General features: G+C 63.7%; 43 protein-coding genes and 2 pseudogenes (1 of these 45 running past the window's edge). 19 read left to right on the top strand and 26 right to left on the bottom strand.

Translation table 11 applies throughout. The features are described from left to right. The 3 genes from ACGLHR_RS12760 to ACGLHR_RS12750 form a co-directional block, all read right to left on the bottom strand. Positions 1-465: the 5' portion of an SDR family oxidoreductase gene (locus tag ACGLHR_RS12760; RefSeq protein WP_400094207.1), read on the bottom strand. It extends 282 nt beyond the left edge of the window; 465 of the gene's 747 nt are visible here — the first part of the coding sequence; it begins with the start codon at positions 463-465; the stop codon falls past the left edge of the window. Between the two features lie 388 nt (positions 466-853). Then, a complete protein-coding gene (locus ACGLHR_RS12755; RefSeq protein WP_400094206.1) occupies positions 854-1,426 on the bottom strand; it encodes a DUF4337 domain-containing protein in 573 nt (190 codons plus the stop codon). 12 nt (positions 1,427-1,438) lie between these two features. Further along, positions 1,439-1,615 carry a hypothetical protein gene (locus tag ACGLHR_RS12750; RefSeq protein ID WP_400094205.1) on the bottom strand — a complete coding sequence of 59 codons (177 nt, stop codon included), beginning with the start codon at positions 1,613-1,615 and terminating at the stop codon, positions 1,439-1,441. 409 nt (positions 1,616-2,024) lie between these two features. On the opposite strand from ACGLHR_RS12750, the gene bcsB reads away from it, so the two are divergent. The 4 genes from bcsB to bcsE are packed head-to-tail and all read left to right on the top strand — an operon-like array spanning position 2,025 to position 11,068. Further along, positions 2,025-4,271 carry a cellulose biosynthesis cyclic di-GMP-binding regulatory protein BcsB gene (bcsB, locus tag ACGLHR_RS12745; protein WP_400094204.1) on the top strand — a complete coding sequence of 749 codons (2,247 nt, stop codon included), beginning with the start codon at positions 2,025-2,027 and terminating at the stop codon, positions 4,269-4,271. 1 nt (position 4,272) lies between these two features. Beyond that, a complete protein-coding gene (bcsZ, locus tag ACGLHR_RS12740) occupies positions 4,273-5,499 on the top strand; it encodes a cellulose synthase complex periplasmic endoglucanase BcsZ (RefSeq protein ID WP_400094202.1) in 1,227 nt (408 codons plus the stop codon). Then, the gene (locus tag ACGLHR_RS12735) at positions 5,478-9,308 is read left to right on the top strand and encodes a cellulose synthase subunit BcsC-related outer membrane protein (RefSeq protein ID WP_400094200.1); all 3,831 of its coding nucleotides are present in this window, start codon (positions 5,478-5,480) and stop codon (positions 9,306-9,308) included. Before bcsZ ends, ACGLHR_RS12735 begins: the two co-directional genes overlap by 22 nt. Positions 9,309-9,316: 8 nt before the next feature. Next, complete coding sequence (gene bcsE, locus ACGLHR_RS12730; RefSeq protein ID WP_400094198.1) at positions 9,317-11,068, top strand: cellulose biosynthesis protein BcsE; 1,752 nt, start codon at positions 9,317-9,319, stop codon at positions 11,066-11,068. A gap of 77 nt (positions 11,069-11,145) precedes the next feature. Here the strand turns inward: bcsE and ACGLHR_RS12725 are convergent, their stop codons facing one another. From ACGLHR_RS12725 to ACGLHR_RS12695, 7 genes are read right to left on the bottom strand one after another with little or no spacing between them, the layout of a single operon-like run. Then, positions 11,146-12,540, bottom strand: coding sequence for an HDOD domain-containing protein (locus ACGLHR_RS12725; protein ID WP_400094258.1), 1,395 nt, complete (start codon positions 12,538-12,540; stop codon positions 11,146-11,148). A gap of 47 nt (positions 12,541-12,587) precedes the next feature. Further along, positions 12,588-14,378 (bottom strand): putative bifunctional diguanylate cyclase/phosphodiesterase, encoded by a 1,791-nt coding sequence (locus tag ACGLHR_RS12720; protein ID WP_400094196.1) that lies wholly within the window; start codon positions 14,376-14,378, stop codon positions 12,588-12,590. A 30-nt stretch (positions 14,379-14,408) separates the two neighbouring features. Beyond that, positions 14,409-14,684, bottom strand: a complete 276-nt coding sequence (locus ACGLHR_RS12715) for a hypothetical protein (RefSeq protein WP_400094194.1) — start codon at positions 14,682-14,684, stop codon at positions 14,409-14,411. Continuing rightward, on the bottom strand, positions 14,681-16,258 hold the full coding sequence (gene bcsG / locus ACGLHR_RS12710; RefSeq protein WP_400094192.1) for a cellulose biosynthesis protein BcsG: 1,578 nt from the start codon (positions 16,256-16,258) through the stop codon (positions 14,681-14,683). The genes ACGLHR_RS12715 and bcsG overlap by 4 nt, the downstream gene beginning before the upstream one ends. 14 nt (positions 16,259-16,272) lie before the next feature. Further along, on the bottom strand, positions 16,273-18,837 hold the full coding sequence (gene bcsA, locus ACGLHR_RS12705) for a UDP-forming cellulose synthase catalytic subunit (protein ID WP_400094256.1): 2,565 nt from the start codon (positions 18,835-18,837) through the stop codon (positions 16,273-16,275). Between the two features lie 8 nt (positions 18,838-18,845). Continuing rightward, a complete protein-coding gene (gene bcsQ / locus ACGLHR_RS12700; protein ID WP_400094191.1) occupies positions 18,846-19,610 on the bottom strand; it encodes a cellulose biosynthesis protein BcsQ in 765 nt (254 codons plus the stop codon). Then, positions 19,607-19,795: a hypothetical protein gene (locus tag ACGLHR_RS12695; RefSeq protein ID WP_400094190.1), complete on the bottom strand. Its 189-nt coding sequence runs from the start codon at positions 19,793-19,795 to the stop codon at positions 19,607-19,609. Before ACGLHR_RS12695 ends, bcsQ begins: the two co-directional genes overlap by 4 nt. 702 nt (positions 19,796-20,497) lie before the next feature. Between ACGLHR_RS12695 and ACGLHR_RS12690 the strand changes: the two genes are divergently transcribed. The 8 genes and pseudogenes from ACGLHR_RS12690 (at position 20,498) to ACGLHR_RS12655 (ending at position 31,311) form a co-directional block, all read left to right on the top strand. Then, positions 20,498-20,788: a hypothetical protein gene (locus ACGLHR_RS12690; RefSeq protein WP_318232931.1), complete on the top strand. Its 291-nt coding sequence runs from the start codon at positions 20,498-20,500 to the stop codon at positions 20,786-20,788. Between the two features lie 588 nt (positions 20,789-21,376). Further along, positions 21,377-24,865: an SNF2-related protein gene (locus tag ACGLHR_RS12685; RefSeq protein ID WP_400094188.1), complete on the top strand. Its 3,489-nt coding sequence runs from the start codon at positions 21,377-21,379 to the stop codon at positions 24,863-24,865. 146 nt (positions 24,866-25,011) lie between these two features. Further along, entirely contained in the window at positions 25,012-25,857 is an 846-nt protein-coding gene (locus ACGLHR_RS12680; protein ID WP_400094186.1) for a class II glutamine amidotransferase, read from the top strand. Between the two features lie 72 nt (positions 25,858-25,929). Further along, positions 25,930-26,118, top strand: a pseudogene (locus ACGLHR_RS12675) (hypothetical protein); the annotation flags it as partial. Positions 26,119-26,709: 591 nt separating this feature from the next. After that, positions 26,710-28,113: a sensor histidine kinase gene (locus ACGLHR_RS12670; RefSeq protein WP_400094184.1), complete on the top strand. Its 1,404-nt coding sequence runs from the start codon at positions 26,710-26,712 to the stop codon at positions 28,111-28,113. Then, a complete protein-coding gene (locus ACGLHR_RS12665; RefSeq protein WP_400094182.1) occupies positions 28,106-28,735 on the top strand; it encodes a response regulator in 630 nt (209 codons plus the stop codon). Before ACGLHR_RS12670 ends, ACGLHR_RS12665 begins: the two co-directional genes overlap by 8 nt. Before the next feature lie 757 nt (positions 28,736-29,492). Next, entirely contained in the window at positions 29,493-30,689 is a 1,197-nt protein-coding gene (locus tag ACGLHR_RS12660) for a DUF5666 domain-containing protein (protein ID WP_400094180.1), read from the top strand. 268 nt (positions 30,690-30,957) lie between these two features. Further along, positions 30,958-31,311 carry a type II toxin-antitoxin system HicB family antitoxin gene (locus tag ACGLHR_RS12655; protein ID WP_400094179.1) on the top strand — a complete coding sequence of 118 codons (354 nt, stop codon included), beginning with the start codon at positions 30,958-30,960 and terminating at the stop codon, positions 31,309-31,311. 356 nt (positions 31,312-31,667) lie between these two features. Here ACGLHR_RS12655 and ACGLHR_RS12650 read toward each other — a convergent pair whose 3' ends face one another. The 13 genes from ACGLHR_RS12650 to ACGLHR_RS12590 form a co-directional block, all read right to left on the bottom strand. After that, positions 31,668-32,294: a type II secretion system protein gene (locus tag ACGLHR_RS12650; protein ID WP_400094177.1), complete on the bottom strand. Its 627-nt coding sequence runs from the start codon at positions 32,292-32,294 to the stop codon at positions 31,668-31,670. 3 nt (positions 32,295-32,297) lie between these two features. Next, positions 32,298-32,702 carry a type II secretion system protein gene (locus ACGLHR_RS12645; protein ID WP_400094175.1) on the bottom strand — a complete coding sequence of 135 codons (405 nt, stop codon included), beginning with the start codon at positions 32,700-32,702 and terminating at the stop codon, positions 32,298-32,300. A 5-nt stretch (positions 32,703-32,707) separates the two neighbouring features. After that, positions 32,708-33,226 (bottom strand): type II secretion system protein, encoded by a 519-nt coding sequence (locus ACGLHR_RS12640; protein ID WP_400094174.1) that lies wholly within the window; start codon positions 33,224-33,226, stop codon positions 32,708-32,710. Then, complete coding sequence (locus ACGLHR_RS12635; RefSeq protein ID WP_400094173.1) at positions 33,223-35,601, bottom strand: secretin N-terminal domain-containing protein; 2,379 nt, start codon at positions 35,599-35,601, stop codon at positions 33,223-33,225. Before ACGLHR_RS12635 ends, ACGLHR_RS12640 begins: the two co-directional genes overlap by 4 nt. Then, entirely contained in the window at positions 35,601-36,125 is a 525-nt protein-coding gene (locus tag ACGLHR_RS12630; RefSeq protein WP_400094171.1) for a hypothetical protein, read from the bottom strand. The genes ACGLHR_RS12635 and ACGLHR_RS12630 overlap by 1 nt, the downstream gene beginning before the upstream one ends. Further along, positions 36,122-36,739 carry a hypothetical protein gene (locus ACGLHR_RS12625; protein WP_400094170.1) on the bottom strand — a complete coding sequence of 206 codons (618 nt, stop codon included), beginning with the start codon at positions 36,737-36,739 and terminating at the stop codon, positions 36,122-36,124. Before ACGLHR_RS12625 ends, ACGLHR_RS12630 begins: the two co-directional genes overlap by 4 nt. After that, entirely contained in the window at positions 36,736-37,284 is a 549-nt protein-coding gene (locus ACGLHR_RS12620; protein WP_400094169.1) for a hypothetical protein, read from the bottom strand. The genes ACGLHR_RS12625 and ACGLHR_RS12620 overlap by 4 nt, the downstream gene beginning before the upstream one ends. Next, positions 37,281-38,087, bottom strand: a complete 807-nt coding sequence (locus tag ACGLHR_RS12615) for a hypothetical protein (RefSeq protein ID WP_400094168.1) — start codon at positions 38,085-38,087, stop codon at positions 37,281-37,283. Before ACGLHR_RS12615 ends, ACGLHR_RS12620 begins: the two co-directional genes overlap by 4 nt. Continuing rightward, on the bottom strand, positions 38,080-39,768 hold the full coding sequence (locus tag ACGLHR_RS12610; protein ID WP_400094167.1) for a GspE/PulE family protein: 1,689 nt from the start codon (positions 39,766-39,768) through the stop codon (positions 38,080-38,082). The genes ACGLHR_RS12615 and ACGLHR_RS12610 overlap by 8 nt, the downstream gene beginning before the upstream one ends. Next, on the bottom strand, positions 39,765-40,967 hold the full coding sequence (locus tag ACGLHR_RS12605) for a type II secretion system F family protein (protein WP_400094165.1): 1,203 nt from the start codon (positions 40,965-40,967) through the stop codon (positions 39,765-39,767). The genes ACGLHR_RS12610 and ACGLHR_RS12605 overlap by 4 nt, the downstream gene beginning before the upstream one ends. A 603-nt stretch (positions 40,968-41,570) precedes the next feature. Beyond that, positions 41,571-41,993: a type II secretion system major pseudopilin GspG gene (gene gspG / locus ACGLHR_RS12600; RefSeq protein ID WP_400094164.1), complete on the bottom strand. Its 423-nt coding sequence runs from the start codon at positions 41,991-41,993 to the stop codon at positions 41,571-41,573. Then, complete coding sequence (locus tag ACGLHR_RS12595) at positions 41,990-42,466, bottom strand: lytic transglycosylase domain-containing protein (protein WP_400094162.1); 477 nt, start codon at positions 42,464-42,466, stop codon at positions 41,990-41,992. The genes gspG and ACGLHR_RS12595 overlap by 4 nt, the downstream gene beginning before the upstream one ends. A gap of 759 nt (positions 42,467-43,225) precedes the next feature. Then, complete coding sequence (locus tag ACGLHR_RS12590) at positions 43,226-43,693, bottom strand: hypothetical protein (protein ID WP_400094161.1); 468 nt, start codon at positions 43,691-43,693, stop codon at positions 43,226-43,228. Here ACGLHR_RS12590 and ACGLHR_RS12585 point away from each other — a divergent pair. The 7 genes from ACGLHR_RS12585 to ACGLHR_RS12555 all read left to right on the top strand — a co-directional run bounded on the left by ACGLHR_RS12585 (position 43,692) and on the right by ACGLHR_RS12555 (position 55,366). Then, the gene (locus tag ACGLHR_RS12585; RefSeq protein ID WP_400094159.1) at positions 43,692-43,868 is read left to right on the top strand and encodes a hypothetical protein; all 177 of its coding nucleotides are present in this window, start codon (positions 43,692-43,694) and stop codon (positions 43,866-43,868) included. The genes ACGLHR_RS12590 and ACGLHR_RS12585 overlap by 2 nt on opposite strands. 356 nt (positions 43,869-44,224) lie before the next feature. After that, a complete protein-coding gene (locus tag ACGLHR_RS12580; protein WP_400094158.1) occupies positions 44,225-46,723 on the top strand; it encodes a PKD domain-containing protein in 2,499 nt (832 codons plus the stop codon). A gap of 125 nt (positions 46,724-46,848) precedes the next feature. Then, positions 46,849-48,963, top strand: a complete 2,115-nt coding sequence (locus ACGLHR_RS12575; protein ID WP_400094157.1) for a cytochrome-c peroxidase — start codon at positions 46,849-46,851, stop codon at positions 48,961-48,963. Between the two features lie 47 nt (positions 48,964-49,010). After that, positions 49,011-51,485, top strand: a complete 2,475-nt coding sequence (locus ACGLHR_RS12570; protein WP_400094155.1) for a PKD domain-containing protein — start codon at positions 49,011-49,013, stop codon at positions 51,483-51,485. A 170-nt stretch (positions 51,486-51,655) separates the two neighbouring features. After that, positions 51,656-53,878 carry a multicopper oxidase family protein gene (locus ACGLHR_RS12565; RefSeq protein WP_400094153.1) on the top strand — a complete coding sequence of 741 codons (2,223 nt, stop codon included), beginning with the start codon at positions 51,656-51,658 and terminating at the stop codon, positions 53,876-53,878. 50 nt (positions 53,879-53,928) lie between these two features. After that, complete coding sequence (locus tag ACGLHR_RS12560; RefSeq protein WP_400094152.1) at positions 53,929-54,420, top strand: hypothetical protein; 492 nt, start codon at positions 53,929-53,931, stop codon at positions 54,418-54,420. A gap of 13 nt (positions 54,421-54,433) precedes the next feature. Continuing rightward, the gene (locus tag ACGLHR_RS12555; RefSeq protein WP_400094150.1) at positions 54,434-55,366 is read left to right on the top strand and encodes an SCO family protein; all 933 of its coding nucleotides are present in this window, start codon (positions 54,434-54,436) and stop codon (positions 55,364-55,366) included. 256 nt (positions 55,367-55,622) lie between these two features. Here the strand turns inward: ACGLHR_RS12555 and ACGLHR_RS12550 are convergent, their stop codons facing one another. The 3 genes and pseudogenes from ACGLHR_RS12550 to ACGLHR_RS12540 all read right to left on the bottom strand — a co-directional run. Beyond that, a complete protein-coding gene (locus ACGLHR_RS12550; protein ID WP_400094149.1) occupies positions 55,623-56,009 on the bottom strand; it encodes a hypothetical protein in 387 nt (128 codons plus the stop codon). Positions 56,010-56,214: 205 nt separating this feature from the next. Continuing rightward, a complete protein-coding gene (locus tag ACGLHR_RS12545) occupies positions 56,215-56,427 on the bottom strand; it encodes a hypothetical protein (RefSeq protein WP_400094259.1) in 213 nt (70 codons plus the stop codon). 34 nt (positions 56,428-56,461) lie between these two features. Continuing rightward, positions 56,462-56,656, bottom strand: a pseudogene (locus tag ACGLHR_RS12540) (N-acetylmuramoyl-L-alanine amidase); the annotation flags it as partial. Between the last annotated feature and the right edge of the window lie 1,015 nt (positions 56,657-57,671).

Below are 57,671 nucleotides of genomic sequence, written 5' to 3'. Positions count from 1 at the left end.
CTTGGTCGACGAGTAAACCGCGGTGACGGCGAGCGGAACGAAGCCGAGGACCGACGACACGTTGATGATGGTCGCTTCGGGCTGCTTCTTCAGATGCTCGATGAGCGCCCCTGTGAGGCGGATGGGGCCGAGCAGGTTGGTCGCCACCGTCGACACGAGCAGTTCCTCGTCGACCGGGCCGCTCGCATCGTCGATCTGCATGATGCCCGCGTTGTTGATGAGGATGTTGAGTTTCGGGAAGTCGTTCGTCAGTTGTTTGGCGACCGCGGCAATATTGGCCGGATCAGTGACGTCGAGCTCGATCGACGCCATCCCGGGGTTCGCTCGGACTGTCGCCTCCAAGTGGCTCTTGCGCCGCCCGGAAATGATGACTTGATTGCCTTGCTTGTGAAGGGCTTCTGCCAGGCCGCGCCCGATTCCGGAACCGCCGCCCGTGATGAAGATGGTGTTGCCGCTAAGTTGCATGATGTGCTCCATGACACCGAAATTCGGTTTGGTGGAAGTAGTATATGACCGGTCATCTTAATTTGCAAAAAAAATTATGACGCGTTGGTGGTCTTTCGGATCTGCGTGACCGACCCTCCAATTCTCGACGGAGCTGGAGAGCAACCCGCGAGCAGGTCGCAGTGGCGCAGGAGCGGGCCAGCGCCACCGAGCGCCGCGCGCTGCGCGAGATCGACCAGGAGCACACGCTGCGCCAGAAGGGCGGACCTGCGCACCGAGCTGGCGGCCGTGCAGGCGAGGGCGCAAGACGCCGCTGCGGCCGGCGCCGAGGAACGGGCGCGGCTGCAGACGGAGCGCGACACGCTCAACCGGCCACTGGCAACTGGCTGATTGTCGTTTTCATCTTTTCCTAGATGTGGAGCATTGAAAGGACAGCCAGAACACCGCCAATCGCGCCTACCCCGTACGATGCCACCTGCAACCATCGGCGCCGCGTGAGCAGCGTGATTGCCGCCAAGGCGATAGAAACCTGAACAGCTACGACAGCTTGTGCCCAGCGGTGATGATGGTGGACGGCATTCTCACTGGCCTCGTCAGCGTCCCTGGCCGCCTGCTCTTGCGCCTCTGCCTTCTGCCGGATTTGCTCCTTCTCCGACCCGTAGCGCAGCGCTTCCCGTTTGGCGGCGGCTTGATCCACTCCGGGCAGCTGTGCCGTCAGTTCAGCAATCGCTTGCTTCTGTCCCTTCGCTTGGTAGTAGGCCCATTGGTTGGCTGCTTCGGTCTTGTGAATAGCGGCTTCATTCTTCAGAAGCAGCGCTTCGTTTTGGGTCGCCCCGCCCTGATATCCGAAAACCGCGCCAGCCGTCGACAAGATCGCTGTCATCACCGCAATGCGGCCCGAAAAGCTGTCGGCATGACCGATTTCCGCCGCGTGCTCAAGCGCGTGGTCGTGGGCACCGTGTACGTGAAATCCCTCTGACATTGCTACTCCGCTTCAAAAGAGCCGCTTGACGGCCCAAACGCCCAAGATGAGCACGATGGCGATGACAATGACGCCTATCAAACCGTGACGACGCATCAGAGCGCCGACCGTGTGGTTGGTCGCGCTGCGTACCACGGCGCCGGCTACCTGGTCCACGATAGACGTATGGCTATGCGCAAGAATTTTCATGCTCTTCCTACATGAGATCGATGTTCAGCTGGAATCCAATTTTTCCAACCTCAGGCCCAAATGCCGGCTTGGCATGCCTGTTGAGACTGGGAGCGAACATCACCCCATTCTCAGTACGCAGCGCTACCGCGCCGTGATCTTACGCGACCGCGCCGGTAACGTGACAGAGCCGGCTAAAGGAATGTTGCCATTCTGCCGATAGAGAGCCTGTCCTCCTGCCTAGCGCGAGAGCGACAACCCGACAATTTCGAGAATAGGAATAGGACGTCCTGATCGGCGATGCGCAAGCGTGAATATTCGCAAGAAGCGCGACGCGAAGCGCCGGAGTGGGGTCTTCGTCCAATATCGCCTACAAAACAACCAGCGTTCCGTCATGACTTTTCCATTGTCAGCCATTCGGCGCGCCTGCATGGCTGCGGCAGGGCTGCTATTTGCGTCGCCGCTCTCGCAGGCGGCGCCCAATGCGCACGACACGCTTCCACCTGTACCCGCAACGCAAAGCGTGGCGGCACCTGCGATGCCCCTCAAGGCGCAGACCCTGGCACTCCGCCAACTGGGCGAATACGGTCCGATCGCGCTTCGCGGCGTCAATGCCAGCCGGACGCTGAACGTCGGGGTACGCCTCGACGAGATTGTCACAGCGGCGAAGCTGACGTTGAACTTCACTTACTCACCCTCGCTGATCCATTCTCTTTCGCATATCAAGATCACATTGAACGACGAAGTGGTCGCCACACTGCCGCTGGACAAGGAGCACGCAGGGCAGCCGGTGACGCGGGAACTCGATCTCGACCCGCGCTTCTTCACCGATTTCAACCGCATTGGCGTCCAGCTCATTGCCCACTATACGGTGGATCAGTGTGAGGATCCCACCCATTCCAGCCTGTGGGCCGATATCAGTCCGACGACTACCCTGACGTTATCCAAGGCCAGCGTCAGTCTCCCGAATAGCCTTTCGCTGATACCCGCGCCGTTCTTCGATCGCCGCGACAACGGCCGCGTCACGCTGCCTTTTGTGCTACCGAATACCGCCAGCAGCAGTACGCTGCGCGCGGCAGGCGTGGTCGCTTCGTGGCTGGGGGCGCTCGCGAGCTACCGCGAGGCGCGCTTTCCAGTGACCGACACGCCGCCAGCGGACAGGCACGCCATTGTCTTCGCGACACCAGCGGAGATGCCCGCTGGCCTGGATATACCGGCGATCGGGGGCGCATCCATCAGCGTCATCGACAACCCCGCCACGCCTGGCCGCAAGCTGCTTCTGATTGCCGGGCGCAACGCGCAGGAACTGCAGACCGCCGCCAACGCGCTGGTGCTGGGCAAGGCGGCGATGGCCGGCGCAGCCACACTAGTGCAGTCGGTAGATCCGGGCCAGCCGCGCCAGCCGTACGATGCACCAAACTGGGCGCCGGTGGATCGCCCGGTGTGGTTCAAGGAACTTGTCAAGGAGCCGCAGCAACTGCAGGTGGCAGGCAATAGTCCGGAGCCGATTCGCATCAACCTGCGCGTGCCCGCCGATCTGTATGGCTGGAATCAACGCAGCGTCCCGCTCAATGTAAAGTACCGCTACACGGCGCCGTCCGCGTACAACGATTCGGTGCTGGGCGTGGACATCAACGATCAACTGGTCAAATCATACCGGCTAAAGCCGCTAAGCAGCCAGAGCGACGAGAGCGCCGTAAGCGTGCCACTGTTGTCGGGCAGCAATGCCATCGTGACCAACGAGATCCAGATTCCAGCCTTCCGCGTCGGCAGCAACAATCAGCTTCAGTTCCGCTTCCATATCGACTCGCAGAAGACCGGGCTTTGCGCGGCGACGGGGGGCGACGTGGCGCGTGCCGCCATTGACCCGGACTCGACCATCGACTTCAGCGGTTTCCATCACTACGCAGCCTTGCCCAATCTGGCATTCTTTGCCAATAGCGGCTATCCGTTCACACGACTTGCCGATCTTGCGGATACGGCGGTCGTGATTCCGGACGCGCCCACTGCCCGCGATAAGGAAACGCTTCTGACCCTGCTCGGCCACATGGGAAAATGGACCGGGTTGCCGGCACTGCGTGTGACAGTGACGCCCGTAAAGGCCATCGACACTGTCACAGACCGCAACCTGCTGGTCATTGGCACAGGCTCGGCCGCACAATGGCTCGCGCAATGGGGCAAGTCCCTGCCTTTGCTGATCGAGCGAGGCAGGACCGAGATAGCACTGCGTGACCAGCGCTCCAGCGCCTGGCCGGACTGGTGGAACGGCCTCGAAGGGGATGCTGTAGCGCCTGCCGGCAGGGCCATCCTGACTGCCGGCGGCCCCATCGTCGCGCTCATCGGCTTCGAGTCGCCCTACGCCAAGAGCAAGAGTGTGGTAGCGATTACCGCGGCCGATCCCGGCCGGGTCGGCGATGTGCTGGACGCTCTGGAGGACCCTGGCAAGGTAAGCCAGGTACGGGGCGACCTGACCATCATCCGCCAGCAAGAGATCGAATCTCTGCGAATCGGCGAGCGCTATTACGTTGGCGAATTCCCCTGGTATGCACGTATCTGGGTCAAGGTCTCCGCGTATCCGGCCTTGATGGCGGTCGCCGGGATCCTGGCCGGCCTGGTCTTCGCGCTCGCCGCCTTTCTGGCGCTGAGCCGCATCGCAGCCCGTCGTGCGGGAGGCTGACATGGCGCGGATGCGGGCTCGCCTTGCTCACTGGCTCCTGGCCGGCATGATGGCCACCGCCACCGCCACCGCCACCGCCACCGCCACCGCCACCGCCACCGCCACCGCCACCGCCACCGCCACCGTTGCCGGTGGCGCGGCGACCTGTCCCTGGCCGGATTGGGAAGACTTCAGGCGCAATACGATCAGCGTAGAGGGGCGCGTCGTCGATGCGAGCAGCGAGCAGAGCGTTACTGTGTCGGAAGGCCAGGCCTATGGCTTGTTCTTTGCGCTGGTTGCTAACGACCGCCCCATGTTCGACAAGCTGCTCGGCTGGACCGAAGACAAACTCGCGCGCGGCGACCTGACCGCGCATCTTCCCGCATGGATCTGGGGCAAACGCGCAGATGGCGGCGACGGTGGAACATGGGGCACGATCGATGCCAACCCAGCCAGCGACGCCGACCTCTGGATCGCCTACACGCTTTTGGAGGCCGGCCGCCTTTGGCAGGAGCGTCGTTTCACGGCGCTGGGCTCCGTCTTGGCCGGCCGCATCCTGCAAGAGGAAACCGCGCAGTTGCCGGCCCTCGGCCGCACGCTTCTTCCCGGCCCCGTCGGATTCCAGCTCAAGCCCGATGTGTGGCGGCTGAATCCAAGCTATGTGCCGCTGCAACTCATGCGCCGTCTCGCTACGGCATTGCCTGAGCAAACGGCATGGACGCACCTCGTCGAGACGTCGGCCAGGCAGGTGATGGCCACTGCGCCGCTCGGCTTTTCCCCCGACTGGGTCGAGTATCACGCTGTCCGCGGCTTCCAGCCGGATACGAAAACCCAGGCCGAGAGCGCATATAACGCGATCCGGGTGTACCTCTGGGCCGGCATGCTCGCGCCGCAGGAGCCGCTGCGCCCGGCCATGCTACGTAAGTTCGAGCCGCTTGCCGATTTTGTGGCCACCAACGGTTATCCGCCAGAACGCTTGAACACACAGACGGGCATGCCCGGACGCAACGCTGGCAATGCCGGCTTCTCCGCCGCCGTCGTACCGCTTCTCATAGCGCTGGGCAAGCCCGGCCTGGCCCATGCACAGGCGCAACGCACACGCGCTCTGGCTGCTCAGGCGCCACTGGGATACTACAGCCAGGTGCTTGCCCTTTTCGGTCTCGGCTACCTGGACCGGATGTATCGTTTTGATGCCGACGGCGCCCTCGTCCCTGCCTGGAAAACCACATGCCCTGCCGCCGCGCGCTAGTCTCAGCCTTGGCGCTGCTCCTGGCCAACACGGCAAGCGCACCAGCCCAAGCCCAGAGCACCGCGGTCGCGCCCGGTCCGGCGCTCTCGGCTGAAATGGCGCAACTGCTGGCCGCGGCCCGGATGTGGGAAGCGAAAGGCCGCGCCGACCTCGCGCGTGAGGTGCTGGAAAAGGCCTTGCTGCTCGATCCCCGGCAGCCAGAGGCGCTGCAGTTGCTCGGCCTGATCGAAATTCGCTCCAATCGCCCAGCCCAGGCCGAGCTGATCCTGCGCCAGATGCGCCAGGGCAATCCGGACAACCCGGCGACACGGGGGCTGGAGGACAGCTATCGGATTGCAACCCGTGACAAGCCGGAAATGGCCCGCATCCGCCTGCTGGCGCGCAGCGGGAAATCCGATGAGGCGTCGGCCCGGTTGCAGGCGCTATTTCCCCGCGGAGCGCCAAGCGGCGAGCTGGCGGGCGAATACTATCGCATCCTGGCAGGCACCTCAGCCGGACGCCTGCAAGCCATCGCGGCGTTGCGGCTTGCCATCCGGCAAGACCCGGGCGACACCCGGCTGGCACGTGTACTCGGTAGCCTGCTCACCGAGCGTGAGGCCACTCGCCAAGAAGGACTGGGCATCCTCCATGGTGTCGCGCAGCGGCCCGACGCGGATCGCAAGACGGCGCTGGAAGCGTGGCGCCGTGCACTGAACAATGTTCGCGACGACCCCGCCTACTATCGCGCGTTCGAGCTCTATCTGAAGGAAGTACCGGACGACCAGGTCGCGCAGGCAACGCTGGCCACGCTTGCCGAAAAGCTCGATGCCCACCGGCGCATGCTCGCCGACCCCGGCTACCAGGCTCGCCAGCGCGGCCTTGCACAGCTTGAACGTGGCAACCTGATTGAGGCCGAGAACGCACTGCAAGACGCCTACCGTACCCGTGCGGGCGATGCCGTGCTGATCGGAGCACTGGGACTGGTCCGCATGCGCCAGGGCCGACACGATGAAGCGCGCGAGCTATTTGCACGCGCTTTGCGGCTCGATCCCGAGCAAGGGGGGAAATGGCGCGGCTTGCTCGCCACCGCTGCCTTCTGGGGTTCCGTGGCACGGGCGCGCGACGCCAACGCGCAAGGCAGGCCGGCCGAGGCGGAGGCGATTGTCCGGCGGGCGCTGGCGCAACAGCCGGAGAATCCTGGCGCTCAACTGGTCCTCGCCGACGCGCTGATGGCGCAGCAGAAGTTGCCGGAAGCCGAAGCGTTGTTGCGTCACCAGCTCTCTGCTCGCGAGCCGGATCTCGGCGCGCTGCGCCGGCTAGCGACACTCCTGCGCGACAACCAGCGCAACGAAGAGATTGCTCCCTTGATCGCTGGCACGGAGAAGCGCCTGACGGGGGCCCAGGCCGAGTTGAACGCGCTGCGCGCCGACGTGCTGGCGACGCAAGCGGACCAGTTGCTTGCGCAACGCAAGAACAGCCCGGCGATGGCCCGGCTCGAAGAAGCTATCCGCCTGAAGCCGGATTCGCCCTGGAGCCGCTTTACCCTGGCCCGCATCTACCGCGACCTCGGCCTGCCCGCGCTTGGGCGCTCCGTGCTGGACGACGGACTCTTGGTATCGCAGGCGCCGGAAATGCGTTACGCCAATGCGCTCTTTCGCAATTCACTGGAGGACATCGACGGTGCGAGCGAAGTCCTCGCACCCATACCGCAGGGCGAACGCAGCGAAGGCATGCTCAGGCTCGCTGGCAGCCTGGCCGCCCAGCAGCGGTTGCGTGATGCGCGCCAGCTGATCGCCCGCGGATACGAGCCACAGGCGCGCGTGTTATTGCAGCGGGCGACGCTTGCGGCCGCCGCCGATCCGCAGATGCTCGCCACGATCGGGCGCGAATGGATCGGCCTGCGCGAGCCGGACGTTGGGCTGCGGCTCGTGCAGGACTGGCTCGCCGCCCATCCCGAAGATCCCGCCATTGGGGTACGCCTGCGCTACGGCGAGCTGCTCGCCGCGGCCCAACGCGACCGCGAACTGGCTACATGGCTGGACGATGCGGGCACGCGCCCCGGTCTCTCGCAAGATGACCGCGCCGCGTTCGAAGGGCAACGCCTGCGGCTTGCCCTGCGCGAAACGGATCGCCTGATCGCGCAGGGTGAGCTGGGGCGCGCCGAGCAGACTTTGCTTGCCGTGCCGGCCAGGCAGCAGGAGGACCGCCGCTGGCTGCTGACCCTGGCGGACCTGCGAGACGCGCAGGGCGACTATGCGTCTGCCGCCAAGGCCGCAAGCATGGTGCTTGCCTCGCAACCGCAAGACGCAGGCGCACGCCTTACCTTAGCCCGCATGCTTGAACGCGAAGGCAAGCTTGATGCCGCCACCGACCTGGTGCGCGCGGTGCTGGCCGACGCCCCGGAAGAGGATATCGATACGCGGCTCTCCGTCGCCCGGCGTCTCACCGCGCTGAGGCGAGAGGATGAAGCCGCGGCCGTGGCCGACTTGCTACGGCGCAGGTATCCGGAGCGTTCCGATATCACCGTCCAGCAGGGACGCATCGCCCAGGCGCGCGGCGCCTACGACGAGGCGGCGGCGCTGTATCGCGAATCACAGGCCCAGGAGCAGCGCGCGAGCGTTCTGCCCGGGCCGGACGGCACGCCGGCCGAGCACGCCCTGCGCGCGCTCGAGGCGCGCCGGCAAGGACAGTTCGCCACCGCCACCCTGGCGTCGCAAAAGGCCGGTGACCCCGGCATATCGAAACTGGACGCCATCGAGATTCCGCTGTACTTGCGCATGCCGCACGGCTACAGCGGCCACGCCTTCCTCCAGGCCGATACCGTCCTGCTCGATGCCGGCACGCTGCCGGTCGACCGCTTTGCCGACGTCACCACCTTCGGCCAGATTGCCGCGCGCGGCAATGCGAACCTCTTGCCGGCTGCCCAGCATGAGCGCGGCATGGCGCTGGCAGCCGGTTATGAGTCGGACCGCGCCTACGACAGCTGGCGCGCTGATATTGGTACCACGCCGCTCGGCTTCGTCAGGCAAAGCGTCGCCGCCGGCTTGCGCTATCGCGCGGAACTTGGCAATGCCTCGGCATCCGTCGACGTGTCGCGGCGCGCCGTTACCAGCAGCCTGATTTCCTACGCCGGCGCGACCGATCCGGCAACCGGCCAGACGTGGGGCGGTGTGCTGCGCAACGGCATCAATCTGCACTACGCCCAGGGCGTGGGTCGCGGCAGCGTGTTCGCAGATCTGGGCGCAGGCTTGCTGACCGGGCACAACGTGATGACCAATCGCGAGTTGACGCTGCGAACGGGCATCGACTGGCCGCTGTTCGAGCAAAGCGGCCAGCGCGTGAAGAGCGGCCTGGTGGCCAATTACTGGCACTATGCCGAAAATCTACGCTTCTACAGTTTTGGCCACGGCGGCTATTACAGCCCGCAGCGCTATCTTTCGCTTGGCGTCCCGCTCGATTGGGCCGGACGGCGCGGGCCGTGGTCATGGCAGTTGCAGGGATTGCTCGGCTGGTCGAATACCTACGAGAAGGATATGCCGTACTACCCGACCCGGCCGGACCTCCAGGCATCGGCCGTAGCCCGTCTGGCAAGCAATCAGCTCGCGCCTCCCGTGTATGCGGGCGGATCGGGCGGGGGCATCAGCTACGCATTTGGTGGCGCGGTCGAGTACGATTTTTCGCCATACCTGGTGGCTGGCCTGCGTTTCCAGATCGACCGTTCGCGCAACTATGCGCCGAACCGCGCGATGGCGTATCTGCGCTATTACTTCAGCAGACAGGAAGGCCGGGCTTTTCCGCCCGCCCCTGTGCGGCCTTACTCCGCCTACTGAGGGCTGCAATGAACGATACCGAAGGCATCCGCGCACCGGAAACACGCCGCCCCCGCTTCGCGCGCCCGCGGCATCGCGTGACACTAGCCATCGACGGTCTGCCGCCGGCGCTGGCGGCGCTCGCTCCGGGTTGCGTGCACGCGATTTACGCTGAGCCATCACCGGCACGCGATGCGCTGCTCTGGCAGACCGCGGTCCCCGCGCTGCGCGGCCCCGCGACCGTCCTGTCCACGCGCGATGCACCGGACATCGCGGCGGGGCTGCGCCAGCATGGCCTGGACATTGACGCCCCGGGATCGCTGCACCGCAAGGCCAATCTCTGCTCGCTGCGCACCCTGCCTGGGCGGCCGGGCATCGACGTCCTGCTCGAAGCGCTCCAGTCGCTGTCCGATCGATGCGCCGCGCACGGCAGCCAGTTCCTCGTAGACGGCGCGGAAGCCTTCTTCTCGTGGCACGATGGCAATGCGCTGCAGCAGGAAGGCGCTCGTCTTTCCGCCTGGTGCGCGCGGCGACACCACGGCGTGCTGCTGATATTGGCGCCGCCGGCGACAGAGGACAATCGCGCTGCTACCGATCTGCATGCCTTCCACGGCCGCTTGGCTGGCGTCGTGCGGCTCACTCTGCGCCACGCTCAGCGCGCGTGGGAAGTCGCGTTCTGGCGCGATCACGACGCCGTCGTGGCAAGCGAGACGCTTGCGCTGCGCTTTTCGCCGCGCGACCATCGCCTGATGGTGGCAAGCGATGCGGTCACCGGCGCCACGGAGGAGGCCGGTCTGCTGGCACCCGACGAGCAGCGTGTGATCGTTGCCCGCGATGCGGTGATACGCGAACGCTGGATACCCGAGCACTGGGAGGTGGTCGACAGTAATGAAGCCGTGGCCGCCACCGCGCAGAATGCCGTCGCCGCGACGGTGATATTCCATTACGGCGGCCACCAACAACTCGAAGGGCTGGCACGACAGGTCCATCAGTTGCGCCGCCGCTGCGGCGAGGCCTTGAAGATTGTGGTGCGAGAAGACGGGGAAGCCATGCGGCAGCACTATGAACTGCTGGTCCTGAACCTCGGCGCCAACCTGGTCATTGGGCGCCGCACGACGTTCGCACGTGGCGAGGCAATCCTCGAAGGCATCCAGGGTCAGCTATTCTCGCGTCCGGTCCCTGCCGACTGCCAGACCGCGCTGTCCGCCGTAGTCTCCGGCGCCGCGACCGGCTATGTGCCGGCGGGAGAGTTCGTCGAGCTTGTGCGTACTGCGCTTGCGCGCAGTCGCACCATTCGTTTGCCGCACGTGCTGCTACGCTTGCCATTGCTGCCTGAGGTGGCGCATGTGGATGCGCTGCGCGCCTGCCGCATGAGCCGTGTTGGCGATATCTGCACTGTGGGTTCGGACAGCGTGTACGCGTTCTTCTTTGCCTGCCGGATGAATGATATGGACGGGGTATGCAAGCGGGTCTTCCAGCGCCCGTTGGTCGATCTGTTCGCGGGAGAACTGCGCTGCGGCGACCAGGACTCCATCACCGCTTTGCTCGAGACGTTGGAAACCGATGCGGCCGGTCGCACCCTGCCGGATTATCGCGGCTGGCTGGCGCTTCATCTGGACGCCCCTGCGGCAGCCGCGACGACGCTGGCCCTGTCCGGCGAGGTAGAAGCCATGAACGCGCTCCCACGTAGCGACGCGCTCCTCCCGTCACCAGGCCGATGCGCGTCGCCGCGCCAGTTGCCACGGCCACGCGCGGTACCGCTGAAGCCCCGGGGCCTATGACGATGCGTCAAGCAATCAGGCCGCATATGGCAAATGCTGGTCTTTATTTGCCGCACAGGGCCTCGCTGAACTACCGCTCACCGGCGCTCGGAGGACCTGAGGAAGGCTGAAGAGATCTCCCGGGCCAGAAGGTCAAGGGCTTCCAACTCACTCTCCGACATGCCGCCCGCGCAGGTGGTTGACCCCCAGTCGCCGCAGATGATGGCGACGCAGCGATTGTGCACGTCCACGGGCGCGAGCAGGATGGACTTCGCGTCTGGCAGTTGCTCGCGATACCAGCGCGGCACCCGGTGCGCCACTTCCTTGTCGAAGGTGTCCGCAAACAGCAGCGGCTTGTGCGCGATGGCGGCGAAATGAAAGATGTCCGGAACGAACCCTTCCTCGAACGACAAGGCTTCCAGCTTTTCCCGCATGCCCTCGCCAAAGGCGACACGTGCTCCGAAACGCTTGGCCGCCGGGTTCAGGAGCATGAGAAAACAACGCGAGAAATTCAGTGCCCTCATCGCTGACTCGAGCACCAGCGGGGCCAGTTCGGAAACCGGAAGATTGCCGCCCGTGCGTTTGATTTCAAGGAGACTTTCCTGAAGTCGCTTGAGGACGTTGTGCGGTTTGCCGGAATGATGGGGTAGGGGCGCTTCGGCAACATCATGCGACTCGGATCCGGCGATGGAAGCATTGAGTTCCCGGGCTTGCCATACCGCGGCATCGACGACGGATGATTGCAGCCCCAAGGCCTGCGCATGGCTTTGCAGCAAGTCATGGATGACCTCCTCGGGCTCCCCCCTGGAAAGCAGCGCCGCGGCCCGGGAGGAAATCTCGGCGATCGCGCCCAGCCAGTCTCCATGGGAGTCCAACACCATTTCCGTGTCGAGGTGCTTGCGCGTCATCGACCTCGCGATCAGGGCAGGCAGCCGCCATTTCACCGCGGCCGCTTCGGCGATTTCCTCCAGGGTCACGCCGAGGATACGCTCGCAGGCCTCGCTTTGCGCGATGGCGTCCTCGGCGCACAGAGCTTCGATCCGTGCCCATTCGTCAGGCAGGTAGAACACCAGCAGCAACCGGCTTATGTCGTGCATCAAGGTGCAGACCACCGCTTCCTCCGCCTGGTTGATGCCTTGCGCGCTGCTTAGTGCACGCGTGAACTCGCCGGCGACAAGCGCTTGCTGCAGTGCCCGCGCGGCTTGCGGGCGCTTGGGTGCTGCGCCACTGAAGTAGTCCAGTAACTGGACGCCGAGCGTCAAGTGGCTGATCGCATCGACGCCCAGGATCAGGATGGCGCGAGATACCGTCGTCACCTCGCCGCCGAACGAGTGGTACATGGCCGAATTGGCCAGGCGGATGACCTTCTGCGACAGGCTGAAGTCCGAGAGCACGCCAGCGGCCATCTCGCCGACGCTGATGTCGCTGTTCAGCGTCTTGAAGACGTTGTCGAAGCAGAATTGCAGCGTGGGGAAGTCTCCCTGCCTGGCCATTCTGGTCCAGAGTTCTTCGAATAACTGTTTCTTTTGCGTCACGGCGTCTAGTCCAGGAGTACTTGCGCACTGTCGAGTTGCAGCTGGCCGGTCTGGATAGCATTCTCAAACTGGGTTGGGCTCATCGCCTTGGCGTAGCGCCAGCCCTGGACCAGATCGCAACCCTGCTCGGCCAGCAGATGGCTCTGCGCATCCGATTCGACGCCCTCCGCGATCGCCACCAGGCCCAGTTCACGCGCTAGTGACAGCACCGCGGACACGATGGTTCTGGCGTGCGGCGAGTTCATCATGTCGGCGACAAAGCTCCTGTCGATCTTTAGCACCGAGAGCGGGAAGCGGCGAAGGTAGGACAGGCTGGAATAGCCGGTGCCGAAGTCGTCGACGGCGAAGCGCACGCCCAATGCACGAAGCTCGATCAGCAGGTCTTCGGCGGCCTTGGGGTCGGTCATCAACGCCCCTTCCGTAATCTCCAGAAACAATCGATTGGCGCCGATGCCGGATTCCGCGATCGCCCGTCTGACGCTGTCGGCGAAGCCGGGGTGCCGGAACTGGACGGGCGAGACATTCACCGACATGTAGTCGACATGGATGCCCAATGCATCCCAGCCCGCAAGCTGCACGCAGGCGCAGCGCAGCGCCCACGCTCCCAGGTGATTGATGAGGCCGTTGTTCTCGGCAATCGGGATAAACACATCCGGCGAAACGATCTCGCTCTCGCGTTCCCATCGCATCAGTGCCTCGACAGCGCAGACCTTGCCCGAACCGGGCCACACGATTGGCTGGTAGCACAGCAGGAATTCTCCGTTCTGCACCGCCTCGAACATGCCCTGCTCAATGCGGAACTGTTCGTCCAGGCGATGCTCCAGCTCCGACGAATAGACGCAGTAGCGATTTTTGCCCTGCGCCTTGGCGTCGTACATGGCAAGGTCGGCGCACCTGAGGAGCTGAGAGGTGGACCGATGCGAATCATCCCAGAAGGTAAGCCCGATGCTCGTGGTGACACGAACCTGGCAACCGGACAGCTGAAAGGGCTGTCTGCAGGCGTGTGTGATTCTTTCAAGCATACCAATGGCGGCAGCCTCAGATGTCATCCCATTCAGGAGCAGTACAAACTCGTCGCCGCCAAGCCGAGCCACCGTATCCTGCGGGCGCACGACGTCTTTCAATCGCATGCTCACCTGCTTGAGCAACGCATCTCCGAACTCGTGGCCTAGGGAATCATTGACCTTCTTGAATCCATCGAGGTCCATCAGGGCGATAGCAAACGGCGCCTTTCCCTTGCCGTCATCGGCAAAATACTCGGCGATGCGCTTGCGCATCAGAGCCCTGTTGCCGACACCGGTCAGGGGGTCGCGAAAGGACTCATCAACGAGCCGCTGTTCATTGTCGACCCACCGCGTCACGTCGCTGCCATACATCAGCAGGCACGAACTTCCGTCTTCGCTTGCGTGGAGACTCAGACGGATATCCAGCCATCGGCTTCCACTGATGCCACCTGCGAAGCGCACCCTGTACCACTTGTGGCAACCGTCTCGCTCGCAGCCCTGGAGCAGTTCGGCAAGTCGTTCCCGGTGTTCGGACGAAACTATGTCCAGTATCGAGGACCTGAGCAGGTACTCGCGCGGGTAGTCCAGCAATTGTGCCGATGTCTCTGTCGCTTTCAGGATACTTCCCTGGGCATCGACCAGCAGGGCGAGCGCCCCTGACACCTCAAGCAACGCCAGGGCGTCCCGCTCCGACATATCGCGCAAGAGATGTGGGCTGCGGACCGATGATGACCAGTCGGCAGGCTCGTCTGCGAGCACTGCGTCATACGTAAACGATGTCATGGAGTTCATTAGCTCGAAGTCCTTGCAGACGAAATCGCCTCAGCCATTCTGCTCAACCAGATAAACCGGGTCATTCTGTGTTTGCGTAACGACGTCTCCCGAGGGACGCAGCGGTGCGGGCAGCGCGGGAGGTACCTCGGCGTCGCTGCGCTCCAGCATGCGGGCCAGCCGCGGCCAGCGCCGAGCGGCGGCATGGAAGACCTGCTCAGCCTGCTGGTCGTAGTACCGTCCCGGTGCGAAGCCCTCTACCTTCTGGCCCAGTGCCTCGATATCGCTGCTGACGGCGCATGCCGGGTGCGATTGCGCAGACTTCATAGCTTACCTTCCAGCCATATGCCGTCCGCCCCGCGGACAACATAGTCATTGCGGCGCCTGAGCATGACAGTGTCGTCCCCTTCGCCAATCATCTGCGTCTGGGGCAGGTCGTTCGCATACTGAGGCAGCGCGGGCGCACCGGGCCGGAACGGACTGTCGGCCACGATATTCGAAAGCAACTGCACCAATGCAAGGAAACTGCTCGGCGCCTCGATTGTCACCGGCTGGCCCGCCGCGGGCGCCGGCAGGCCTACCAGTTTGACGCCCACCGGGACATGCACAATGCGCGGCGACGGGATCTCGCGCATGCCGGCGATCTGGTTTTCGTCACCGCGCAGCGCTGCCCCGTGCTCGGGCACGAAGACGACTACCGCCTTTCGCCCCGAGCGGCCAATCAGCTCGATCAGCTTGTCCACATCGCCCAGCAACTTGTTGATCCGAAGCGGATAGGACTCGAGGCTGGTCAGTTTCTGGCCAGGCAGGCGATTGCCGTCGTGCAGGGACACGGTGTTGTAGTACAGGGCCATCGGGCCGCCTTTTTGCACGAGACGGCCCTTGTACCAGTTCTCCAGCACGGCATAGTCGTCGAGGATAGGCGAGTTATCGAAGGCACGCATTGCCACCGGCAGCCCCGCGGTCGGCTCGGGCTTCACATCCGGCACGCCGATTTCCTTCTGTACGACGTCGAGGAAGTTGTCGAAGTGTCCGTCGTGATTCATCAACATCTTTACATCAAAGCCGGCCAGGGCCAGATCCTCGAAGAGGTGGCACTGTGCCGGCGCCTGACTGTAGAGCGCCTGGTGCGATTGCTGGCCGCACGAAGCGCGCAGCAGCCGGATGGCTGCCGGCCCGCTATAGCTTGCCGCGGAACTGAAGTCCTTGAACAGAAAGTCGAAGCGCGACAGCAGCGGATGATTGCGCGCCTTCGCGACATCGAGATCGTCCCAGGCGAGCGAGCAGATATGCAGCACGATGATGTCGAACTGGGCGTCGGGGGCTGCCGCGAGCTTGCCGAAGCTCACCTGCCGCTTCGATTCCTGCTCGCGGAATCCTGCCAACTGGGCATCCTTGTCGCCGGCAACTGCCGCACTGTCCACGCCGGCGGGGCCGGGGGTGCCCGCCGTACCGCCCGCTATCCGCGTAGCGGCCGTGCCAGCAGCGATGCCGCCGACCTGCTGCCACATCGGCACCACCAGCAGCGCAAGCAGAACAAACGTCGAGACGCGCACCCAGCGGTTGACAATGGCGTATGCGATTAGCGCCGCCATTGCCGTGACGATCATCTGATGGCTGATGACTCGCTGGGACAACTCCAGCATGTAGGCAGGCGTGAAGCTCTGCAGATTTGAAAACTGGGAGGCTACGCGAGCGAAGGGCGGCAGGTTTGATTCCCAGTACAGCAAGGCGGCACCCGCAGGCAAGGCCAGGCACTGCCGCAACAGGCGCAGCCAGCGGCGACGCAGCGGGAACAGCAGCACGGATGCGAACAGAATATTGAACAGCCATTTCGGTGCGACCTGTCCGGTCGCGTACAGGTAGAGCTTGGCTGCGAAGTAGAGGTTCCAGAGTCCCATCGTGTCGAGCGAGATCAGGGCTGGCGCGGCCGCGGCCGCGCAAAGAATGCGTCAACCGCATCCATGAAAGCGTCGTAGAGCCGCAGGAGACCCTGATAGCCCATCCCGACCACGTCCTTCAGGCCACGCAGCGGCACGTCGGTCTGCTGCCCCTCGTGCCACTCGAGCCAGGCGTCGGCCCGCCCGAATGTGCATTGGATAAGCTGGATCTCCATGTCGGTCGTCAGTTCGTCGAGCTTCACGCCCAGGCGGTAGTTGTGGTAGCGGGTCACGGTAGCGGGGAAGTGGTATTGCTGGCTGCCGCGCGACAGGCAGACGCCGACGCGCATACCGCCCTCGAGGCGAGCTTCGACCGGCAGCACCAGTCCGAGCCCGCCCATCGAGTAGTTCTCGGTATGGCAAGCGAGCGTCTTGCCATCCGGGAGCAGCAGCGTGGCCGGCACGCGCATCGGGATGCGGTGCGACACGCGCACCTGCCTTGCCTCCTTCGCCACGCCGACGGCGGCCCCCAGCATGATCAGGTTCACCAGCGCCCATGCCATATTCATCACCACCGTCGCGGGTTCCTCCGTGCGCCAGAGCAGCAAGCGGCCAAGCCCGAGGGCAAGGCCCAGCACGTTGATTCCCAGCAGAACAAGATACGGCTTCGAAATTGTCCAGTCGAGAAACTCCTCCTCGATCTGCCCGCCCTTGGCGGTCACGTTGAACTTGCCCAGCTTGGGGTTGATGAAGGCCACTGTGGTCGGCAGCACGATGTACCAGGCCAGTACCGATTCATAAACCTCGGCCCAGAACGAATGCCGGAACCTCCCTTGTATCCGCGAGTTGGAGATATTTGCGATGCAGATATACGGCAGCACGTAGGCCGCAATCTGCACGGCGGACGTATTGATCACATGCAACTCGAAATAGAGGTACGCGATCGGCATGGTCAGGAAGATCAGCCGTGGAATACCATAGAAGAAATGCAGCATGGCGTTGCTGTAGCAGATCCTCTGGAACACGCTCAGCCCCTTGCCGAGCAATGGGTTGTCGATCCGGAAGATCTGCGCCATGCCACGCGCCCAGCGGATGCGCTGGCCGATGTGGCCGGACAAGCTTTCGGTTGCGAGACCAGCAGCCTGCACCGTGCGCAGATATGCCGTGTTGTAGCCGAGCCGGTGCAGCTTGAGGGCAGTGTGCGCGTCCTCGGTAACGGTTTCTACCGCGATGCCACCGACTTCCAGTAATGGCGCGCGCTTGATGACGGCGCAGGAACCGCAGAAGAAGGTCGAGTTCCAGAGGTCATTGCCATCTTGAATGAGGCCATAGAACAGGCTGCCTTCATTGGGGACACGACGGAAGGTGTCGAAGTTGCGTTCGAACGGGTCTGGAGAAAAGAAATGGTGCGGCGTCTGCACCATCGCGCATTTGGGGTCTGCGACGAACTCGCCCATCGTCATTTGCAGGAATGAGCGTGTCGGGATGTGATCGCAGTCGAAGATGGCGATATATTCGCCCTGCGTTTTCGGTATCGCCTGGTTGATGTTGCCAGCCTTTGCGTGGCGGTTGTTGTCTCGCGTGATGTAGCCGACGCCGGCTTCCCTGGCGAAGGCCTGAAACTCGTCGCGCCGACCGTCGTCGAGGATGTACACATTGAGCTTGTGAGCGGGCCAGTCGATGCTGCGCGCGGCGAACACGGTCGGGCGCACCACGGAGAGCGGCTCGTTATAGCTGGGGATGTAGATATCGACTGTCGGCCACAGTGCGGGGTCGGCCGGCAGCGCGCGCGGCTTGCGGTTCAGCGGCCATGCCGTCTGGATATAGCCGAGGAACATCACCAGCCAGGTGTAAGCTTCCGCGGCAAAGAGCAGGTAGCCGATCACCGCTTCGGTCGCGGTGTGAAGGTCAAGGGTCTGGGTCGAGCGCCACCAGATGTACCGCCCCGCCATCAGTAGCGCCAGCGAGATCATGACTAGCGTTGGCAGCCTGCCGGGGATGCGGCGCAACAGCATCACGCCTGCCCATACCAGAAGGAACAAAATGACCTGCCCGGTCAGCGGCAGCGGCGTGGTGCAAATGACGATGTTGGCGATGGCGGCGAGCAGCAGCAGCGCCGGCAGAGCGAAAGGGATCTTGGCTAGCGCCACGGCAAGCCGTTCGAGATGTTGGCCACCGACGATCCAGCCAATGCGCGGCAGGCGCGCCGCGATGCAATCACGCCTTTGCGCCACCCACTGGTAGCCCGATGCCAGCCAGCGGATTTTCGTGCGCCGCACCGGAGAAGACTTGACCTCTGGCCGCAGCGGATTGCGCCGCTGCGTTGTTGCGGCAATGCGGCGCCGAGGCTTCGGCGCACGCAAGACCAAGCGCAGCAGCCATGCGCGCGGAAGCGAATTCCTGCCGAGCCCCAGACGTTCCGCCACGCGTCGGCTCAGTGCATGGATCCACAATGCAGGCAGGTCCGGGCGGCCTGGTCGCGGTGGCTGGAAGAACAAGCGAAGCAGCCATTGCTGGTTGCCTCCTGGCTCGCCCAGCCCGGCAATGCCCAGTTCGCGCGCCAGAACGCGCCCTATGGCGACACCCCATCGCCGGAGCATCTGCGCGATCACGCCGGCGCTCCCTGTGCGCCGCCGTTGATCCATCCTGAGACCCATGACGCCAGGCCGTGCAGGTCATGCGCAGCCTGCGAATGCGGCGAAGTCAAATGGAAGGCTTCGTTGCGCGTAAACGCCTCCGGCACACCCTCGTCCTGGTGCACGGGATACGGGAGCATGGCCGGCCCCAATGTGGTGCGCAGCAGCGCCATGATGTCCGCATGCAACTGGCGTGCCGGATTTACCAGGTTGGCCACATAGGCGCAGGGCGTACCGCTGGCCACCATTGCTTGGCGAAAGCCCTCCAGTGTGGCGCACACCGCGGGCGCGGGCGGCGTGAGCACAAGCACGAGATCCGCCGCCGCGATGGCCTGGCTGGCCTGCACCGAGGGCCAGGTCGCCGTGTCGACGAGCGCGACACCGTGAGCTGGCAGAGCGACAAGGGCCAGCCTCTTGCGAAGCCAGTTGGGGTCGCGATCCATGCGTGCCAGTGCTTCGCCGTCGACGCCTCCCCTGCCCCACGGGACGAACAGGACCCCGTCGTCGCTGACAAAGCCAGCGTCGGCCCAGGCCTCGGACGCCGTCGCCAGGATGCGCGATGACAGGCCCGCCTTTGGGGGCGTTTCCATGCCGAAGTACATACCGAGCACGTTGCGCGGGTCGCACTCGATGGCAAGTACCGGATTGCCACGCGCGACCAGCAGTGACGCGAGCTCGGCGGTTAGCGTGGTCCGGCCCGCGCCGCCAACCGTCGAGACGATGGCGAGGATCTTCACCGGCGCGTCTCTCCCTGGCCGCGCCAACGCTTGCCATGAATCACGATGCCCTCGAGCTGTTCAGGCAGCCGCGCGATGCGGCCAGGCCAGCGCAGCAGGCCGATGCGCCACACGAGCCACGCCAACGGCACTGCCAAGATCAGCCCCCAGACAAAATAGCCGAGAAAAACACGCATGATCGCCATAGAAACTGTTTCCGAATGGGCGAAGGCGGCCCTGCCCACGCACCTGGCCGCACCCGATGTGGAGCAGAGGGACTCTGTCCGTTCTGACGTCCGGCCCGCAACTAAGCCTTCTGCCTCATTTGCAAGCCCATATAAATGCCCTCCTACAAGCCCAGCGTAGGATCCGCCTCCCCGAAATCTATTCGTTAGCGCATCCAGGTCGCAGCCGTAAGTTACTAGTGCGCCACACAGATCAGCGTTAAGGCCAGGTGGTTCCTGAACGGCTCGGACGACTGGGGAGACTCCACTGGTCCGTAGAGAGATCCCACGATTCATCGCTTTGACACTTTCGGGGCAGACGTCGGCGATGGAGAAGGCAAGCGCTATCCCTCCGAATATCGGCCGGCGCCTCGCATTCTTTAGGGTGAAATGGAGAGGATCAGAAAAACGCAGGAGAAACTTGTCATCGGACGGACGCCGCGTTAAGTGGCGCGTCCGTCTCAGACCGGCCAATTGTGGAGGTTGGGTGAAGGTGCCAGGATTTTGCCCCTCTGGTTTACTACGACGGTACAGTCACTACACTTGGTATGGGTCGCGCGAGTCAGGTGCGCGGCCCTCTCAATTGCTCCCACGCTCTACACGCTGTCGGAAAGAGCAGTTACACGCTGCGTGCATTGTTCGTGCGGCATGCTGGTCTCGCTGGTCAAACAGGAGGATGCAATCATGCAAACTGTGATAAGGAGATTTTCCGGAAAGGGTGCAAAGGAGTTGTTCGATCTGCTGGAGACGCGCACGGCTGAGGTCGAAGAACTGATGCGTTCGGTCAAAGGCTTTGTCGGCTACACCCTCGCACGCAGCGGCGATGGCGGATTCTCGGTGACTGTTTGCCAGGACAAGGCAGGCACTGACGAAAGCGTGCAGAAGGCGAAGGACTGGATCGCGAAAAACGCCGGAAGCACGGGCGTGGGCGCGCCGGAGATATCGGAGGGATCAGTCCTCATTCACCTGAAGTAACATTGCCTTGCGACTGGCAGCGCGTGAGTTCAGCGGGCGGATGGGGACGTACGCAACCGGCCTCACCGTCCGCTCCTCACGCCCACGTCTTGCTGGGTTCGTCCAGACCTGCAAACGGACCCACGTCCGTATTATTCCGAAAAGCGGAGCGGGCAATTTTCTTCTTTATCGAGTCCAAGGGAAGTCCCTTTTCGACCACTTCGTCCAGTCAGTCCCCTCCGAAGCGCGCCGCTGTGGCGTTCTCGCCTAATGTGGACCCTCGGCGAGATAATCGGGCCGTTCTCAAGTGATATGGGCGCGTTCTCACGTAATGATGGTCCCATCAGCGCCGATCTAATCGGTTCCTGCGATTTATGTTATCGGGCCACTACACCTATGTGCCGACCAGCGCCGATCTCGCATCGAACGATGGCATCCCTCCATCGCCCCTGAATACGTTCATTGCGTCGCCACTTGGCCCCCGCGTCGGCGCGGTCTCATGGATAAGCACCGGCGTTCGGAGTGAGGATGGGGCTGGCGTGCACTGTTTCCAACACGAGCTGCATTTCCCTGAGAAAATGCCCCCAATGATGATGCGACTTTGACACAGTGACACGACAAGCTTTCGGTAAAACGTGGTGGGGTGAGCAGTGGCTCAATGCCCTGACCCACATCGACTACGACAACCGCCTGCCGCGCGGACGAACCTACGCGAACAAAGGGGCAGTCAAGGATCTTGTCGTCAGGGATGGAACCATTCACGCCCTGGTGCAAGGCTCCCGGCCACGCCCCTACCAGGTGACGATCGCCGTGCCGCCACTCTCAAGGAAGGATTCGACACGGCTTCTGGATGACATCGCGACCGATCCTGCCTTGATCGCCAAGATGCTCAATCGGGAACTGGATCCGACAGTTCTGGATCGGGCTCGTAAACTTGGTATTTCCGTCTTTCCCGGGCATTGGAAGGACCTGGATATGCAATGTTCCTGCCCGGATTGGGCCGTGCCTTGCAAACACCTGGCTGCAGCCATTTACCTGTTGAGCCGGGAGATCGATGGCAATCCGTTCCTGGTGTTTGCATTGCGGGGCGTCGACCTGGCGCAAGCCTTAAAATCACGCGACATCCATCTTGAACCGGGAGCCGGGGCTGTCCTGCCCGCATTGGCCGAGCTGCTGCCGACAGCAGCGGACATGCCGGCTGATGCAGGAGATCTTGCTGCGCTTGATCAGCTCGATCTGTCCGCGATTCCGGACGTGATCGCTCCGCTCCTGCACGTGCTGCCTGCACACCCCACATTTTTCACTAATGGAGATTTTCGCCAAACGTTGCAGCGTGTCCTGGTACGGGTGGGCAGGGCGGCGCGACAGGCCATGGATATCGGCGCCGCTGAGGGGATCACGCTTGCCGCGGATGACCTGCCGATGATTACGATGGACTCGGAATTGCGCGCGACCGTGTCCGGTACCAAGGACATCGCCACCATTGATGCCTTGGAAACTGCATTGGCCCACATTGAAGCCAGCAACTTGCCAGACCTGCAGCCTCGCGTGGCGGCTCTTTTCCACGTGCGGCTGATAGCGCTGCAGTTGCTCGCACGTGGCGCGGTGGTCCCCCAGATCTTGGCCGGGGATGCTGGCACAGTGGTGCTGCGCTGGCTTCCGGCCACGCTCGACGGGGTCGTGCTCGACCTCATGCAGCGCCTCGGCGCTGCGTTGCCATCGGGCATGCTCAAGACGGGGAAGGGACGGAAGCGGGCGGTGCTTACGCGCGAGGCTCAGGCAACATGCCTGTGTTCCCTGTTTCTGAATCACTTCGTCCATGCATGGTCAGGTGGCGCGGGCGAAAAACCTCTCGGTAATAAGACGCTGGCTCTGTTCTTCTGCACAGGGCGAGCAAGCTACTCCGGTCCGGGTGAGGGCGAGATCGCTGCCGGCATTCACACCTGGCTGTCCCGATTCCATCTGGCGCACCGGGAATATGCACCGGTGTTGTGCATCGAGGAGGGGAGGGCCGGGCATTTCGGATTGTCACTTATGGTCGAGCATCGCTCGGCAGTACTGGAGACGCCGGTATCCCTGGCAGCGATTCTCACCGAACAGGCCTGGTCGAAGGCACGATTTGGCATTCTGCAAACGATCGCGCTCTTGGCCGAGTGCTTCCCGCCGATCAATGCCTATATTAGTGCTAGCGCCAAGGCACCTATCAAGATTGCCGCGGATGCGCTGCCGGGCTTGCTGTTCGACACGTTGCCAGTGGTCCGTTTACTGGGTATTCGCGCGCTGTTGCCGAAAGCGCTCGAGCGGTTGCTGCGCCCCCGCTTGTCCATGCAGATCAAGGGCAAGACCGCTGACAGCAGTGGCTTCTTTAACGCCGACGATATATTTGCGTTTGACTGGAACGTGGCCGTCGGTGACCATCTGCTGACACTCGCCGAATTCGAACGATTAGTCAAGGATGCCACGGGCGTCGTACGATTCAAGGGGACCTATGTCTATCTGGATCCGAACGAGGTCGAGCGCCTGCGCGCGCAGATGGCCAATCCATCGACGCCTGCCGGCGCTGAGTTGCTGCATATCGCGCTGGCGGGGGAGTTCACCGGGACGACTGTTGGCCTGGATGGCAAGGCCAGGAAAATCATCCAAGACTTGCTGCAAGCGGGCACGGTGCCTTTGCCGCGTGGTATCGACGCCACCTTGCGCCCATACCAGCAGCGGGGCTATGCCTGGCTTTATCGGAATGCGCGAGTTGGCCTTGGCAGCGTGATTGCGGACGACATGGGTCTGGGCAAGACACTACAAGTCATTGCGACCCTGCAAAAGCTCAAGGAGGATGGCGCACTCGACGACGCCAAGGCCCTGGTCATCATGCCGACCAGTTTGTTGACCAATTGGCAGAAAGAAATTGGCCGTTTCGCGCCCAGCCTGAGCGTCGGCATCTTCCATGGCAGCAAGCGTGAACTCGGCGCAGTCCGGCCCGACGTCCTGCTGACGACCTACGGCATCGCCCGAACGGCCGCGACTGCCTTGCGTGCCTTAGCGTGGCGCGTAGTGGTGGTGGATGAGGCTCAGAATATCAAGAACCCAGCGGCCGCCCAGACCAAGGCCGTGAAAGCGGTCCCCGCCGCCAGCCTGATTGCCATGAGCGGCACGCCGGTGGAGAACCGCCTGTCCGAGTACTGGAGCATCCTGGATTTCGCTAACCGGGGTTATCTGGGAAGCCTGAGTCAATTCGTGCGGGACTATGCGACGCCTATTCAAATCCAGCGCGATCAGCATGTCGTGCAGCGCTTCAAGCGGGTGACGGCTCCCTTCCTGTTGCGACGCCTGAAATCTGACAAGGCCATCATCAGCGACTTGCCAGACAAGATCGAGCAGGATCAATTCTGCACGCTGACCAAGGTGCAGACGGCTCTGTATCAATCGGTGGTACAGGAAGGGTTGCGAACCATCACGGGGGAATCCGACACGTTCAAGCGCCAAGGCTTGGTGCTGCAGATGATGCTGGCATTGAAGCAGATCTGCAATCATCCCGCGCTATATCTAAAACAGGGGCAGGTCGATGCAGCGGCGTCTGGCAAGGCTGATCGATTTCTTGAACTCATTGACGATATCCACGCGAGTCATGAAAAAGTGCTGGTATTTACCCAGTTCCGCGAGATGGGCGACTTGCTATGCCGTTGGTTACAACAGCAATACGGCCGAGATCCGCTATTTCTCCATGGCGGTGTCCCGCGGGCCAGGCGGGATGCGATGGTCGAGCGATTCCAGAGCGACCGAACTGAACGGGTGTTCATCCTGTCGCTCAAGGCCGGCGGGACCGGGCTGAACCTGACGGCGGCCTCCAATGTCATCCACTACGACCTGTGGTGGAATCCTGCCGTCGAAGCCCAGGCCACGGATCGGGCCTATCGCATTGGCCAGCAGCGCAACGTTCAGGTCCACCGCTTCATCACGCGCGCGACGTTTGAAGAACGTATCAACGACATGCTTCGTGCGAAGCGGGAACTGGCCGACTTGGTGGTTGGTACTGGCGAACAGTGGATCGGCAATCTCAGCGGGGAGGACCTCAAGGCACTGTTTAGCCTGTCGGAACGTTGAGCGAGCATTGACTAGATGCTTTTCCCCACACTTTCCTCACGCGACGCATCACCGCCCTCCAGGCGCGTTGCCGTTCGCGCGTCGCCGTCCTACAACTAAAAGGTGGGCCGGAAGGCACCGGACCGCAATTGTCGAGGAGAAGCATCATGTGCCGCTGGCTAGCCTACTCGGGCAAATCCGTTCCGCTGGAAACGGTGCTGTTCCAGCAGGAACACTCGCTGATCGACCAGAGCTTGAATTCGCGGCTGGGTCATACCACCACCAATGGCGACGGGTTCGGCGTCGGCTGGTACGGACGTCACTCGGAGGTGCCGTTCCGCTACCGCTGCCTGCACCCGGCCTGGAGCGACACCAACCTGCGCGAGACGGCACGGGCGGTGCGGGCGCCGCTGTTCGTCGCCCACGTGCGCGCGGCCACTGGCACAGCGACGCAGGAGACCAACTGCCATCCGTTCCGCTTCGGCCGCTGGCTGTTCGTCCATAACGGCCTGATCCGCGAGTACCCCCTCGTGCGGCGCGACCTGATGATGGCCGTGGCGCCGCACCTGTTCCGCTGGATCGAGGGTTCGACCGATTCCGAGGTGATGTTCTTCCTGGCCCTGACTTTCGGCCTGGAGCGCGATCCGCGCGGCGCGCTGGAGCAGATGGCCGGGCTGATCGAGGACGTCGGCTACCGCCACAACGTGCAGTTTCCGCTCAACATGACCGTCTGCGTGACCGATGGCCAGCAGATCGTGGCGGCGCGTTATTCGAGCGAGGCGGACTCGCGCTCGCTGTTCCACAGCACCTCGTTCAGGCAGTTGCGCGCGCTCTACCCGGACGAGCCGCGCATCATCGCCGCCGGCGACGACGCCTTCCTGGTGCTGTCCGAGCCGCTGATCGACGTGCAGGGGGTGTGGGAGGAGATTCCCGAGGCGACCATCCTGGTTGCCCGGGGCGGAGAAATCGAGCACAACCGCTTCTTGCCGCGGCTGCCGGACCAGTCGACGTAGGGGGCAGCGTTAGGGGCACCGCAAGGCTCAATGCCCCACCGCGATATGAGCACGTAAGCGATTGCTGGCCTGCGTGGCCTTGTGCGGGCGCCGTGCGACGAAGTGCTCCATTGCGCCGATCGGGACCGACTGCTGTCATATGCGCACCAGTGGTTGTATCAGCATCGACTGCTCATCGTGCATGAGCGCGCCATCCGAAGCCTTGTCGCTGCGGCATTGACCGAGATTGAGGCCGGCGCCGCCGCCTCGATCCATCCGGCGGTGCGTACGTAGCGCCGCACCCCTCGCCGGAGCACTGCAATCGCCGCGGCAGCATGGTACTGAGCCAATACCCATACTTCGCGCATTTGCACCTTTGAAAAAAGCCCGCGCGACCGGGGGGAGTCGGACTGCACGGGGTGAATGCGAGCCGGAAACAACCCTTGGCCAAGGTATTCCGATATCGCATGAAAGCGGGATCAAACCATCGGAAAGTTCTAAAACATTGCAAGACATTGCAAGACATTGCAGGCAATGGCTAAGAAGATCCGGGACAGGCTTTACAAGCGGCAACAGCAAACGCTGGCGTGCAGGATTCTTTGCATGATTGCGCAGGGCGCACCTCGAAAGACAGCCGGAAGGTAGCTACCATAGATTCCGAATAATGAGAATCAACCAAATGCATTGGTGAATTCACGTCATCCAAGAGGTTAGGTTTACTATAACCAGAGTACCAATCAGATAACATGGACGTGGGGCGTGAATATTCGTCGCCATTGGTCCCAACAAAAATGAGACCTTGGTCCATATCCTTGTCCGGTCCTGGTTTGTAGGCTTAAGAAAGGGAGTTCCATCATGAAGGGAGTTCCAATCTTGAAAACGCTAGCTGATCTGAGCCTGTCGCGTCAGTTTCTGATTACCAGCCTGCCCGTTCTGCTGTTCGGAATGATTGTGATCGGCACGCTGGTCAGCCAGGAAGTGGAGAATGGCGTGGTGAACCGTCTTGGCGGGGTCACGGGCCTGTACGTGGAGAGCTTTGTCGCGCCACACGCCCAGACGCTGCTTCACGCCAGTGACCTTAGCGAATCGGATCGGGAAGCGCTGGGCAAGCTGCTGCGCAATACGCCGCTCGGCGAAAAGATCGTGGCTTTCAAGGTCTGGCGCCCCGATGGCCGGGTACTGTATAGCAGGAACCCGCAGATGATCGGGCGTAAGTTTCCCGTCGAGGAAGGCCTCGAGACTGCGTTGGCCGGCAGCGTTCACTCCAAGATCAGTAGGTTGTCGAGCGAGGAGAACCTGTTCGAGGCCGGCAACTGGCGTCAACTGATCGAAACCTATGTACCGATCCACGGTGACGGCACCGGGAAGGTCATCGCGGTGGCGGAGTTTTACCAAACCACCGATGAAATGGAACGTGAAGCATGGGCGGCGCGACGTAATAGCTGGTGTGTCGTGGCATTCACTGTGCTGACCATGTATCTCCTTTTGTTCGGCCTGGTGCATCGGGGCAGCCGAACCATCGGCCGGCAGCGGCAGGAGCTGAAGGACAAAGTGGCACAACTGTCGGAGTTGATCGGACAGAACGAGAGCCTCCACGAGAAGGTCTGGCGCGCGGCCGTCCGCAGCACCGCGGTCAATGAGCAGTTCCTGCGGCAGATCTCCGCCGACCTGCATGATGGACCCGCGCAGGACATGGGGCTTGCGTTGATGCAGTTCGAAGCCCTTGCCGATCAATGCCGGCGTTGTCCAGGAGGGCACGGCCAGGTGCAGGCTGGCGGCGTGGATTCCATACGCTCGTCGCTCAAATCGGCACTGACCGATCTGCGCACCATTTCCGGTGGCCTCCGCTTGCCGGATATCGATCAGCTCCCCATCGCCGAGGTCGCGCGACGCGCGGTGCGCGACTACCAGCGAAAATCGGGCGCGCGCGTGACGCAGCGCATCGAAGAGGTGCGTACCGAAGACTCTCTGCCTGTCAGGATCGCGCTCTACCGCTTGCTGCAGGAAGCCTTGTCCAACGGCTTTCGGCACGCTGGCGGATGCGGGCAGCAAGTCAATGTCAGGGAAGTTGACGGTAACTTGAAGATCGAAGTGATGGACACGGGTTCAGGTTTCGATCCGGTCGTTGCCTCGAAGGGCGGCGGCCAGGGCCTGGTCGGGATGCGTGAGCGCGCCGAGATCCTCGGCGGCTCGTTCGAAGTCATCAGTTCGGCAAGCCAAGGGACCGTCATCCACGTGAGCCTGCCACTGGGCGTGCCGGAGATGCAAAATGCGTGAGCCAGTCAGAATCCTCGTCGTAGATGACCACCCGCTGTTCAGGCAAGGGGTGGTGCTTTCGCTCAATGCATCGGCTGAGTTCACCGTCGTCGGCGAGGCCGGTTCCGGCGAGGAGGCGCTGGCGCTCGCCCGCGAACTGCTCCCCGATATCGTGCTGCTCGACATCAGCATGCCCGGGTGGAGCGGGCTGGTAACCGCGGAGAAGATCGCGACCGCCTGCCCGGCGACGGCCATCGTGTTGCTGACGGCTTCCGAAGACCAGGATATGTTGCTTGGCGCCTTCAAGGCCGGCGCGCGCGCCTACGTCCTGAAGGGCGTCTCGGCCCAGAAATTGCTGGATGTCCTGCGCTCCGCACTCCAGGGCGAGGTTTATGTATCGCCGCCACTGGCGTCGGAAATGCTGGCATCGCTGACGCGCAGCCGCGCACCGGATCCCCTGCAGGAACTGACGGAACGGGAGCGCGAAATTCTCGGGCTGATCGGCGTTGGCATGACGAACAGGGAAATTGGCCAGCGTGTATTCCTGTCCGAGAAAACGATAAAGCACTACGTCACGAACATCCTTCAGAAATTGCAGGTTCGCAGCCGGGTCGAGGCCGCGCTCCTCGCTTCGCAGCGCTAGCTGCCCACCCCCCACCAGAGCCATTGACGCGCGTTCCAGGGTATCAAGGATCGCACCCGGTGCGGACCGCCGCACGATTTCTCCGGCGACGATGCCAGGAGCCTGCGGCATCTCGCTACGTGGAAGCCCGGGATCCTGCGGCTCAGATGGGCAGCCGGCGTATCCTCGCCGGGTCCGGCCTCTGCGACAACGGTGAACTCAGTCGATGCATTGAGCGAAAGCACCACTCCCTGGCTGAATAGAGGGTGGTCGTCGTAGTCGCGCGAGTGGAATTAATCCGATCGTCGCTCAAATCTGCCCTGGCCGATCTGCGTGCCATTTCCGGCGGCCTCCGGTTGCCGGATATCGACCGGCTTCCCATTGCCGGACCCGGCAAGGATATGGACTAAGGTCTCATTTCGTTGAGACTAATGGCGAACCATAGTCCCTCCCATCGCCCATGTTATCTAGCTCGTCACCACACTATAGTAAGCCTAACGCCTTGGGCAATGCATGCAGCAGAATGCGTATGGTTATTTCCCATCGCTGGAAAACGATGGTAGGTGAATTCCGGCTCTCTTGGGGAGATGCGCAATCAAAGAAACCCCCTCGCCGGATTCGTTTGCGGCCACTGCCGCGTGCAGGCCGGATGCTTGCCCACTGCCATGAAATGCCTCGGCATTGAGCCGATGCCGGGGGCCGGGCGCCGCGCGCCCAACCAGAATTGATGCAAAGGAGGTAGATTGACATGACTGAAACTCGCTCCCGGCGTCGTATCATGGCGCACACCCTCTGGCTGGCCGCTGCTGCCGGCATCACCACACTACTGGTCGCCTGTGGCGGTGGCGGCGGCGATAGTGCACCGGCACCTTCAACGCCCGCGCCGACTGCGACGCCGACGAGCTTCAGCGGCACGATTACCGGATTCGGCAGCCTCATTGTCAACGGCGTACGCATCGACAATAGCGCGGCCAAGACCACCCTCGACGACGACAATCCCAATGCCGGTGCCGATGACATACGCCTTGGCATGGTAGTGGCAATCGAAGGCGAGCGCGACAACAGCGGGGCAACCGGCCGGGCAACCAGCATCGCCGCGCGCAGCTTCGTGCAGGGGCCGATCTCCAGCATCAACGTCGCGGGCAACACGCTGACGGTGCTAGGCGTGGTGGTGACTGTCTCGCCATCCACAGTCTTCGACGGCAATGGCCTGACCGGGCTGGCCGTGCTGTCGATCAACGATACGGTGGAGGTCCACGGGCTTCCCGATGCAACCGGCGCCCACCTGAAGGCCACCCGCATCGAGAAGAAAGCACCCACGGCCGAGATCCGGCTCACCGGTGTGGTGCAGGGCGCGACCGCCACCAGCTTCACCATAAACGGCATCACGGTCCAGTTCACACCGGCAGCACTGGTGAACCTTCCTAGCGGCGTCATCAACGGCGCTGTTGTCCGGGTGAAGGGAACGCTGACCGCGCCGACGGTCATTGCGGCCGCCAGGGTGCGCGGCACGACCCTGATTCCAGCGATCCCGCAGGGCCAGCGGGCAGAGTTGGAGGGCGTAATCACGAAGTTCACTTCGGCCACAGACTTTGAGGTGTCCGGCCTGCGGGTGACGGTGCCATCCACCGCCACGGTGAGCGGTACGCCAACACTCGGCGCCCGTGTGGAAGTGAAGGGGGCCGTCGCCAACGGCGTACTTGTGGCTACGCAGGTCGAGGTCGAGGACGAAGCCCATGAAGCCAACGAAGCGAACGAACTGCATGGCACAATCTCCAGCCTCGACAAGGCCGCGCAAACCTTTGTCCTAAGCAGTGGCGGCGGCGTGACCGTGAAATGGAATAGCGCAACGGTCTTCGACAATGCAACCCTGCCGCGGGGCGCCGACGATCTCGCGGCCGGCATGCGCCTGGAGATCCGAGGGAAGGTGAGCGGCAACGTGGTGCTTGCGAGCCGCATCAAGCGGGACAACTAGGCTGTAGGCGCCGGCAGCGGAGGGTGGCAAGCAGGTTGTTATGAAGCGGGCGCGGTTGCTGAAATTGTGCTAATTCTACTAGGCAATCCGCCCGTCAACGGACGTGTAATGAATCCCGGTGCGCAAAGGCAGCATCTAGAGCCCCTGGGGGCGAAGCAAACTCACTTCAGAGGCATTGCTTCCCGCCTATCGCGATGGCCCGGTGGGGTTCACGGGCTAAAAGCGAGTTGTTCAGAACATCTTTAAATCTGGAAGACTGGAGCTAATTATGAGTGACATGCTTCAATATGGAAATTATTATGGTTCTGTCGAATATAGTGCTGCCGACAGGTGTTTTATAGGAAAGCTTGAGTTTATTGATGATATTATAATATTTGATGGGACTAGCGTGCCTGAGCTCGAAGCGGCATTTCGGGATGCAGTTGACTCGTATATTGTATTTTGCGAATTGAGGGAAAAGGAATCTTGCACTGCCTATGAAGGAGGCATAAAAATTCGAATTGGGTCTGAACTTCATAGAAAAGCCGCGGTGTCGGCTAAAAAAAATGGCAAGTCACTAAATGATTTGGTTAAGTATGCGATTGAGAAGGTTCTATATGAAAATCCTGAGTCTCATGGGTAGCTGAATCATTGTTGATATAATGATTCAGGTCCTTGGAGAAGGAGTGCTCCGGACGCAGGGTGGGATCGTTGTTGATCGGCGAGGTGCCGGTAATCCGACCCTGGAACAGCCGCTGACGGTCGGGTAGCGATAGGCCTTGCCAAGCGATACGCGATGATGCCATCGGATCGCCATGTTGGGAGTGCGTGGGCCGGTCTGATGACCGCCAGCAAGGTCGCCATCACGGTCGCTATCAAATCCGTGGCGCGAAGCGCAGGCTGGCCGCGCTTCCAGGGTAGACCTCGTGGTTGTTCCCGCATCCTGTATATCCTGGTTGCAGAATGGATGCGCCGCACCCGGGTGCTTCCGAGCGCGCCTCAGAACCGTACCGCCGGTTGCGCGGCGCCGGGTACGACTGCCCCCGGAGACGCGGCGGCACCCCCTGCTCCCGCAGTCCCACCAACGCCCCCAACGCCCCCAACGCCCCCAACGCCCCCCACGCCCCCAGCGCCTTTGACCACCGGCGCGATCATCTCCTGCGGCGGCATGAATTTCCACTCTCGGTATGTAGTCTTGCCCTCGAAGTCCTGAAAGCGCAGGTCGAAGTTGCCGATCTTGATCGGCTTGCCGTTCGACATGCTGTACACGCCCATGATGCCGGGGCCCGGCACCGCCTGGATCGTTCCCCACCCGTCCTCGCCGGTGAGCGGATCCACATAAAGCTTGCGCAGGTGGCGGCGCGGGGTGGGATAGCGCGGATCTTTCAGCAACGCCTGCAGGCTCGGCGGCGTACGCGGCTGGCCGGGCGGGGTCGCGTTGGCGTAGCTGATGAAGGCGTCGCGAAACTCGGTGCCGATGGCCAGCAGTTCTTCTTCCGCGGCGCGGCGCTGCGCGACCGCGCCCAAACGGAGTGTGGCGGCGGCTGCGACGCCGATCACCGCCACCATCAGGACTAGGCCGATGTAGCCGAAGCCGCGTGCGCGTCTGGTCGGGCGGGCCATCATGGTCTATCTCTGCGAGAAGGGGGTATTGCTGCGGCCGCTCCCGGTCGCGCTGCTGCGCAGGTCGTAAACCCGGCCTTTGCTGGAATCCTCCGGCGGTACGATGATCCAGGCGGTGCTGCTGTTGGCCACCGGATCGAACGGCATGGCGCGCAGGTACTTTTTCTCGACCAGCTCTTCGAGCGAGTCCGGATAGCGCCCGGTGTCGCCATAGAATTTGTCGATGGTCGAACGCGCGGTGGCCAAGTTGTCGATCAGCACCGTTTCGCGTGCGGTATCCACGCTATGGAAGTAGCGTGGCACAGCGAGCGTCAGCAGCAGCGCGATGATGGCAAGTACCACCAGCAGCTCGACCAGGGTGAAGCCCCGGGCAGGGCGCGCAAGGGCGGGGCGCAGGCGAATCGACGGCATCGCGGTCACCATTTCCTGTACGGAACACCGTTCAAACCGGTCTGTTCGGACCGGGTGTAGACATCGTAGACATCGTCACCTTCCTGCGGCGCGTCGGGCTCGCTGGCATAGCTGCGCTTGGCCCACGATGCGGACTCAGGGCCGTTGGTGTCTGCTGCCATCGGGTCGCGCGGCACCCTGCGCAGGAAGTACATCTTGCTACGGGTGGGGCTGCGCTGATCGAGCACGCCCTCGGCCAGGATCTCCAGGTCCTTCGGGTAGCCGGTACCACCGGCCATCTTTGGAATCCGTCCTTCATCGCTGGCGCGCTTGTAGGCGTCGATCGCGCTGCGGATCTCTCGCAGCGCCCGCCGCAGCTCCTGCTCCTTGGTGCGCTGCACGGATATCTGTGCCAGCGGCAACGCAATGGTCGCCAGCACGCCGAGGATAGCCAGCGTGACCAGCAACTCGATCAGCGTGAAGCCGCGCACGCCGGGGCGCGCCCGGCGCATCTGCCGCCAGCAGGTTTGGGTGGACGGATTCATGGCTGCACCTGCACGACATGCGGCGCCGGTGCCTGCGCCGGTATGGCGCTGCCCTTCAAGCCGACCGGCGCGGCCGTCAGCAACTGAATGGCCGAAGCATTGGCCGGCGCGAGCGCGCGGAAATTGATGCTGGCGAAGTTGCCGCTACCGCTGGCACCGCTGTTGTCGGTGCGGGTGCCGGTGATGAGAAGCTGTCCGGCGGTATCGACCTTGCTGGTAAAGCTGGTTGGTGCGCCGCCTTGGCGCAAGAACCCGCCTTCGACCACGCCGCCGGCCTGGAACACCTTGTCGTCGAAGGTGATCGCCACCGGGACGCTGGTGACGGGCCGCCCGGACTGCATCGAAAGCTGCAGGGTGAAGGTGTCCCCGACCTTCAGCTGCTGCGCGCCGTCCCAGCGCAATTGCGCGCTGCCCGGGGCGTTGGCGGCGGACGCTTCCCGCGCTTCCGGCGCGGCCGGCGTGGTGGCGGACGCAGCAGCCGTATCGTCGTCCTGGGCTGCCGGAGCCGGAGCGGCAGGAATCACCGCGGCTGCGGACACCGAGACAGGCATGGCTGCCGGTTGCGCCGGCCCTGGCGCGCTGGGTGGCACACCCTGGCCCGGCTGGCCTGTCAGCGCGATCAGCGGCGCCCGGGCGGAGGGCACGGTAAGCCCTTGGGGACGCAGCCGCAGGCTGGTCTCGGTGCCCGCCGCGAACGTCAGCATGGTCGGCTCCGGGCGCTCGATATTGCGGATCAGGTGGGGCGTGATCGACAGCACGATTTCGGTGTTGTGGTTCTCGTCGGCCGAGTTGCCGAATAGCCGGCCGAGCATGGGCAGGTCGCCGATCCCCGGAATCTTCTTGGCGTTGCGGCGGTCTTCGTCGCTGATCAGGCCGGCCAGGACCTGGTTCTCGCCGTCGCGCAGGCGCAGTGTGGTGCTGGCGGTGCGTGTGCCGATCTGGTATGCGACCGAGCCGGACTTGGTCTGCAGCTGGCTGACGATATTGCTGACTTCGAGCGAGACCTTGATCGCCACGTCGTTGTCCAGGTGGACCGCCGGCTCCACATCGAGCTTCAGGCCGACGTCGATGTAGTTGATGGACTCCGAGGCAAAACCCGTGGCGGTGGAGGTGGTAGTGATCAAGGGCACGCGGTCGCCAATCAGGATCTTGGCCTTCTCGTGGTTGCGGGCGCGGATGCGCGGATTGGCCAGCAGCTTTGCCGAGGAATCGGTGTTGCCCGCATTGATGGTCACGGGCCCGATGCCGGCTGCAAGCGTGGAGCTGGTGATATTGGTCAGGTCGCGCAGCGTCAGCAGGCCGCCCGCGGCGGACGGGATCGGCGTCAGGCTCAGGCTGTCCGGCCAGGCGATGCCCAGGTTGAGCAGCCGGTCGCGCTTGACCTCCAGGATCTCGACCTCCAGCATCACTTCGGGCTCGGGCACATCATGCAGGGCCACCAGCCGGGAGGCGAGCCGGATCGCCTCCGGACTGTCGCGCACGATCAGCATGTTGAGCTTGTCGTCGACCACCACATCGCGCGTCTTCAGGATGGTCTTGAGCGTGTTGGCCACCATCTTGGCGTCGGTGTTGGCCAGGTGGAAGGTGCGCACCATCAGCTCCTGGTAGTCCTTTTGCTTGTTCGGGGTGTTCGGATAGATCAGGACTGTGTTCTCGTCGAGCACCTGCTGCTCGAGCTGGTTGGTCAGCAGCGTGAAGTACACGACCGACTCCACCGTGCTGTTCTTGAGGAATACCGTGGTCTTCTGGTCGGTGCGCACATCCTTGTCGAACAGGAAGTTCAGGCCCGACGAGCGCGATACCACTTCAAACAGCTGCTTCAGGGTCACGTCGCGGAACTCGATCGAGATCGGCTTCTTGTAGGCAACCGACAGCATCCCGTCGCCCGGCCGGCCGGTGGCGTCGTCGCCATCGCGGCGAGCCGCCACCGCTGCTGCGGGGGCCCGGGTGCCGGCAGCAGCGGTGGCAGCTGCACGTGTCTTGGCGCGTGCGGCCTCCAGCGCGCGCATGCCCGCGGTGGCACGCTCGTTACCGCGATCGAGCGCCAGCGCGCGGCGGTAGATCGCTTCGGCAAGGTCGGGCTTGCCGGTGGCGGCCTCGCGGTCGCCGCGCTCCACGTAGCTTGCGATCGTGAGTTCGCGTGCCCGCAGATAGCCCATCTTGTATTGCACGTCCTTGGGATTGAGGGCCATGGCTTCCTGGTACTTGGCCATGGCTTCCTCCAGCCTGCCTTGCGCAGCCAGTCCCTGTCCTTCGCGGAATGCCTTGTCCGCGGCGCAACCGCCCAGCAACAGGACGGCCGCCACAAGACAGGCCGACCCCAGCCGCGTTGTCAGCCCGCCCCGGACGCACTTGGTAGCGTTTGATTCAAACATCAGTCAGCCTCCCCGATGGCCAGCTTTTGAACCTGCTTCAGTGGCAGGTATGTAATCGTCACGGTGGTTGGCGTGATCGCTTCGGCACGGTAGGTGCTATCGATCATGCTGTGCTCACGCACGACATAGGTATCCCCGCCCCGCGCCAGGTAAGCCTCCCACTTGCCGTTTTCCTGCTTCTTGCCCAGATAGGTGAAAGGCAAGGGGGGCGCGGTCGGCTTTGGCGGCGGCGCCACGACGACGGGCGGCGGCGGCGGTGGCGGCGGTGTCCAGTTTTGGCTGACGAACAGTGTGCCGGCAGGCGTGTCGCCGTCGCCGAGCAGTTCCGCGCGATCGCGCACGGCAAGAATGACCGGCTCCCGCAACGGGTTGCTGTCCGCACGCGCCGGTGCTTCGGCGGCGCTTGTGGCGGTGGAGCGCGTCACCGCGGTGACGACGTCCCCCGCTGGCGATTTGTCCCCGAAGATGCTCAGCCAGGCCGCTCCAAGCAGCAAGCCGCCGAGCGCGATATGACGCGGCTTCATGGCTTGTCGCTCCGCATGGCCATTACCCCGGGCGCGGGGTGGGAAGGCGGCGCCTCCTTCAGATGCAATGTGAAGCGCAGCCGTGCGTCCAGCGTGCCGTTGCCGACCAGGTCGCGCCGGAAGCTGATCTCGTCCAGCGAGGCGAAGGGGATCGCCAGCAGGGTTTTCTCGCAGAATCGGCGGATTGCGCTGTACGAGCCGTTCACTGGCAGCAGGACCTGGTAGCTGTAGACCTGGCTGTTGCTGTCGTAGCTCACCTTGTACTCGCCCTTGGCCAGCGTCAGTCCGCTCTCGCGCGCCTTCTCGAACAGCGTAAGCAGTTGCCGCTCGGTACGGTGACGATCGCCCAGCGTGGCATAGAATGCAGCCAGCCGCTCCTGCCCTGACACCGCAACCGCCTTGCGCGGCGCGCCTGGCACCACGCGCTGGGCCATCCGTTCGGCTTGCAGCGCGGCGCGCTGCGAGTCGACCTGGGCCTGTTCATGCGGTACCCACCACAGCCAGCACAGTGCGCCGGCGATACAGAGCAGGCTGGCGAGACCCGGGCCGGTACCGTAGCGCGATAGCGCCAGGCGGATCTGCAGCAGGGTTCTTCCGATGCGCGGTGGCGTCATTTTTCGCTCCTTGCCCATTCTGCGAGGAACTGGAATCGCAGCGGCTTGTTCGGGTCTTGCTCATTGATCTCATGCCGGGTCAGCACCACCGATGAGAACATCGGCTGCTTGCTGACGCGGCTGATGTAGTCGAGCATGTCCTCGCCGGTCTTTGCCTCGGCGCTGCCCTTGATGGCGTGCCGGGCGGCATCGGGCGCAAGTTCCAGCAAGGCGATGCTGCCGGCGGGCGTGGCCGCCTCGACCGCCTGGAACAAGTCGCGCCACGGCAGGTTCAGGCGCGCAACGACATCGTTGACCGCGCCGGCCTGCGCTTCGCCAATCGGCGCGCCGCGTTGCGCGGGCCGGTCGCGCTCGCTGGCGCGGTTGCGGATCTGCCGGAGTTCGGCCTGGCGCAGCTCGCCTTGTTGCGCCAGGTTGTACCCCGCGACCGCCGCGCTTGCACATAGCGCAAGGCCGATTGCCGCCGCCAGCCAGATGGCAGGCTGGGTCTGCGCCACGGTGCGCCGCAGTGAGCGCGGTGCAAAATCGATCTGGCTCGTCTTCATGAGCGCGCTCCTGTCAATGCCAGTTCGGCGCCCGCCGATGCGTGCGCTGCGGCGCCATCGAGCCGCACGTAGGCCGGTGCGCCGTCCTGCGGCGCAAGCCATGGCTCGGGTACCCAGCCGCACAGGCAGACGCGGTCCGGCGCCGGCATTGTCTGGCGCAGGGCCTCGCGCGCGAGTTGGGTGGACAGCCAGGCCGGGTCGTCCAGCGCGGCCGGCGGCAGCGGCAGGCGGCGCACCTCGGCCAGCCGGCCCTGGTCGATCACGCCCAGCGACAGTGCCTGGGCATCCGCCACGCCGAACCAGGTATGGGCCGGCACAGCGTGCCGCCAGCGGTTCCAGGCGGCGATGAACTGCGGCTGGATCGCGACCAGCGCCAGGCGATGATCCGCCACGGCTTGCTGCAATCCGTCCAGCAGTGCCTGCGGCACCGCGCAGGCAAGGAACGGGTGCTGCGCGTCCCAGTCCGCGCGGACATGCCAGTCGCTCGGCGGCTCGCCATAGAGTTGCTGGAAGCGCATCATCATCGCCGCGTGGCAATCGCGCAGCCGCTCGGCATTGTGTGGCGGCGTGACCATGAACAGCCGCACCCACTCGTTGCCGAGAACCACGGTGGCGTCCATCCGGGCGCAGCCGGTGTCTGCCAGTGCGGTGCGCAGGCCCTGCAGCGCGTGCGGCGCGGATCCGGCGTCGAGCGGCCGATCCATCAGCAGGTGGCGCCTCGGCCGCAGCCACCCGTGGGAGCGCACCAGCGCTACATAGGTGCTCGACAGGCCGATGCGCAATGTTGTCTGGAGCTTATTCATGGAGCGTGACTCGCTTGATTTCTTCGAGCGTGGTTTCACCGCGGCTGACCAGTTCCAGTGCGGCTTCGCGCAAGCTGCGGCTGCCATTGCGCCGGGCGGCCTCCTTGATCTGGCGGATCGGGCGCTTGTCGATGATGAGTTCGCGCAACTCGTCATTCAGGATCAGGATCTCGGCGATGGCGCGGCGCTTGCTGTATCCGGTGCCCCGGCAATCGCCGCAGCCCTTGCCCTGCATGAAGCGGTAGCCGGCCACGTCGGCGCGGCTGAGGTAGACCCTGGCCAGTTCGGCGTCGTCCGGTGCGTGAGGCGTGGCGCAGCGCGTGCAGTTCATCCGTACCAGCCGTTGCGCCCAGATGCCATTGAGCGCGGAGACAAAGGCATAGGGATCGATGCCCATATGCGTGAAACGGCCGAAGACGTCGTAGACGTTGTTGGCGTGGACCGTGGTCAGGACCAGGTGGCCGGTCAGTGCCGATTGCACCGCGATCTCGGCGGTCTCGCGGTCGCGGATTTCGCCGACCATGATCTTGTCCGGGTCGTGGCGCAGGATGGAGCGCAGCCCGCGCGCGAAGCTAAGCCCCTTCTTTTCATTGACCGGGATCTGAAGGATGCCCGGCAACTGATACTCGACGGGATCCTCGATGGTGATGATCTTGTCGCGGCCGTTGTGGATTTCGGTCAACGCAGCGTAGAGCGTGGTGGTCTTGCCGGAACCGGTGGGGCCGGTCACCAGCAACATGCCGTAGGGCTCTTGCGACAACATCCGCAGCGCGGCAAGCGACGGCGCGTCAAAGCCCAGCGCTTCCGGCGTGAGCGATCCATACGCCTCGATCATGGCGCGCTTGTCGAGAATACGGATCACAGCGTCCTCGCCATGGATGCTGGGCATGATGGACAGCCGCAAGTCGATCTCGCGGCCGCCGGCTTCGACCCGGAAGCTGCCGTCCTGCGGCACGCGGCGCTCGGCGATATCGAGCTCCGCCATGACTTTCAGGCGCGAGATGACCTGCTCCGCGACCTCGACGCCGTGCGCCGTGGCGGCGTGATCCAGCACGCCGTCGATGCGGTACTTCACCGCCAGCCCGTGCGCGGTGCTTTCGAGGTGAATATCCGAGGCGCCGGCCTTGAGCGCGTCATAGAGCGTGGAATCGACGAGCTTCACCGCCGGGCTGGCGACCTCCGACAGCGAGGCGAATGACAGCACGGCAGCGGTCTTGCCGCCGTGCGCCTCGCCGGCGGCACTGCTGACGATGTTATCGACCGCGCGCACCGATTCTTCCTGCTTCGACAGGTAAGCCTGAATATCGGCTTGCAAGGCCAGACGGTACAGCAGGGCCATGCCTGCCCGGGCTTCCAGCCAGGTGTGCAGGTCAGTGTCGAACGGGTCGGCAATGACCGCAATGCCCTGGCCGGCGTCGTCGCGCAGCAGCACGCAGCGGCGTTGCATGGCCTTCGACAGCGGCAGCCTGTCAAAGGCCGGGGCCAGCGTCAGCATCTGTGCGGTTTCCACCACCTCCAGCCCGAACGCCCGCGCCAGGGCCAGCACCAGGTCACGCGGTTCGGCGCCGGTCAGGCTCTCCAGCTCGCTGATCATCGTGCGCTGCGAGAGTTGCGCCTGCTTGCGGGCCCGTTGCAGCAGCGGGGCATCGAAGACAATTTGCGGAGCAGCGTTCTCGCTCATGTCAGGCCTCCGGCAAGGTCGAAGATCGGCATGTACAGCAACACCACGATGGTGCCGACGATCAGCCCGATGCCAGTCATCAGCAGCGGCTCGAACATGCGCATGAAGCGCTCGATCCAGCGGCTGATCTCGCCGTCGTAGAAGTTGGCCGACTGTGTGAGCATCGCGCCCAGTTCGCCGCTGCGCTCGCCAACGCGCAGCATGCGCAGCGAGATCGGCGTGGTGAGTCCCTGTGCCTCGAATGCCGCCGACAGCGTGAGCCCCGACTGGATGGCCTGCCTGGCGGCGCCAAGACTGGCGCGCAGGTCCGCGGCGGCCATCGCCTGCGCGGTGTCGATCGCGGCGACGATATGGATGCCGCCTTCCAGCAGCATGCCCAGGGTGAGGTAGAGCCGCGACAACTCGACAATGCGCACACAATGGCCAATTCCGGGAAGACGCGCCAGCAGCGAGCCGATGCCACGGCGCGCCAGCAGCCGCCGCACGCCGAAGAACGACGCCAGGGCGCCTAGCAGCGCAGCCGGCATCAGCACCGCGCCGTGGCGTCCGGCGAACTGGCCCCAGCCCAGCAGCACCTGTGAAAGCCACGGTAGGGTGCGCCCCGCGCCCTGGTACACCTCCGCGAAGCGGGGCACCACGTAGCCGATCAGGAAGGCGGTGACTGCGCCCCCGACCATCAGCAGGATCATCGGATAGATGGCGGTGCTGACCAGCTTGTTGCGCACGCTGTCGATGCGCTGCTGATAGTCGACGTAGCGTCCCAGCGCTTGCGGCAGGTCGCTGGTGTTCTCGGCCGCCTGGACGATGCCGACATAGAGCGGGGGGAAAATATCCTTCAGCTCGGCCAGCACCCGGGAGAACCGCTTGCCCTCGCGCAGCCCGGCAAGCAGTTGCGACAGGACTGTGACGGACGCCGCATTGCTTTCCTTCTCCTGCAGCGCCTCCAGGCATTCCACCAGGCTTAGACCCGCATTGAGCAGGGCCAGCAATTCCTGGCTGAACAGCGATACCGCAAAGCGCCCGCGGCCCCGCCCGGGCAAACGCAGCCCGGCAGCCAGGCTTGCGCGCACCGGTGCGATGGCCGCGGGGCAGAGGCCGCGCGCTTCGACCTGGCTGCGCGCGTCCGCCTCGTTGCGGGCATCCAGCCTGAGCTGAACCATCAGATGGTCTGGTGACAGGGCGCGCACGTCAAACTGCATGGTTGTCTCTCCGCTGGGTCCGAAGCGATCAATGAGTGGAGGTCCGGGACGGCTTGCGCCCCGAGGCATCATGTTGCCGGGCTGTTCGAGCCGCATCGCTGGCTTGTTTCAGCCAAATGCGCACAGCAAGCAGGCGGGCTCACGAGACCGTCGGGAAACGCGGCACGCTACGAGCGGCGGCGCGCCATATTCGGCGTGGGCCGACCCGGACCGCATTGGCGGCGAGGTGCCGGCGGTGCCGGCACTCTGTGCAGGAAGAAAGAAAAGTGCTCGACTTCATGTCACCCTCGACCCGGTAGGGTTTATATGCGTCTTCACGCCAGACACTTGCTGTCTTGTCGTCTTGCCGTCTTGCGTTGAGGACGGTGCTGCGGACCGTTCCATACTTGCTGCGGCGGCCCCCGTTCGGGGCCTGCCCGGTCTCTGCCAATTCCCGCATCGGTTCCCGGAAATTCCATGGAACTTCAGTACTCCGTCTAACGCTGGCACCTGAGAGCACTGCTGGCTCGGCGTTGCTCTCTCCCAGCGGAACTGCTTTCTGTTTGTTTTACGGAAGCCCCCTTGCGCATGGCTCGCTGCAACGGGCTGGCTCGCCGCGATGCTCTAGTTCGTAATGTCGGCGGCGTCGCCGGTACCGCCCGCTTGCCCGTCTTTTCCATACGAGCGGATTTCCACTTCGCTAGTGGCCCCGGGGGACCGATACTGATAGGGGTGGCCCCAGGGATCGAACGGCACGTCCTTCTTCAGGTATGGCCCATTCCACTGGACGCCGCCACCCGGCTTGGTCACCAGGGCGATGAGTCCCTCCTCGGTGCTCGGATAGCGCCCGACGTCGAGCCGGTAGGCATCGAGGGCCTTTTCCAGCGCATCTATCTGCGCCTTCGCCATGGTGCGCTCGGACTTGCCGAGCTGCGAGAAGTACTTGGGCCCGACATAAGCGGCCAGCAAGCCGATGATGACCACCACGATCAGCAGTTCGAGCAAGGTAAAGCCGGCGGCGCGGCTTCGGGTCAGCGAGGTCTTCATGGCGCGGCTCCCGGCTTGGACTGGTTGCGGTTGGACTGCATGCGGGCCAGCACGGCCGGCACATACAGCATGGTTTCGCGGTAGGGCGGAATGCGTCCGGCATGCCTGGCCACGGCGCCCTCGCCGGCGTTGTAGGCGGCAAGCGCAAGTGCGACATTGCCGTCATGCCGCGCCAGCAGGTACTTAAGGTGGCGGATGCCTGCGTCGATGTTCTGCACCGGATCGGTGAGTTCGGTGACGCCATACATCGCGGCGGTGGACGGCATCAGTTGCATGGCACCCGTGGCGCCCTTGACCGATATGGCGGCGGGATTTCCCCCGGATTCGACGTCGATGATCGCCCTGACCAGGGCCACGTCGACGGCGTGCTTCTGCGACAGTTGCTCGACTAGCGGTGCGAGTTGCCGATCGCGGATGTCGCGCGTATCGCCGGCGCGGTAAGCCGGGCCGGACGCCACTTTTTTTGTGGGCAATGCCGCGAGACGCGGCGCATCTCCGCGCAGGAAAAGGCGATAGCTCTTGTCAAGCGGCTGGCTTGCGAAACGGACTTCACCGTCCGGTCCTTCCGAACGATAGATGTCCGCGCTCCACGCAAGATCGCAAAGGCTGATGCCAGTCAGTCCCGTTGATAAGCAAATGAGAATTCTTATTATTGGCTTCATGCCCGCTCCCCCGCCATGGAGAAAGACTAGCACGGAGGTATTTGAAAAGAAAAGAACGTGCGACTCATCCTCTCGGTTGAATGTCCATGTATTTCATTAGCTATTGATAAGTGCATTTCGGCTAATTCGCGCCAGGACTACGGATTGCGCGGGCACCCGACGCCCGCTGGATCAATGTAAAGACATTACTCATCCATTTGACCTATGGTGCCGTTGAACGCAATCAACAAATGATTAGGCGTCAGTGAAAGGTCTGCGAAAGCTTCGGTCAATCAGAGTCGATGGCTCTGGCGATCTAAAAAACAAAAAACGGTTAGCCGGCAAGGCTAGGGATGCCATCCGGGCACATACAGGGAGTGCCTGGTAGCGTCGCGAAGATAGCCTCGGGTAAACCATGGGAGGTGATGCAAATGCATCAGACATTTAAGTGCTCGCCAATTGTGCCGTCTGGAGCCAGCGCGGGCCCCCGCATGCGCGTCATGGCTGCGCCAGTCGGAGAGACTATGAGCGCAGCCCGAAGTCGCCCATCGTAGCGGCAGCATTGATGCCCGCTCTCTAAATTGTTTTCGATTATGAAGAAAGCTGCAGGTCGGCTGGGATCCGGCCGTCCAGTCGAAATGCATGGGTCGTTAAATAAGACGGGAAAAAAGAATGAAAAACGTGGGTAATAAGAAAACCAAAGGGGAGAATCGCAGGCATTCCTTCAAGCTCGGCGTGGCCGGCTCGGGAACCACTTTGCTTGGAGAGGAACTGGTCACAAGACCGGCCCACGCCAAGGATGGCGGCGATTCGCGCGGAAGCCCTTACACCAGGCCATTTATCGTCCTGGTCAACCGGCTGGAGCAGACCGACGGCCGCGGCCCGACCGACAAGCTGCTGTCGCCGGGAACCCAGATCCTGCGCTTTGACGTCAAGTCCCATCCCAGGGTGCCGGATGCAATCCGGGGGCCGGCCACATTGCGCGAGCTGCCCGGCACGCCTTCCGCAGCCGAGCTGAAAGCCGGACTGGACCTTCGTGACCGGCAGGCGCGCGGACATGGAGCTGGTTCGCCGCCGGCGGGGATTCTACTACACCGATCCGGCGGAAGACGCCAGCCTGGCGCGCCATACCGGCATGCTCAGCATCGGCAACGAGCGGCTCGACCGCTGGTGCATGATGCCCGCGCTGACGGCACCGCACCAGATCGCGCACCTGGTGCTGAGCATGAATTAGCGGCAAGCAGTGTTGTGAAACAGCCCGCGTGCAACTTTGTCATTCGGATTGGAGGAGCTCTATGTCGGACACGAAGGCTACCAGCCTAGCTTGCTGAAACATTGAAACGGGAAATGCGGAGCGGAGCATGCCAGTGCGCAAAGGCCAACGCTCAGCATAGCGGAGTTGCCGCGCGTTTGGCAACGACGCCACGCGCCTGCATGGCATGGCAGGCGCCGGCCCGTTTCAGCGCTTTGGTGGACAGACGGCAGGCAGCGGAAGCAACCGCGAGCGATGGGAAGCGCCGCGCGACGGCGGACCCAGCACGCTCTGGATCATGGTGAGGGGAGGGGGGAATCATGTGGAACGAAGTGGGTATGACGACACGGCACCGCGGCGGAGGTGCCGCGTGTCGGTCAACATGGGCCGCGCGCAGCCTTGAGCCGTTGCGTGCATTGCTGGCTGTGGCGCTGCTCTTGCTGCAACTGTGCTGGCATGGCCAGGCGCTGGCGCAGTTGCCGCCGCCGGGCGCGGCGTCGCAATTCGACATTGCCGGCTTCCTGCAGGAGGCCACGCTGAATGGTCCAAACGCTACCGCCATCACTGGCGGCAAGCTCAAGGTCAACGGTCATGTCGTGGTGGTGCCGGACCAGACCATCGTGATCCTGCCGGCGAATGCGCTGACCTGGAAGGAGCTGTTCGATCAGGCTCCGGCGCCGTACACCGGCATTGCGACTGGCATGGCGCTGACGGATAGCCCGCCGCCGCTGACCACCTACGAGGCCCACGTGATCGGTAACCGGGTCGGCGATACCTATATCGCCGGACTGATATACCTGTCGCAGCAGGAGCTTAACTCGGGCGCGGGCTACATCAACTATATCGACTATGCCGACGGCACAATGTACATCGGCGGCAAGCTGAATGTTGACCTGACGACCGGCGTGCCGCAGAACGTGCTCGATGGCAATAACCCGGGCACGCGCGTGCGCATCAATGATCCGATCGGTAGGTTCGGCCGCGTGGCAACACCGGATCAGCGCTTCACGCTCGATCCAGACAATCCGACGATCCGCAGCACCTCCGGTTTCCCGATGTGCCTGCCACGGACCAATCCGAACGATTTGACCGTGATCCCCGACGCTTTGTGCCCGCAGGGCAACCGGCCGAAGGATGGCACCGGGAACTTCGTGAGCGCGTTCACCATGCCGGCACCCGCCACGCTGGCCGCCGGGCAACTGCCCGATCCTCGCATCATGGCGCCGTTCGAGGTGGGCGACTACGTCACCTATGCCGGTACGCTGGTCACGGACAGCGGTACCAGCGGCTCGTACCCGGCGGGCAGCGCCGGCACCTATGTGTCCGCGCACACGATCACCAATAATGTGGCTATCTATACCGCCCCCGGCACCAACCCGGCCTATGTTGCGGTGGAAGTCACCATCCTCGGCACCGGTGGCCTGACCGTGATCGGCGCGGGCGAAGCCGCCATTCGCACCCGCTTCGAGGGCATGACCACCGACCCGAGCCGCAACATCCATCTCTATGGGATCGACGTCAACCCCGACGGCACCACCAGCGATCGCGACTGGGGCACGATCGCTGTCGACCCGGGCCCACCGACGGGCCCGGTCAAGGGGCGCTGGCGCTTCCGGCCACCGTGTACGGCCACCGTGGCTAGCGTCAAGGCCTGCACGCCCCCTTCCGGAGGCAACTTCATACCGGTGACGCGCGAAGTCCGCGCGGTGATCGAGGGGGCATGGACGCCCGCGACCCTGCAGGCGGCTACCGGTGGTGCGAACGGCCTGATGGCAGGGCAGTATCACGCTCCGATCCTGGAGTACATCTTCCCGGAGAACACACCCGGCACGCCACCGCCGCCCAACAACTTCGATACGATTCCCTTCCTGGCACAGGGGGGGTACACGTCCTCCGCCGGTACCCTCGCGGGCCAGCTCAACCCATGGCCTGGCGCGCAGGCGCCGGGGTCCTGCACGGCCCCGACCGCCAACGCCGGCGCCGACTTCAGTGTCGCCTCCGGCGCGACGTCGGTGCCGCTGACGGGAAGCGCAACAGGTACCGGGCCGTTCACCTACGCGTGGACTGCGGTGTCGCCGTCGACCACGGTGATCACCAACCCGACGTCGCCGAACCCGACCTTCAACGCGCCGGTGATTCCAAGCGGTGGTTCCGCCCAGACGATGGTGTTCCGCCTGACGGTCACTGGTTGCAAGAGCCAGACTGCCACGTCGACCGTCACCGTGACGGTGCTGCCGCCCAGCCATCCGGTCCCTGTGATCAACCCGATCGCACCGGTGAAGGTCACCTCCGGCACGCCCGTCACGCTGACTGCGACCAGCAGCGGTTCGGCTGCCACGACCTACACGTGGACGCAGACGGCTGGTCCCGCGCAGGCGTTCTCGCAGCAGCCTCCAGGCAGCGCGTCCATCAAGTTCACGCGTGCGATACCGTTGGGGCAGATAACCAGCGATGTGCTGACCTTTACCGTGACGGCTAACGACGGCGGGCAGGTATCGCAGCCGGTCAGTGTCACGGTGACGGTGGCGCCGCAGCCGGATGCGGTCACCATCACGCTTGCTGAGTACCGTACGGCGAAACAGCGCGTCGACCTGACGGTCACGTCGTCCATCGTCAACCCGAACCTCGTCTTGACACTGCAACCGTACAAGACGACCTCGGGCGCGACGTTCGACCCCAGCGCACTCGGCGCCACGCTGGCCAATACCGGCGGTGGGACCTACACGCTGGTCCTGGTCGGGGCACCGCAACCCGCGTCACCGCCGGCAACGCCGCTGACCGTGAAATCCAGCATAGGAGGAACCAGCGCACCGACCGCACTGACGCGCATACGCTAAGCAGGTGAGGGCACGCCCCGGGATGCGCGCAAGACGCATCCCGGGGACCTGCCCGGGGACATAAGAATTGCGCCAAGGTTCGCTGCCGATAAGCGGACACCGAGCGTACACGGGGAGAAGGGGTTATGGACCAGACCAGCAATGGTATAGGGGAGGTATCGTCGCGAGAACCGGCGCAAGCCGCGATCGAGGCGCATCACAACGACTGTTCCTGGCGAGGGCGGGCAAGCCGCACTGTGCGCTGGGTCGTGCTGGGTCTTGCCGGCGCGGTGCTTGGACTGCCGCTGGCCGGCATGCATCTGTTGCATGCCCAGTCTTCACCGCAGATTTTCCCGGTGCAACGGCCGCTGGGATCCCTGAAGAAAGTAGCGGTGCCGGGGCCGACCGACCAGGAGCTGGCCGAGTTCGTGCGCGACAAGAACGCGGCCATACAGCTTGGCAAGGCCCTGTTCTGGGAGACCCGCGTCGGCAGCGACAACCGCATGGCCTGTGCCAGTTGCCACTTCCATGCCGGTGCCGACCACCGCATCACCAACCAGATCAACCCGGGGCTGCTGGCAAACGACCAGACCTTCCAGATCGGCGGCTCGCAAGCCGGCCCCAACTATACGCTGCGCGCGGCGGATTTCCCGCTGACGCGTCACGCGGACATCGACGACGCGGGCACCATCATTTCCGACATCAATGACGTTGTGTCGTCGCAGGGCGTCTTCACGGCGAAGTTCGACGGCGTCCGTGGGAACGGCAAGACCGACGATTGCACCAACGTCACGGATTCCGTCCTGCACGGCGGTACCGGCTTTGACATCAACGGCGTCAACACGCGGCGCGTCCCCCCGCGCAACACCCCGAGCGCCATCAATGCCGTATTCAATTTCCGCAACTTCTGGGACGGCCGGGCCAACAACGTGTTCAACGGCGGCGACCCCTTCGGCATGCGCAACACCCAGCCGCTGGTGTGGAAATTCGACAAGGGCGTCATGCGCAACGTGTCGGTGTCGCTGTCATCGTCGTCGCTGGCATCGCAGGCGTCGGGCCCGCCGATGAGCGGAACCGAAATGAGTTGCCAGGGGCGCGCCTTTATCGACCTGGGACAAAAGCTGCTGAAAGAGCGCCTTCTGGCCGACCAGACCATCTCGCCGCGCGACAGCGTGCTCGGGGCGTTTGCCGTGCGCGCGCCCACCTACGCGGAGCTGGTGAAGAAGGCGTTCCGGCCGGAGTACTGGGCGTCAATGGCAACGCTCAACCTGCCCGGTTCCCATGCGCTAAATTTCAAGTCGATGGACTTGCTGAAACAGCGCCGCAAAGATGACATCGACTTCGAGTTCGACTTCAAACGGATACGCCGCAACCTGGTCACCAACCAGATGGAGGCCAACTTCGCGCTGTTCTTCGGCATCGCCATCCAGATGTACGAAGCCACGCTGGTTGCCGACGACACGCCGTTCGACCGTTTCGCCGAAGGGGACCGCACCGCGCTGACGGCGCAGCAGATGCGCGGGCTCATGCTGTTCCAGGATCGGGGCCGCTGCATCAGCTGCCATGGCGGCCCGGAAACCACCAATGCTGCCTTCAACAATGTGCAGAACCAGCGGGTGGAACGAATGACCATGGGCGATGGCGCAGTCGGCATCTACGACACCGGCTTCTACAACATCGGCGTGCGGCCGACCCACGAGGACATCGGCCTCGGCGGCAACGACGCCTATGGCAACCCGCTGTCGGAAACGCGCATGGCGCAGCTTGGGAAGAGCGCGCTGCTTGGCAACGGTTTTGGCGGCAGCCCCTTCCCCCAGGGACAGCGCATTGTCGCGGACGGCGCCTTCAAGACGCCCGGCCTGCGCAATGTCGAGTTCACGGGGCCGTACTTCCACAACGGCGGCAAGTCGACGCTGATGCAGGTGGTCGACTTCTACAACCGCGGCGGCGACTTCAGCTATGCCAATCGCGACAACTTCGACTTCCATGTCGGACCGATTGGAATGACCGAGAGCGAAAAGCAGGACCTGGTGGCCTTCCTGCTGTCGTTGTCGGATGACCGGGTCCGGTTCAGCCGCGCGCCATTCGATCACCCGTCGATCTGCATACCGAGCGGCCATCAGGGCGGGTCCAAGGCGGTGGCGCAGGACGGCCGCAAGGGTTCCGCCATCGACCTGATGCAGTGCCAGCGCGAAGTGGGTGCCGAAGGCACGCGCACTGGGTTGCAGACGTTCCTCGAATTGAGCCCGTTCGCGCACTGAGCCGCGAACGCAATGAACAGCTGAATGGCAAACAGGGAGGCCACAGCATGTCAGCTCTACACCAAGCAATCACCGGCGCCGTGAAGCGCGCCGGGCAATCTGGCGCGGCAGGGGTACCCGGCCGCGCATGGCGCGCTCTTTTCCAGTGGGCTCTGCTGTCCGTGTCCTTGCTCGTGACGCCGCCGGCGCTGGCACAGGCGCCCGCGCCGGGCGTAGACGCGCAGTTCGATGTCCTTGGCTATATCCAGGAGGCAACGCTGGACGCGTGCGGCGACGCGCTGTGCGGCGGCAAGATGCGGGTCAATGGCCATACCATCGTGATCCCGTCCAGCACCATCGTGATCCTCCCTGCCAACTCCCTGACGTGGAAGGAGCTGTTTACCCAGGCCCCGGCGCCGTACACGAACGTTGCCACCGGGATGGCGCTGGCCGATTCGCCAGCGCCGATCAGCAGCTACGAGGCGCATGTGATCGGCAACCAGGTGGGCGATGTCTATATTGCGGGCCTGGTCTACATTTCGCAGCAGTCCCTCAACAGCGGCACCGGCTTCATCAACTATATCGACTATGCGAGTGGCGAAATGCGGGTCGGCGGCCGGCTGGTGCGCGACGGCAGCGGCGTCCCGCAGAACGTCCTGGATGCCAGCAAGCCCGGCGTTCGCGTGCGGGTCAACGATCCCGGTGGCCGCTTCGGGCGCGCCACGTCGCCCGACCGGCGCTTCACCATCGATGCCGACAACCCGACCATCCGCAGCGTCACGGGCTACCCGATGTGCGTGCCGCGCGTCGATGCGAGCCGCCAGGCCGACGACGACGCTTGCCCGCAAGGCAACCGGCCAAAGGATGTCAGCGGGCAGTTCGCCAGCAACTTCACCATGCCCGATCCCGCGTCGCTGGCCGCGGGGCAGTTGCCGGACCCGCGCATCATGGCGCCGTTCGAGGTCGGTGACCACGTCACCTACTCGGGCACGCTGGTGAGCGATCGCGGCGTGCAAGGTCCCTACACCACCACCGATTCGACCTACGTTTCCGCCCATACGCTCATTGCCAATCTCGGCATCTTCACCGCGCCGTTTACCGATCCCGCCTATGTCGCGATCGACGTGACGATCCTGGGCAATGGCGGCATCATCGTGCCGGCCAACATGGAGGCGGTGGTGCGGACCCGCTTCGAGGGCTTCACCACCGACCCCAGCCGCAATATCCACCTGTATGGCGTCGACGTGGCGCCCGACGGTACCACCACCGACCGTGACTGGGGCATCGTCGGCGTCGATCCCGGCGCGCCGACCGGCACCGTCAAGGGCCGCTGGCGCTTCCGGCCGCCCTGCACGGGGCTGGTGGCCACATTCAACTTCTGCTTCGGCCCGCTGGAAGAGAACACCTTCCTGCCGGCCACGCGCGAAGTGCGCGCTGTCATCGAAGGGGCTTGGACGCCCGCAAGCGCCACGCCGCTGAAGAATGGCCTGGTGCCCGGCCAGTACCACGCCCCGATCCTGGAATACCTGTTCCAGGAGAGCTTCCCCGGCGTGACGCCGCCCCCGATCAGTTTCGCCACCATACCGTTTCTGGCCAAGGGCGGCTACAGCTCGTCCAGCGGCGTGGTGGCGGGGCCGCTCAAGCCCTGGCCAGGTTCGAGCCAGCCGAGCTCGTGCACGCCGCCCCAAGCCAGTGCCGGCGCCAACATCACGGTGCAGTCGGGCGCGACCAAGGTGCAGTTGAATGGCACCGCCAGCGGTTCGGGCTCGCTGAGCTACCAATGGACACCGCCCAAGGGCATCGCCCTGGCACCGTCGGCCACGGTACTCAACCCGACCTTCAACGCACCGACGGTGACGGCCACCAACACCTTGCTGTTCGCTCTCGACGTGGTCGGCTGCGATGGCCAGAAGGCGACCTCGGCCATGACGGTCACCGTCACGCCCGCGCAGGCGGCGGTGCCGTTCGTCAACCCGGTCGCGCCGCTGACGGTGCCGTCCGGATCGACGGTGGTCCTCACCGCGGTGGGCACAGGTGCCCACAAGCTCAGCTATAGCTGGACGCAGACCAGCGGCCCCCCGCAGCCGTTCAACCAGCCCAGCGGCAGCGCGAGCATGACGGTGAGCCACGCCTTGCCTGTGGGCCAGACCGCCAACGACGTGCTTGGCTTCACCGTCATCGCCACCGATACGGTCAGCAACGCGAAGTCGGCACCAGTCACGGCCATCGTCACCTTCACGCCGGCACCGGACACCGACACCATCACCGTCGCCGATTACCGCATCGCGAAGCAACGGCTGGACGTGACCGCGGTCTCGTCGGTCGTCAGCCCCAAAGTGGTCTTGACCCTGCAGCCATACCGCACCACCAGCGGCCGGTTGTTCGATCCCGCCACCCTGGGCAACACCATGACCAACAACGGCGGCGGGAACTACACGCTGGCGCTGGTTGGCGCGCCGCAGCCAGGCCCGGGCGAGGGCCTGGTGGTGAAGTCGAACCTGGGTGGCAGCAGCCCGCCGACACAGCTCACGCGCATCCGCTGAAAGGCGCTGCGCGCAAGTAGCCCCGGGGGCGGATGCCAGGCCGCCCCCGGAAACCACGACCGGAAGACATCGAGTTCCGTCTTACCGGGCGGGTGAAGAGAAGTAGCAAAGCTTGCACGGGGAGGCCCTGCTGGAGAAGGGATCAAAACGATAGATGGGGGTAAAACAACATGTTGTATCTACCGAAAGACGCACCGGCGGACGAAGTCCGCAAAGCGGAAAATGCACGGAAGAACCGGCTGGAGATCGTCGAGGCGCTGTCGCACGGGAAGGTCTCGCGCCGCGAACTGCTGAAATGGGGTCTCGTGACCGTAACAGGCATGGTGGCAAGCAAGCACGGGCTGAATCCGTTTGTAGGACCGGCCTGGGGCAAGGGCGGCAGTGGCAGCGGCAGCGGCGGCACCAGCAGCGCCAGCAGCACGGGCATTCCGGCGAGCCCGCTGTTTGGGGTCGTGCCGTTCACGCAGCCCATGCCGCGCATGGACGTGCTGCCGCGTAAGCCGGTATCGGCCCTGAGTCCTACGCCAACGCACGAGGCCAACACGACGATGCAGGCGGTGCCGTCCGCACTGGGTGGGGGCCTGGGCCCGATCGAAGGGCGCCCGCCGGGCCCCATCTGGGCACATCAGGGCTGGGACTTGTTCCCGCCACAAGTGGCCTATGAGGTCGAGCAGCGCGGCATCTCGCACAACCTGCTCTATCGCCCGGACGTGGACTCGCGCCTGAACTGCGGCATCGATCCGGCCCAGCAGGTGCAGACCTGCTTCCAGCATGGCATGCCGGACCAGCAATCCACCAAGTTCTGGACCTTCAACGGTACCTTCCCGCCCAAGCTGGTCCTGGCTCGCTACGGCGAGCCCATCCTGTTCCGTCACCACAATAAGCTGTCCTACGATCGCACCGAGAACGGCGGCTTCGGTATCCACACCATCTCGACGCACGAGCACAACGGACATCACGGCGCGGAAAACGATGGTTTCACCGGGGCATTCTTCTTCCCGGGCCAGTTCTACGACTATCACTGGCCGCTGGTGCTTGCCGGGTTCCGCAGCATGAACACCACGGCCAGCGACCCGCGCGCGGGTACCCCGGACGGCAACGGCGGCATTACCAAAATTCCCGGCGACTGGCATGAAACCATGAGCACGCACTGGTTCCATGACCATATGTTCAGCTTCACGTCGCAGAATGTGTACAAGGGGATAGCGGCGATGATGAACATTTACAGCGCGCTGGACCGCGGCAACGAGGCCATCAACGACGGCGTGAACCTGCGGCTGCCGAGCGGGCGATCCAAGGACTGGGGCAATCTCGACTACGACGTCAACCTGATGCTGTGCGACAAGGCATGGGATCGCGACGGCCAGATGCAGTTCGACATCTTCAACCTCGATGGCTTCCTTGGCGACCAGATAACGGTCAACGCGGTATTCAAGCCGTACTTCGAAGTGGAGCGGCGCAAGTATCGCTTCCGCATCCTCAACGCCTCGGTATCGCGCTTTTTCAAGCTGATGCTGAGCGACAGCTCGCCCATGATCCAGATCGGCAACGACGGCAACCTGTTGCCGCGGCCGGTGGTGCTGTCCCAGCTCGACGAGATGGGGATCGCCGAACGCTACGACATCGTGATCGACTTCTCCCGCTACACCAATGGGGCGCGGGTGCAGCTGGTCAACCTCGCCGAGCACGACGACGGCAAGCGCGTGGCGCATGACATGACACTGGGAGAAGCGTTGTCTGGCAAGTCGAAGGATACTTGCGTCGGACCGATTCTCGAGTTCCGCGTGATGCGGGATCCGCCGGTGCCCGATGTCAGCCGCGTGCCGGCGACCCTGATTCCGAATCCCGACCTGTCCAAGATTCCGGTGGCGCGCGAGCGTACCTTCCTCCTGGGCGATGGAGGCAAGCAGACCACGGGCAAGTCGGTATCGGGCTTCTTCGGTCCATGGGGCATCCGCACCGATGGCGGCGAGATGCTGAACGCCGACTATGGGCGGGTTTCCGCCGCGCCCAGGGCGGGCACCCGGGAGATCTGGAACCTGGTCAATGGCGGCGGCGGCTGGGACCATCCGCTGCACATCCATTTCGAGGAAGGACAGATTCTCCAGCGCGATGGCAGCGCCCAGAAGGTGCCCGCCTGGGAGCAGGGACGCAAGGACGTCTACCGCTTGCACCCGAGCGGCAGTCTGAAGATCACGATGCAGTTCCGCGACTGGGGCGGGATGTTTATGGAGCATTGCCATAACACCGTGCACGAGGACAACGCCATGCTGCTGCGCTGGGAAATCGACGATTCCGGCAAGCCGTTCCTGCGCCCCCTGCCCACGCCCATCCCGACACCGCAGGGCGTGACCTTCCAGGACCCGGTTGAAGTCCTGAAGACCGCGCTATAGGGCTCGCGGGAGCCCGGCAGCAAACAACGCAAACTGAAACGGAGCGAATCATGAGGAACCAGCATGGACACCGGCCGCCGCTGCTGCGAGCCGGTACCCTTGCGCTGTGGCTGGGTGTCGCGGGCCTGCTGGGTGGCACCAGCGGGCCGGCCGCGGCCGACCCGCCCACCTACTCCGCCGCCTTGCCGGTGGCGGGGAAGATGCAGGGGGATCAGGAGAGCATCGTGTTCTCGGGCATGGTGGTGATCGAGACCACGGTCATCACCGCGCCACAGGCGCCGCCGGTAGCGGAGATCGCATTCGATTTTTCCGCGGTCACCGCCCGGGGCGAGGAGAGCGGGACCGCCTATCGGGTGGACAGTCCCACCGGCCTGCAGCGCAGGCTGAACACGGCCGAAACGATTGAGGTCAGTTTTCCGTACTACCCGGATGGCGAACCGCTGTCGGCCCGATCGGCCACGGCGTCATTCAAGCTGTACGCAACCGGGAAGACGTCGAAGACCATGGCCGTCGGCACCGATCGCCCGGAGCGTTCCAACTGATGAGGTGAGCAATATGTCGATAAGCCGGTACTGGCGCCGTCTGGCAGCGGCGCTGGGGGCGACGGCGCTGACTGCCGCCGCCCCCGTGCACGCCGAAACCCCATGGGGCGCCGACTACTTCCCCAATGTCCTGCTGAAAACCCAGGACGGCAAGACGGTCCGCTTCTATGACGATTTGCTAAAGGGCAAGGCGGTCGCCATCAACCTCGTGTACTCAAGCTGCGCGAACGTGTGCCCGCTCGAAACCGCCAAGCTGGTGCAGGTGCAGAAGATGTTCGGCGACCGGATGGGGCGCGACATCTACTTCTACTCCATCGCCATCGATCCCTGGGATACACCGGCCGAATTGAAGTCCTATGCGAAGAAGTTCGGTGTCGGCCCCGGCTGGTTGTTCCTGTCCGGCAAAGACGAAGATATCCGGCTGATCGCGCGCAAGCTGGGCCTCTCACGCGCCAATGACCCGGAGACGAAGGATGGCCATAGTGCAACGCTGATGGTCGGCAATGTGCCGGCGGGGCAGTGGATGCGGCATTCTGCTATAGACAACCCACAGTTCCTTGCCACTGCGATCACCAATTTCCTGGGTTGGGGCAATGCAAAGCCAACAACCGACTACGCGCAGGCGAGGCCGCTGTTGGTGGGCCGCGGAGAGTTTCTGTTCCAGAGCCGCTGTTCGGCCTGCCATACGGTTGGCCACGGCGACCGGCTGGGACCTGACTTGCAGGGCGTTACCACGCGCCGCGACCGGCGCTGGCTGACCCGGTATGTGACCGAACCGGACAAGGTGCGCGCCGAGGGGGACCCGACTGCTGCCCGCCTGTTCCAGCAGTACAAGCAGATCCGCATGCCCAACTTGGGGCTGGGCGGTGACGATGTGGCCGCGCTGCTCGGTTACCTAGAATTGCAGAATAAAGTAAATGGCGCGGTGAGAGCATCCGTGCCTTGATACGCTGGTTTCGGGGCGGCGGGGTGCCGCGCCCGAACCGGTTACCTGCCGCGGGTAGAGCCTCCTGCGATATGGCGACGTTGTTGTGGTGCAATCGAAGCGGACCACCATGAACGCAATCTGCTCCAGTCGCTGTACCAAGGCGCGCGCTCTTTGAGTGCATTTGGTACGGCGAGCGCCTGCCCTCTCCGCGCCCAGCAAGAGGGAAGAAGTAGGAGCCGTGACTACGCAGACCGGCGCAGGGCGCCGTCGGTGCTCAGTTCCTGACGATGTGCCATATGTTCTTGAAATTGTCCCCGGAGCGCTCGCCCGGCCTGCGGTCGCCCGCGTAGAGATAGAGCGGCTTCCCCTTGTAGGCCCACTGTCTGGTGCCGTCTTCGCGTTCCAGAATAGAGAACGGCTCAACCGCCGTGACTTCTGGTTTGGCCCGGGCCGGCAACCAAAGGTTGGTGCCCTGTCCACGCCAGGCGCTCCTGCCGCTGCCCGCCACGTCACGATCAAACACATACAGCGTCATCCCGTCGGCGTTGACGAGGATGCCGCCGCTGTAACTCGGCTGGGCCCTGACCGCCGCGACTGCCGCCATCACCGACAGGATGAACGGCGCGCCAATACGCAAGGCAAACAAAAATGCACGGTTCATGGCAGTAGTTCCGTCCGGGTCATGACAGCGCTGGCGCGGGTCGCCGACGGAGTCAACGCTGATACCAACGTAAACGCGACAATTCCATGGTTTATTCCACGGAAGCGTTAAAATTTTAAGACTCTGTTTTTACAGGCGTCCGGAACCAGCGGCGGCCCGTCGCCAGGCTTTCGGCGAGGGTAACCAGCGCCACTTGGAGCTTCGGTCAGCGCATCCACGCCTTGCCCGACAGTTTTGCCAGTTGTCTGACGACGAGGACATCGCGGTGGCTGGTGTGCGGGTCGGGCTCGGCATGGCCGAGAATGTTGGTGCGATCGTTGGTCTGGCCGTGCTGACCGCACAGCCAGACCAACAGTGCCGCCGACCCGCGGTATTCCTCTTCGGTGGGCAGGAGGCCGCGCGTGTTGGCCACATGCATCGATCCCGATGCTGTAGCCATTGAGCACATTGGCATGCCAGGCGACGTCGTTGTTGCGAACCATCTGTACCAACTCACCGTCGCGCCACACTACATAGTGCGCGCTGACGTGAACGGGCTGGTTGCGGGCATTGCGCTGGCTCGGCCGTCGTGCGCTGCGCGCGGCTGTCGTTACAGAGTGACGAGCTGGAGCACCGTTCGGCTGTGGGGATTTGCACGAGCTTGTCACACACTTCTATCGCGATGGCCTAGACTCGATAAACGCAACAGCTTAGAAAGGCGCCTGCAATGAAAATCCGCCTCCAATACGTCTGCATAGTTCTCGTCGCGGCATGGTCTGGTAACACATGGGCGCAGCCGGCTTGTTACGCAACAAACACCAATTATGATCAACGATGCTCGATTGTTTGTAAAAACGGTGAGCGAGCTGCATGCAGAGATAGCCCCGGGAGTTCGGAGCCAGAATGTTCATGCATTAACCCCGCGAATACCGGGAAAATAGCTGAGAGCGAATTGCCAGCTCACCCGCGAAATCATGGCGTGGATGGTAAGGCATCCACTGCTACGGTCCGGGATGCGAAGAAGAACTGAAAAGAACTTGAAATTGTGATCAGTCTATTTTCATCAAGGATCCGCAGCCGATGGGCGACGGAGAGCTCGTCGCGTACTTCACTGTGGTGAATCAAACGCCTGACCTCCGCCAAGCGGCTGCGTGCCCCTAAGGAAAGCGCACGCACACGGGAAGCCCCTTGGCGGTCGTCAGGGATGATCAACCGGACGCCCCGTGGGGACAGGCCGGGCGTCGTGGGGTGGCGGAGAGGATCGTAGTGTGCGCTGAGCAGCGCGTTGTTCAGGAGGGTTGAAGTCCCTCTGGCGCCCGGATGAGGGGTGCCATATCCGAAAGCGGGGGTAATGCCTCGCTGGCCGGAGAAAGGTGGAAGGTATGGAGAAGTCTAAACGGGCACGAAGGCGAAAGCCGGACACAGCCAAGGCAGACCTGAAGCCGCCACCTTGCGGTATTCCGGAGGGCAGGGTGTCCATCGCGAGGTGGAATCCGAAGGGCATGAGGAGAAGTACCGGGCCGTAATCGAGGGGGCGACCCCATGATGAACCGGTCGGCCAAAGGTGGGGCAAGGTCGAGCCCGCACTATGGGGGCGAAGGCGTTCGTAACTTCTCAATAAAGCGGGGCAAACGGCGTCACGCCGCTCAGGTGGAGAGAGCGATGCGCTGTTCGAGGAGGTGG

Source organism: Cupriavidus sp. CuC1, from assembly GCF_044627735.1.
GTDB lineage: Bacteria > Pseudomonadota > Gammaproteobacteria > Burkholderiales > Burkholderiaceae > Cupriavidus > Cupriavidus ulmosensis.
Note: the sequence above shows the minus strand (reverse complement) of the source record. Positions and strands in the feature narration are given on the sequence as shown.

Coding starts and splice junctions, on each gene's coding strand:
- ACGLHR_RS12550 (WP_400094149.1), bottom strand. CDS start 56,009: ATGAACCGTGCATTTTTGTTTGCCTTGCGTATTGGCGCGCCGTTCATC.
- ACGLHR_RS12565 (WP_400094153.1), top strand. CDS start 51,656: ATGTTGTATCTACCGAAAGACGCACCGGCGGACGAAGTCCGCAAAGCG.
- ACGLHR_RS12615 (WP_400094168.1), bottom strand. CDS start 38,087: ATGAATAAGCTCCAGACAACATTGCGCATCGGCCTGTCGAGCACCTAT.
- ACGLHR_RS12725 (WP_400094258.1), bottom strand. CDS start 12,540: ATGGCCAGGCAGGGAGACTTCCCCACGCTGCAATTCTGCTTCGACAAC.
- ACGLHR_RS12645 (WP_400094175.1), bottom strand. CDS start 32,702: ATGCCGTCGATTCGCCTGCGCCCCGCCCTTGCGCGCCCTGCCCGGGGC.
- ACGLHR_RS12620 (WP_400094169.1), bottom strand. CDS start 37,284: ATGAAGACGAGCCAGATCGATTTTGCACCGCGCTCACTGCGGCGCACC.
- bcsA (WP_400094256.1), bottom strand. CDS start 18,837: ATGCTCCGGCGATGGGGTGTCGCCATAGGGCGCGTTCTGGCGCGCGAA.
- ACGLHR_RS12655 (WP_400094179.1), top strand. CDS start 30,958: ATGAGTGACATGCTTCAATATGGAAATTATTATGGTTCTGTCGAATAT.
- ACGLHR_RS12580 (WP_400094158.1), top strand. CDS start 44,225: ATGACGACACGGCACCGCGGCGGAGGTGCCGCGTGTCGGTCAACATGG.
- ACGLHR_RS12720 (WP_400094196.1), bottom strand. CDS start 14,378: ATGAACTCCATGACATCGTTTACGTATGACGCAGTGCTCGCAGACGAG.
- ACGLHR_RS12635 (WP_400094173.1), bottom strand. CDS start 35,601: ATGTTTGAATCAAACGCTACCAAGTGCGTCCGGGGCGGGCTGACAACG.
- bcsE (WP_400094198.1), top strand. CDS start 9,317: ATGAACGATACCGAAGGCATCCGCGCACCGGAAACACGCCGCCCCCGC.
- ACGLHR_RS12585 (WP_400094159.1), top strand. CDS start 43,692: ATGGAGCTGGTTCGCCGCCGGCGGGGATTCTACTACACCGATCCGGCG.
- ACGLHR_RS12625 (WP_400094170.1), bottom strand. CDS start 36,739: ATGACGCCACCGCGCATCGGAAGAACCCTGCTGCAGATCCGCCTGGCG.
- ACGLHR_RS12610 (WP_400094167.1), bottom strand. CDS start 39,768: ATGAGCGAGAACGCTGCTCCGCAAATTGTCTTCGATGCCCCGCTGCTG.
- gspG (WP_400094164.1), bottom strand. CDS start 41,993: ATGAAGACCTCGCTGACCCGAAGCCGCGCCGCCGGCTTTACCTTGCTC.
- ACGLHR_RS12545 (WP_400094259.1), bottom strand. CDS start 56,427: ATGCATGTGGCCAACACGCGCGGCCTCCTGCCCACCGAAGAGGAATAC.
- bcsZ (WP_400094202.1), top strand. CDS start 4,273: ATGGCGCGGATGCGGGCTCGCCTTGCTCACTGGCTCCTGGCCGGCATG.
- ACGLHR_RS12735 (WP_400094200.1), top strand. CDS start 5,478: ATGCCCTGCCGCCGCGCGCTAGTCTCAGCCTTGGCGCTGCTCCTGGCC.
- ACGLHR_RS12590 (WP_400094161.1), bottom strand. CDS start 43,693: ATGTCCGCGCGCCTGCCGGTCACGAAGGTCCAGTCCGGCTTTCAGCTC.
- ACGLHR_RS12750 (WP_400094205.1), bottom strand. CDS start 1,615: ATGAAAATTCTTGCGCATAGCCATACGTCTATCGTGGACCAGGTAGCC.
- ACGLHR_RS12680 (WP_400094186.1), top strand. CDS start 25,012: ATGTGCCGCTGGCTAGCCTACTCGGGCAAATCCGTTCCGCTGGAAACG.
- ACGLHR_RS12575 (WP_400094157.1), top strand. CDS start 46,849: ATGGACCAGACCAGCAATGGTATAGGGGAGGTATCGTCGCGAGAACCG.
- ACGLHR_RS12650 (WP_400094177.1), bottom strand. CDS start 32,294: ATGATGGCCCGCCCGACCAGACGCGCACGCGGCTTCGGCTACATCGGC.
- ACGLHR_RS12555 (WP_400094150.1), top strand. CDS start 54,434: ATGTCGATAAGCCGGTACTGGCGCCGTCTGGCAGCGGCGCTGGGGGCG.
- ACGLHR_RS12695 (WP_400094190.1), bottom strand. CDS start 19,795: ATGGCGATCATGCGTGTTTTTCTCGGCTATTTTGTCTGGGGGCTGATC.
- ACGLHR_RS12665 (WP_400094182.1), top strand. CDS start 28,106: ATGCGTGAGCCAGTCAGAATCCTCGTCGTAGATGACCACCCGCTGTTC.
- ACGLHR_RS12605 (WP_400094165.1), bottom strand. CDS start 40,967: ATGCAGTTTGACGTGCGCGCCCTGTCACCAGACCATCTGATGGTTCAG.
- ACGLHR_RS12630 (WP_400094171.1), bottom strand. CDS start 36,125: ATGAAGCCGCGTCATATCGCGCTCGGCGGCTTGCTGCTTGGAGCGGCC.
- bcsG (WP_400094192.1), bottom strand. CDS start 16,258: ATGGGACTCTGGAACCTCTACTTCGCAGCCAAGCTCTACCTGTACGCG.
- ACGLHR_RS12570 (WP_400094155.1), top strand. CDS start 49,011: ATGTCAGCTCTACACCAAGCAATCACCGGCGCCGTGAAGCGCGCCGGG.
- bcsB (WP_400094204.1), top strand. CDS start 2,025: ATGGCTGCGGCAGGGCTGCTATTTGCGTCGCCGCTCTCGCAGGCGGCG.
- ACGLHR_RS12755 (WP_400094206.1), bottom strand. CDS start 1,426: ATGTCAGAGGGATTTCACGTACACGGTGCCCACGACCACGCGCTTGAG.
- ACGLHR_RS12715 (WP_400094194.1), bottom strand. CDS start 14,684: ATGAAGTCTGCGCAATCGCACCCGGCATGCGCCGTCAGCAGCGATATC.
- ACGLHR_RS12640 (WP_400094174.1), bottom strand. CDS start 33,226: ATGAATCCGTCCACCCAAACCTGCTGGCGGCAGATGCGCCGGGCGCGC.
- ACGLHR_RS12560 (WP_400094152.1), top strand. CDS start 53,929: ATGAGGAACCAGCATGGACACCGGCCGCCGCTGCTGCGAGCCGGTACC.
- ACGLHR_RS12660 (WP_400094180.1), top strand. CDS start 29,493: ATGGCGCACACCCTCTGGCTGGCCGCTGCTGCCGGCATCACCACACTA.
- ACGLHR_RS12690 (WP_318232931.1), top strand. CDS start 20,498: ATGCAAACTGTGATAAGGAGATTTTCCGGAAAGGGTGCAAAGGAGTTG.